The sequence below is a fragment of the Wenzhouxiangella sp. YN9 genome (assembly GCF_056324165.1).
In genome coordinates this window covers 170,676-226,626 of sequence record NZ_JBJNIP010000089.1, presented here as the reverse complement: position 1 = coordinate 226,626, position 55,951 = coordinate 170,676, and the positions used below count along the sequence as shown (strand labels likewise).

Sequence of the window (55,951 nt, the reverse complement as noted above, 5' to 3'; positions counted from 1 at the left end):
CCTGGCCGGATTGCTCGCCGCGCCGATCTGCCTGTTGTCGCCTCGTCTCGATCGGCGGCGAATCGGAGTTGTTGCCGGTCTGGCCGCGGCCGTGTTCTATGCCGGCCTCGCCGGCTTTACGCTGCCGACCCAGCGCGCTCTGATCATGCTTTCGGTGCTGGCTCTGGCCCTGATGACCCGGCGTGCGATTGCGCCCGGCCACGCGCTGCTGGTGGCCTTGCTGGCGGTTCTTGTGTTCGACCCCCTGGCGCCGCTGGCGGTCGGTTTCTGGCTGTCATTCGCTGCGGTGGCCGTACTGATCTGGACGTTTGCCTGGCGGCCTTCCGCGCCGGGCAGTGGTGCCACCGCGCTGTTGCGTGCACAGTTGATTCTGCTCGTTGGCCTGCTGCCGCTCAATATCGGCCTGTTCGGTCAGCTGATTCCCGGTGCCGTGATGGCAAATCTGGTGGCGATTCCGCTGGTCGGCTTTCTGGTGCTGCCGGCGTTGCTGCTGGATCTGGGCACCATGCTGGTCGGCCTGCCGGCCACACCTGCCGGTGGTTTGAGCGCCCTCGGGCTCGAGTGGCTGCTGCAGCTGCTGGAGTGGGTGCACGGCCTGCGCGGCAGCTACTTGAATTTTCCCAGCCCATCGCCCTGGGTGGTGGCGGTGGCCGCCGTGGGTGCCGTCTGGCTGGTGGCGCCGCCCGGCTGGCCGGCGCGTGGCCTTGGCTTTGTCTTGCTGCTCCCGCTGTTGTGGGCGCCGGGAACGGATCTCGAGTCGGGCGAGCTGGAAGCCTGGTTTCTGGATGTGGGCAACGGACTGGCCGTGTTGATTCGAACGCCTGGAGAGACGGTGCTCTACGATACCGGGCCGGGCGATGGCCAGGGCCGGGATGTGCTTTCGGGCATTCTGCCGGATCTGCTCGCGCACGGCAGGGCCGTCGATCGGGTCATCGTGTCTCACGGTCACCGCGATCACGCCGGCGGGCTGGCTTCTGCAGTGGGGCCAGGCACTCGGGTTCATGCTCAAGGGGTCGACGCCGGACAGCCCTGTGTGGCGGGCATCGAATGGCATGCCGATGGCTATCGCTTTCGCGTCCTTCATCCGACTGCGGCCTTGCCTGATCTGGGACGCAACTCCTCCTGCGTGTTGCATATCGACGGTGCCGGCGGCAGCCTGTTGTTGACCGGCGGCATCGACGCCGATGTCGAGGCCCGACTGCTGGAGCGCTTCGCTGGCCCGCCGGCCGATCTGTTGCAGCTGCCGGCCGGTGGTCACCACAGCGGCAGCAGTGCGGCATTTCTGGCAGCGGTTGCGCCGCGCCATGCCGTGGCTTCGGTCGCGCGGTTCGATCGCTTCGGGCGGGTGCATGCGCCGACCCGCCGGCGGCTCCGAAAATCAGGGATCGCGCTCAGCGAGACCGGTCGCTGCGGCGCCATGCGACTGCGCCTGCGCCCGGGGCACAGGCCGCAGCTGCGGTCCATGGCGACCCTTGCGCCGCGCTTCTGGAGGCCGCGGGCGGGTTGCCCCTGAGCTGCCGCCGACCGCCGAGGCGCGACGTTGACGGACAAACCCGTTATCATGCGCGCTGGATTGGTCAACGCTCGGAGTCGACTCCGAAACATGCTCGAAATCGTTATTGCAGGCGGCTGGCTGATGGTGCCGATCCTGGCCTGTTCCATCATCGCTGCCGCCATCATCATTGAACGTTTCGTCAACCTGCAGCGCAAACGCGTGCTGCCCGTCGGCGTGCTCGATCGCGTGCGCCAGTGGGCTGCCCAGCGCGAGCTGGATCGCCAGCACATCGAGCAGCTCAGGCGCAGTTCGGCGCTCGGCCGTGTGCTCGCGGCCGCCTTGATCAACCGCCGGCGTGAGCGCGAAATCATCAAGGAGTCGGTCGAGGATACCGGTCGCCACGTCGTGCACGAGCTCGAGCGCTTTCTCAACACCCTGGGCACGATCGCCGGCATCACCCCGCTGCTGGGGCTGCTGGGGACGGTGATTGGCATGATCGATGTCTTTTCAGCCATCATGATCCACGGCGTTGGCGATCCTAATGAACTGGCCGGCGGTATTTCCCAGGCCTTGATCACGACGGCGGCGGGTCTGACGGTCGCGATTCCCAGCTATTTCTTCTACCGCTATTTTCGCGGCCTGGTGCGCGCTTACGTCGTCGACATGGAGCAGCAGGCGCTGGAATTGCTGCATACCATCGAGCGCAAGCGGGCCGGCGCACAGTAGATCATGAAGCTGCAGCAGGAAGAACGTGAAGAGCCGGAGGTCAACCTCACGTCGCTGATCGACGTGGTGTTTCTCCTGCTGATTTTCTTCATGGTGTCAACCACTTTCGAGCGCCAGGCTCTGTTGCGTCTGGATCTGCCCGAGGCGAGCACCGCCGAAGCCGAATCAATACCCGAAGTCGTTGAGTTCATGATCACCGATGACGGTCGATTGTTCGTCGGCGAGCAAGAGCTGGTCGACCAGCGCCGGACCACGGTACGAGCCGCGATTGTCCGGCGTTTCGCCGAGAATCCCGAGGCCGTGCTGGTGGTGCGTGCCGACGCCGAGGCGCCGCATCGTCTGGTGGTGCGCGTGCTCGATTCGGCTGCGGCCGAAGGCATTGAGCGCGTCAGTATTGCCGCCATCGAAGAGGAGGCACAATGACTGGTGGGCAGGTCTATCGTCGCTTGCTGGCCATGGTGCTCAAGCACCGCGCTATTTTTGCCATGGCGCTGGTGGCTGTCGCCCTCGACGCGGCCGGGCAGGGGCTGTTCTTTTATCTGCTGCGCCCGCTGATCGACGACACCATCGCCAATCCCGACCCCGAGTTCAACTACCTTCTGCCGGCGCTGGTATTCCTGTCGCTGATCTTGCGCGTGGTCGGCAACTTCGGCGGCGAGTTCGGCATGCAGTGGGTCGGGCGCAAGCTGATTGCCGATCTGCGCAGCGCCCTGTTCGATCGTTATCTGGAGCTGCCGGCGGCGTACTTCGATCGTGAATCGTCGGGGCAGATGATTTCGCGGGTGACCTACAACACCGAGCAAGTGGCCAACGCGGCCACCAAGGCCCTGATCGGAATTTCCCGCGATGTCATGACGGTGATTGCCCTGTTCGGCGTGATGCTGATCCAGTCGTGGCGATTGACGACGTCGCTGCTGGTACTGCTTCCCATCATCGGCGTGATTGCCTACGTCATCAGCCGCCACTTTCGACGCATCTCCACCGACATCCAGGATTCGATGGGAGACGTGACCCATGTGACCGAGGAGGCGGTCAACGGCCACCCGGTGATCAAGGTCTTCGGTGGGCAGCAGCATGAGCGCGGCAAGTTTCACGACATCAACGAAAGCAACCGCCGACTGCACCTGCGGCTGGTCGGAACGCAGCTGCTGTCGTCTTCCCTGGTGCAGTTGGCTGCCGGGGTCGCGCTGGTGGTTCTGCTGGTCGTCGCCGCCAGTGAGCTGATGGGCGACACCGTGACCGCCGGCATCTTCATGTCGGTGCTGGCGGCGCTGGCGGCGATGATTCCGCCGCTCAAGCGTCTGACCAAGATGCATGTCGTCATCGAACGCGGCGTGGCCGGGGCGGAGAGCATCTTCCACGTGGTCGACACGCCCGGCGAGGTCGATGACGGCGACCATGCGCCGGAAAAAGTCCACGGCGATATCCGCTTCGAAAGTGTTGGGTTTTCCTATCCCGACGCCAGCAATTCCGCGCTGATTGATCTCGATCTCCAGATACCGGCTGGCGGGGTCACGGCCCTGGTCGGGCGCTCGGGTTCGGGTAAGAGCACCATTGCCAAGCTGCTGCCGCGCTTCTATCAGCCGGCCTCGGGGCGCATTCTGGTGGATGGCGTCGATATTCGCGAATTCAGGCTGGCGGCGCTGCGGCAGCAGATTGCACTGGTCAGCCAGGACGTGGTGCTGTTCAACGACACCATCGCCCGCAACATTGCCTACGGCGGCCTGGCCGGCGCATCGCCTGAACAGATCGAGGAGGCGGCGCGCGCGGCGCACGCCATGGAGTTCATCGAGCGGCTGCCCAAGGGGCTGGACACCCCCATTGGCGAAGGGGGGTCGCTGCTGTCAGGCGGCCAGCGCCAGCGCATTGCCATAGCCCGCGCCGTGCTCAAGGATGCGCCGATCCTGATCCTTGATGAGGCCACTTCGGCGCTGGATGCCGAATCGGAGCAGGCGGTCCAGGACGCCCTGGAGGTGCTGATGGAAAACCGCACGACGCTGGTGATCGCCCATCGCCTGGCCACGGTCCAGATGGCCGATCAGGTGGTGGTACTCGATCAGGGCAGAGTCGTGGAGTCGGGCTCGCACGCTGAACTCCTCGAGCGCGACAAGGGCCTTTACCGCTACCTGCATCGGCTTCAGCTGGCCGGGGCATGAACCCGCGGTGAAGGCTCGTCTGGAACGCGCTCTCAATCGCAGGTGGTACTCCGCGCAGCCTGCACCCTGGTGGCTGCGCGCATGGGTGCCGCTTTATCGTGTGTTGTCTGCCTCGCGCCGTCGGCGACCGAAGGAAAACCCTGCCTGTCCGGTGATTGTCGTGGGCAATATCACCGTCGGCGGCAGCGGCAAGACGCCGGTTGTTGCGGCGCTGGCACGTGCGCTGTCGCTGGCCGGTTACGCGCCGGCCATCATCAGTCGCGGCTATGGCGCACGGTCCGGCGATACCCCCCGGGCGGTGACGCCGTCGAGTGATCCCGCAAAGGTGGGTGATGAGCCGGTTTTGCTCACCCGACGAGCCGGTTGTGCGGTGTGGGTCTGCCGCGACCGGCGGGCGGCGCTGGCGGCGGCGGTAGCCGGTGGCGCCAACGTGGTGCTGGCCGACGATGGCCTGCAGCACCCGCGCCTTCCCAGAAGCTGGGAGATCTGTGTCATTGACGGCCAGCGTGGGTTCGGCAACGGGGAGTTGCTGCCGGCCGGCCCGTTGCGCCAGGAGGTTGATCGGCTGGCCAGCGTCGATGAGGTGCTGGTCAAGTGCTCCGGCAGCGACCGCAAGACGATGGCGCTGCCGGGGCGAGCGTTCGGGGTGCAGCCCGGCGCACCATATCGCCTGGGGACGCTGACGGCGACCGGCTCAGGGCCCGCGGCAGGGGAGCTCGATGCAGTGTGTGCAATTGGCAATCCGGAAAGCTTTTTTGAGCTGCTCGAAGCTTTGGGTTATCGCATTCGCCGGCACGCCTTCCCCGACCATCATGACTACAACGCCGAGGATCTCGCCGCTCTGGCGGGCCCATTGATCGTTACCGAAAAGGATGCGGTCAAGCTCGAGCGCTTGACCGGCCTGCCCGAGACCTGGGTGCTGCCGATCGAGGCCCGGCTGCCGGAGGTGACGATTACCGCTGCTGTCGGGCATGTGCGAGAATTCGGTCCGCCATGAACACTTTTCATATCCTGATTCCAGCGCGGTTGGGGGCGACGCGTCTGCCGCGAAAGCCGCTGGCCGAGCTGGCCGGCCGGGCCCTGATCCTGCGCGTGTGCGACCGCGCCCGCGCGGCGGGAGCAGCCAGCGTGCATGTCGCCACCGACAGTGAAGCGGTCGCCGACTGCGTGCGCGCCGACGGCGGCGAGGTGCTGATGACCCGCAGCGATCATCGTTCGGGCACCGATCGCCTGGCCGAAGCCGCCGCGATGCTCGGCCTGGAAGAAGACGCCATCGTGGTCAATCTGCAGGGGGATGAGCCCGAGATGCCGGCAGCCTGCCTGCGGCAGGTGGCCAAGCTGCTGGCGTCCAGCAGGGGCGCAAGCATGGCCACGCTCTGGCGGCCGCTGGAAAACGAGGCGGAATGGCGTCGGCCCGATGTGGTCAAAATGGTTTGCGATGCGCGTGGACGGGCGCTGTATTTTTCCCGTAGCCCCATTCCTAATGTGCGTGACGGCGGTTGGCCGATGCAAATGGCACGGGCGCACCTCGGGCTCTACGCCTACCGCGCCGGTGCGCTGAGCCAGTGGCGCGCACTGCCGGCATCGGATCTGGAGACGCTGGAATCGCTCGAGCAGCTGCGCGCGCTGTCCGCCGGCTGGATGATCGCCAGCGAGCAAGCGGTCGCGCCGGTGCCGGGCGGCATCGATACGCCGGCAGATCTGGCGGCGGCTGCGCGGCGCCTGGCACCCTGAGCGCAGCGCCATATTCGATATTGGTTGAAGGAGGTCAAGCAAGTTCATGAAAAGCATGCTTTTTGTTTGCCTGGGCAATATCTGCCGAAGCCCGACCGCTCAGGCGGTTTTTGACTGGAAGCTGCAGCAGGCCGGGCTGGTCATCGACACCGACTCGGCGGGCACCAGCGGCTACCACGCCGGCAATCCGCCGGACACGCGATCGCAGCGAATCGCGCGGGAGTGGGGGCTGGATATCAGCCAGCAGTGTGCGCGGCGGGTGGTCGAAGATGATTTTCGTCGCTTTGACGCCATCTTTGTCATGGATCGCTCGAACCTTCAGGCCATGCGGTCAATGGCGCCGGCCGACCACCGCTGTCGCCTGGATCTGGTCATGTCGCTGGCGCCGGACTATGGCGTCGACGAGGTGCCCGATCCCTACTATGGCGGCGAAGACGGGTTCAAGCGGGTGATCGACATGCTGGAAGTGGCGGCCGATCGTCTGGTCGAGGAACTTGGCCGGCGCCGATGAAAGAGGGCTTTGACGGGCCAGCTTTTGCCCGCAGCCTGAGCACGGGTCCGGGCGTCTACCTGATGCGTGATGCCGAAGGCAAGGTGCTGTATGTCGGCAAGGCGCGCAATCTGAGGCGCCGGGTGGCCAGCTATTTCAGCCGGCGCGACCTGGGCGCCCGGCTGAACCTCATGGTGCGCAAGATCGCGCGCATGGAAGTCAGCCTGACGCGCACCGAAGCCGAGGCCCTGCTGCTGGAAAATGAATGGATCAAGGCCCATCGACCGCGCTTCAACATCAATCTTCGTGACGACAAGAGCTATCCCTGGATCCGCCTGGAGGTGGGCCACGATTATCCGCGTATCGGCTTCTACCGCGGCCCGCGCAAGCCGCCGCACCGTTATTTCGGCCCGTTCTCCAGCGCGGGAGCCGTACGTGAGGCGCTCAACCAGATCTATCGCCTCTTCGGCTTGCGGCAGTGCCGGGACACGGTGTTCGAAAACCGTACGCGCCCGTGTCTCCAGTACCAGATCAATCGCTGCAGCGCCCCCTGCGTGGGCTATATCAGCAAGAGCGACTATGCCCGCGATGTCGCCGCGGCCGTGCAGTTTCTCGAGGGCCGCAACGAAGAGGTGATCGAGCACCTGGCCGGGCGCATGGAAGAGGCATCCGCGGCCCTGGAGTTCGAGAAGGCGGCAGCCTATCGCGATCGCATTCAGGCGGTACAGCAGGTGCGCAGCAGTCAGTTCGTGACCGGCGGCACGGGCGAGATGGATATCATCGGCATGCATGTTGAAGCCGGCAAGGCCTGCATCCATGTCGTGGAGTTTCGGCACGGGCGAAACGTGGGCGGCCGCAGCCATTTTCCCGGCAATGTGCATGCGGATATGGACGCGGCGGATATTCTGGCCGCGTTTCTGGGACAGTATTTTGCCGAACGCAGGCCGCCGGCTGAAATTCTGCTGTCGCAGGCGCCAGCCGATGCCGGTCTATGGGAAGAGGCTCTGGGCTCGCGCCGGGGCGCTGGCGTGAGCCTGGCCTGGCGTTTACGCGGACAGCGCGCCGAATGGGTTCGCCTGGCGGTTGCCAACGCCGCCGATGCACTCAGGCGGCGACTGTCCGAACGCGACCAGATCGGGCGCGGGCTGGCGGCGCTGGCCGATATGCTGGAAATGCCCAATCCTCCCGAGCGCCTGGAATGTTTTGATATTTCGCATATTTCGGGTACGGAAACCGTCGGCTCCTGCGTCGTCTTCGGGCCGCGCGGCCCGGAAAAAAAGCATTACCGACGTTTCAATATCAGCGGTATAGAGCCCGGTGACGACTACGCAGCCATGGAACAGGTGCTGCGGCGACGCTATTCGCAGGCGCTGGAAAAGAAAGACGTGCTGCCGGATCTGGTGATCATCGATGGCGGCAAGGGCCAGCTCGGGCGAGCGCGCGAGGTTTTCGAGGAGCTCGGCCTGGATGCCATTCCGCTTCTGGGTGTTGCCAAGGGGGCGGCGCGTCGGGCCGGGCATGAACGCTTCATCATGGGTGAGCGCGAAGCCGTTCCCGGGCCGCACCACCCGGCGTCCCATCTGGTGCAGCAGGTGCGTGATGAAGCGCATCGCTTTGCCATTGCCGGCCACCGCCAGCGCCGCCAGAAACGGGCCCAGGCCTCACCACTGGAGCAGGTGCCGGGTATCGGCCCCAAGCGTCGTCAGGCATTGCTCAAGACTTTTGGCGGGCTGCAGGGCATCCGCAAGGCCGGCGTTGACGAACTCGCCCGTGTGGACGGCATCAGCCGCAAACTGGCTGAAGCCGTCGCCCGACACTTCGGCGGGCAGCAATGAGGCTTACCCTGGCCCGCCCGTTGCGGGATAATGGCGTTTTCCCGGCCTTTGGAGCAAAGCGTTGCAGTTGACCATACCGACACTATTGACGCTGTTTCGTATTGCGTTCATTCCGGTGCTCGTACTGGTTTTCTATCTGCCGTTCGAGGCATCGAACCAGGTCGCGGTGGCTTTGTTCGTTCTCGCTGCGGTGACCGATGGACTTGACGGCTGGGTGGCCCGGCGCTGGGGCATGACCAGCAGTTTCGGCGCCTTTCTTGATCCCGTGGCCGACAAACTGATGGTGGCTGTCGCGCTGCTGCTGATCGTGCAGCGACATCCCGAAATCGATATCACGCTGTCGGCGGCCATCATCATCGGACGCGAGATCACGATCTCGGCGCTACGCGAATGGATGGCGGCCCTCGGCGAAGCGGGGCGGGTCAAGGTGGTCTGGGTCGGCAAGGTCAAGACCATCCTGCAGATGGTGGCCATCGGTTTTCTGCTTTATGGCGAGTCACTGTGGGCCATTCCGGTGCTCGACATCGGGCGCTGGCTGCTGGTTCTGGCTGCCCTGCTCACCATCTGGTCGATGGTGTTGTATCTGCGTGCTGCCTGGCCTGCGATTCGTCGCCAATCCTGAATCTGTCCCGCCGGGGCAATGGTATTCCAACGGAGTTTTCAAGCATGTCTGGCAAGGACAAGGCACATACGCTGGCCGATCAGGCTGATCGTCATATCCTGTATGAAAATAGTGTTCAGGATCCCGAGTCGGAGCTGGAGTTCGTCTCTGAAACCTTTCATGATCTGACCGATCGCCCGCTGCGTTTCATCCGCGAGGACTTCTGCGGGACCGCAAACACCGCCTGCTACTGGGTGGCAAGCCATCCTGACCGATGGGCGGTGGGCGTGGACCTGGATGCCGAAGTTCTTGCCTGGGGGCGACAGCATCATCTGCAAACGCTCACGCCGGAGCAGCGGGCCCGCATCGAGCTGGTGGAAAGCGATGTCATGCAGGCACAAACGCAGCCGGTCGATGCCGTTCTGGCCATGAACTTCAGTTATTACCTGTTCACGACCCGGGCGACGCTGCGCGCGTACTTCGAGCGGGTTCGAGAATTTCTGGTCGACGATGGCGTGCTGTTTCTGGATGCCTTCGGCGGCTACGATGCCCATCGTGAGCTCGAAGAGCGCACCGAGTATGACGATTGGACCTACGTCTGGGACCAGGCCAGCTTCGATCCGATACAGCACGCCATGACCTGTCAGATTCACTTCGAGTTTCCGGATGGCTCGGAGATGCGCCGCGCCTTCGAATACCACTGGCGATTGTGGACGCTGCCGGAGATCAGGGAGCTGCTGGAAGAGGCCGGCTATTCTTCAGTGGCGGTCTACTGGGAAGGAACCGACGAGGACACCGGCGAAGGCGACGGCATCTACGAGCCGGCCGAAACCGGCGATGCCGACGCCGGCTGGATCTGCTATCTGATCGCGCGCCGGTAGCGTTGCGCGCGTCCGCCTGGACTCAAAGAATCGAGTAGACCAGGTTGAGCCACTCCTCGAGGCCGTCGTATTGCTCGGCCTGAGCTGCGACGAAGCGCTCGATCGCGAGCTCGTCGAGCACTGTTGGTCGCGCTTCGTCTTCATGCAGAGACAGCAGGGCATCGCTGATTTCCTGCTGGATGTCTTCTGCGACCTCCGGGCTGGCGGCAACGGTCAGCCCCGGAAACTCCTGTGAAGTCAGAATGCTGGTCATGTCATCGTAGCGTGAGACCACCCGCCCGGGGGCGATCGCCGCTGCGGCCGCACCGGAGACGGCAAGCTCGGCTGCATCCTGCCAGGAACTGGCGCCGGACTGGATGATGGGCTGCTGCATGGGGTTCTTGAACCAGTTGATGAGCACCAGGTAGCCAAGGCTGGGCGCCGGCATGGTTGCAATCTGTCGGCCGATGAAGTCCTGCACGCTGGCCTCTGCGTTGTCAGTGGCGCTGAGCAGTGAATAAGTGATCGGCGCTTCGGCCCGAACCAGTGGAGTGAAGTCGTACTCGCGCATGCGGTGGGCTACGAGGTGCGGCTCTTCCAGGACGATATGGGGGCTTTCTCCCCGTCGGGTGCTCAGCCAGTAACGATGAAAGTCGGGCGCAAGCGTCAGTTCAAAACGATACGGCAAGCTGTCGTTGAGGTAGTTGACCAGTGGCCGATAGATCTGCTCGGCGGTTTCCGGCGGGAAGACGGGATGTGCCTGCACGACGAAGATTTCGGCGCTGCCGGCGTTCGCGTCCGCAGCCGGCTCTGGGGCTGCCGCCTCGGCCGTTGCCGAATCTTGCGGCGGCTGCGCATCCTCTCCCTGCTGCGGGGGCGGTGCTTCCTCCAGCACCTCGACAGCATCCGCCTCGGCTGCCGCGGGAGGAGGGGCCGTGTCTCCGGCCTGCTCGGAAACCGCTTCCACTGCTTGTTCGGCAGACGATGCCGGCTCAGGCGATTGGTTTTCCGGCGCTTCGGGAAGCTCCGGCTCCCGGGCCGGATCGGTTTGCTCAACCGGCTCTTGCTGCTGAACAGTTTGCTCCGGGGGCGGCTCCTGATCCTGGCTGTCTTCTTGCGCCCAAGACCCTGCCGCCAGCATCAGAGCCATCATCAGGCTGGCCAATTGGCTTGATGTTTTCATTGAGCTGGCCCCTCTAAATTCATGATTTGTTGATTTCTTTTGCCCCGGATGTTAGCACAGCGTTTCTGCCGCCGTCACTTTCGCCGGGCACGTGTTTTCCCCGACTCGGATCCAGACCTGCCCGCCGTCGGCAATCCTGTTGTCCAGCACGGCGAGTCCGGCGCCGGCATCGCTGTCGCCGAAGCCATAGAGCCAGTGACCGACACGCCGCCCCTGCTCATCGGCAAGCCGGGCATGGGCCGGCACCTCCAGGCCGGAGTCGAGAATCAACCCGGTTGTGCGGTACTTGACCTTGCCGCGAAAATGCAGGCGGGCGATAACCTCCTGGCCGGGGTAGCAGCCCTTGTCATGCACCAGCCCGCCCAGCGCTTCCAGCCCCAGCCATTGCGGCAGGTGCTGCCGGGCCGAAGCCGGCTCCAGCCAGGGCAGGGCGAGGCACAGATCCAGACGCTGCCAGCGCCGCTGCGCCGCAGCATCTGCCGTCGCCTCGATTCCGGCAGTCAGGCCGCGCCCGGGGTCCGGGCCAAGCACGGCAGTGGCGGCATCGGGGTGGAAAGAGCCGGCCACAGGTCCGGGTTCGGAGATGGTCACCTTGCGGCCAATGGTGAACATCGCGAGCGTCTTGCCGACGTCTTCGGCCTGGCTTGCGGGCAGGATGAGCTCGATGCGGTCTTCAGCGCTGCGCGCTATCATGAAGGCGATCACACGGCCCTTGGGATCGCAGCAGGCCAGCGGCGCCCAGCGTTCGCCGGAGAGCGTATTCACGTCGACGGTGAACTGGGCCTGGGCAAAATCATGGGCATCGGCGCCCTCGATCGAAAAGGACGCCAGATGAGCAAGACTGAATCTATTCGGCATGCCGGGTAAAATGGAGCGTCATGAACGGTTATAATTGTACATCTTCGGACACGACCCCGGATCCGGATGCCGCCGAGCCGGTCGCTGAAAAGCCATCCGGCAGCAGCATGCCGGATTCACTGCCGGAAAGCTCGCCAGACGAGCGGCCTCGGGAGTACGGCGGTCGACGGCAGGGTCTCGATCCGACCCGCTACGGTGACTGGGAGAAGGACGGTCGCTGCATTGATTTCTGAATTCCACTGATACCGGGAGCATCAAAGCCATGGCGACGGACAACCGCCCCTTATCTCCGCATCTGCAGGTGTATCGCCCGCAGCTGACCTCGGTCACTTCCATCCTGCATCGCTTCAGCGGTCTGCTGCTGAGCCTGGGCATGGTCATGGTGGTGGCCTGGCTGGTCGGGTTGGCGGCCGGCGAGCAGGCCTACGCCACCGTCAATGCCTGGCTGGCCAGCCCGCTGGGGCTGATTTTCCTGTTCGTCTGGACGGTCACGCTGTTCTACCACCTGTTCAATGGCATCCGGCACCTGCTGTGGGATGCCGGCTGGCTGCTGGAGCTCAAGGGCGCCTACGCCTCGGGCTGGACGGTCTTGGCCCTGACTGTCATCGTGACTGCCATCGTCTGGGGAGGTCTGCTGTGACACAACTTCGACATCCGCTGCAACAGGCTCATAACCACGGTTCGGCCGGCGACGGCGTCGGTCACTGGTGGATCCAGCGCCTGACTGCCATCTTTCTGGTGGCGCTCACGGGCTGGCTGGTGTGGGCGCTGACGACGCTTGTCGGCGCCGACCATGCCGCTGCGGCGGCTTTCATTGCCCATCCGGTCAATGCCGTGCTCGCAATCCTTTTCGTGGTCGTCGCCTTTCACCACGGCCAGCTCGGCCTGCAGGTGGTCATCGAGGACTACGTCCACAGTCGCGCCGTCGAGCTGGCGCTGATCGTGCTGATCCGGGCGGCGGCGCTGTTCGGCGGCCTGCTGGCCGCAATTGCCATTCTCAAACTGGCCCTGGGAGTCTGAACTTGAGTAGCTACGACATCACCCGGCACGAATATGACGTGCTGGTCATCGGCGCGGGCGGTGCCGGCCTGCGCGCCACCATGGGCCTGGCCGCCACCGGCCTGAAGACCGCCTGCATCACCAAGGTGTTTCCCACCCGTTCGCACACCGTGGCCGCCCAGGGCGGCATGAGTGCCGCGCTCGGCAACATGGGCGAAGACGACTGGCGCTGGCACATGTACGACACCGTCAAGGGGTCGGACTGGCTCGGCGATCAGGACGCCATCGAATACATGTGCAAGAACGCCATGCAGGCGGTGGTGGAGCTGGAACACTTCGGCGTGCCGTTCTCGCGTACCGAAGAGGGCAAGATCTACCAGCGTCCCTTCGGCGGCATGACCACGCACTTCGGCGAGGGCACGGCCCAGCGCACGGCCGCTGCGGCCGACCGGACCGGGCATGCCATCCTGCACACGCTCTACCAGCAGTCGCTCAAGCACAACGCCGAATTCTTCATCGAGTACTTCGCCCTCGATCTGCTGATGGACGACGACGGCGCCTGCCGCGGCGTGCTGGCCTGGGATCTCACCAACGGCACCCTGCACGAGTTTCGCGCCCACGGCGTGATTCTGGCCACCGGTGGCTACGGGCGAACCTATTTTTCCTGCACTTCGGCGCATACCTGCACCGGCGACGGTGGCGGCATGGCCCTGCGCGCAGGCCTGGCGTTGCAGGACATGGAGTTCGTCCAGTTCCACCCCACCGGCATCTACGGCGCCGGCTGCCTGATCACCGAAGGCGTGCGCGGCGAGGGTGGTTACCTGACCAACTCCGAAGGCGAGCGTTTCATGGAGCGCTATGCGCCCAACGCCAAGGATCTGGCATCGCGCGACGTGGTTTCGCGCTCGATGACCATCGAGATTCGCGAAGGCCGCGGGGTAGGGCCTGACAAGGACCACATTCATCTCAACCTGCAGCACCTGGGGCCCGAGGTCATCAACGAGCGCCTGCCGGGCATTGCCGAGTCGGCGCGCATCTTCGCCGGCGTGGACGTGACCAGGGACCCCATCCCGGTGCTGCCCACGGCGCACTACAACATGGGCGGCGTTCCGACCAACCATCACGGCGAGGTCGTGACCCTGGCCGACGGCGATCCCGAGCGTGTCGTGCCGGGCCTGTACGCCGTTGGCGAAGCCGGCTGCGTGTCGGTCCACGGCGCCAACCGCCTGGGTTCCAACTCGCTGCTTGATCTGATCGTCTTCGGTCGGGCCGTGGCCCTGCGCTGTGGCGAAACCATCGAGCCCGGGCAAACCCACAAGCCGTTGCCCGAGGGCACCGTCGACCGAATCGTCGACGATTTCGATCGTATCCGCCACGCCGACGGCGAGTTGCCCACCGCCACGATCCGCGACCGGATGCAGCGCGTCATGCAGGAAGACGCAGCCGTGTTCCGCAGCGCCGATACCCTGGCGGTCGGTCGCGAGCGAATCACCGAGGTGGCCGACAGCTTCAGCAACGTCAAGGTCTCGGACCGCTCGCTGGTGTGGAACTCCGACCTGGTCGAAACGCTCGAGCTTCGCAACCTGCTCGGCAACGCCGTGACCACGATGGCTGCGGCCGAAAATCGTACCGAAAGTCGCGGCGCCCACGCGCGCGAGGACTATAGCGAGCGCGACGACGACAACTGGATGAAGCACAGCCTCATCTGGATGGATGACAATCACAAGACGAGAATCGACTACCGGCCGGTGCGCATGCAAACGCTGACCGATGAAGCCGAAGTCATTCCTCCCCGGAAACGGACTTACTGACGACCATGGCTGAATTCAGACTTCCGAAGAATTCGCGCATCGGCAAGGGCCGGCACCATCCGGCGCCCGAGGGCGCGAGCAAGGTCAAGACCTTTCACGTCTACCGCTGGAGCCCGGACGACGGCGACAATCCGCGCGTCGACTCCTTCGACATCGATCTTGAAGACTGCGGCCCGATGGTGCTCGACGCGGTCATCAAGATCAAGAACGAGATCGATCCGACCCTGACTTTCCGGCGTTCGTGCCGCGAGGGCATCTGCGGATCGTGCGCGTTCAATATCGACGGCACCAACACGCTGGCGTGTACGAAGGGCATTGACGAGATCAAGGGAGACGTCCGGATCTACCCGCTGCCGCACATGCCGGTGGTCAAGGATCTGGTGCCCGATCTGACGCACTTCTATGCGCAGTACGCCTCGATTCGTCCCTGGTTGCGTACGCAAAGCCCGGCACCGCCGGACAAGGAGCGTCTGCAGTCGCCGGAAGACCGCAAGCATATCGACGGGCTCTACGAGTGCATTCTGTGCGCCTGCTGCTCGACCGCCTGCCCCAGCTACTGGTGGAGCGGCGAGCGCTATCTTGGCCCCGCCGTTCTGCTGCAGGCCTATCGCTGGCTGGTCGACTCGCGCGACGAGGCCACGGGCGAGCGCCTGGACGACCTCGAGGATCCGTTCCGTCTGTATCGCTGCCACACCATCATGAACTGCACCAACACCTGCCCCAAGGGGCTGAATCCGGCCAAGGCGATTGCCGAGATCAAGAAGATGATGCTGGCCAGGCGAAGCCTCTGAAAACCCAAATTGCGAGTATCGGCCAACTACGTACCGGATAGCTGCCAAGTAGCAAGCACCAGATTGCAAGTAGCAAACAAATTCGAACGACCGAAACTCGAATGATCGAAACAGATGAGGTGCGCCGCCGGGCCATACTGCATCCACCCACCGAGGAGCCCAGCGGATATGAGCAGTGATCAGCCGCCTTCGAGACTGCGCTGGCGCTGCCGGCGCGGCATGCAGGAGCTTGACGTGATGCTCGGCAGCTGGCTGGAAGAGTGCTGGAGCCAGGCCGATGCCCGCCGGCGCGAGGCTTTCGAACGCCTGCTTGAGGTCGAGGACGACCGACTTTGGGACTGGCTGCTGGGGCGCGCCCGACCCGAGCCGGAGCTGCAAGCCATCGTCGAGGCCATTCGTGCCCGCCACTTCTCGCCCTCGGCGTAATGACTGGCTGGTGAAACCGGCGCGCGGCGCGGCGCTGGCTGTAGCCGGGCTGAGCCTGCTGGCCTGCCTGGCGGCATTCATCAACGCTCTGCCCACGCCGCTGCAATTCCTTCTCGCTCTGCTCGCACTGCTTGGAGGTGGCCTGTCGGTTCGGCGCCTGCTGCGGCCGAAAATCGTCGCCCTGGAGGTGGCCGGGCGCAGGGTGTGCGTCCGTCAGGCGAGCGACGATCATGTCGTGCGGGGCGAGCTCGCCGGCCTGCCGTTCGTCTCGCCGGCCTATGTCGGCTTTCGCTGGCGACCCGACGCCGCCGGGCTGCCGCGCTCGATCGGGTTGTTCAGGGCGCAGTTGAGCGCGACTGATTTCCGCAGGCTGTGCCGCGAGCTGCGCCAGGCGATCGAGGCGTGATGCGAGTTGTTCGCACCACCGGCAAGTGGCTGCTGCGCCTGGCATTGCTGGGGGTGATGGTGCTTGTCGGCCTGACCCTGCCGCTGCGCTGGGTCGACCCGGCCACCTCGGCCTACATGACCCTGGATGCCTGGCGCAACGATCGCGCCGTTCGCCAGACGTGGGTGGCATCCGAGCACATTTCCGATCACCTCAAGCTCGCCGTGATTGCGGCCGAAGACCAGAAGTTTCCTCACCATCATGGTTTCGATCTCAAGCAGATCAAGGAAGCCGTCGATCACCACCTCGACGGTGGCCGCCTGCGCGGGGCGAGCACCATCAGCCAGCAGCTGGCGCGCAATCTGTATCTGTGGTCGGGTGGTGGCTGGGTTCGAAAGGGGCTGGAGGCCGCCATCACGGTGCCGCTGGAGCTGTTCGTGCCCAAGCACCGACTGCTCGAGATCTACCTCAATATCGTCGAGTTCGATACTGGCGTCTATGGTGCCGAGGCCGCCGCGCGACACTACTTCGGCAAATCGGCTGCCGGGCTTTCCCGCGCCGAGGCCGCCCGGCTTGCGGCGGTTTTGCCGGCGCCAAAACGTTTCGATGCCGACCGGCCCGACGATTTTCTGCTGGCGCGCCAGCGCTGGATTCTGCACCAGATGGACAACCTGGGATCAGGCTGGGTGCCCGAGCCTGAGCGCTGATCTTCACAGGCGCCAATCCTTCTGTGCGCGCGGCTTTGCTACCCTGTGGTCTGACGTTACCGGAAAAGGAGCTCGCTCCATGAAGTCCACCGCTGCAGTTGCCTGGAAAGCCGGCGAGCCGCTGGAGCTGACCGAAATCGAGGTCGAAGGCCCCAGGGCCGGCGAGGTGCTCGTCGAAATCGTCGCCACCAGCGTCTGTCACACCGACGCCTACACGCTCTCGGGCGCCGACCCGGAAGGGCTGTTTCCTTCTGTGCTTGGCCACGAGGGCGGCGGTATCGTGCGCGAGGTGGGCCCCGAGGTCACCAGCGTGGCGCCGGGCGACCACGTCATCCCGCTCTACACGGCCGAGTGCGGCCAGTGCAAGTTCTGCCGCTCGGGCAAGACCAATCTGTGCCAGGCGGTGCGCGCCACGCAAGGGCAGGGCGTGATGCCCGACGGCAGCTCGCGCTTTTCACTCGGCAGCGACAAGCTGCATCACTACATGGGCACTTCGACGTTCAGTCAATTCACGGTCGTGCCCGAAGTCTCGCTGGCAAAGGTCTCGAAGGAGGCGCCGCTGGACAAGATCTGCCTGCTCGGCTGTGGCGTGACCACCGGCATTGGTGCCGTGCTCAACACTGCGAAAGTCGAGCCCGGTTCGACGGTGGCCGTCTTCGGCCTTGGCGCGATCGGCCTGGCAGTCATCCAGGGCGCGGTCATGGCCGGCGCCGAGCGCATCATCGCCATCGACATCAACGCCGACAAGTTCGATCTGGCAGGTCAGTTCGGAGCCACCGATTTCGTCAACCCCAAAGACCACGATGACACCATCCAGGAGGTCATCGTCGACCTGACCGACGGCGGCGTCGATTACTCGTTCGAGTGCATCGGCAACGTCAACGTCATGCGCCAGGCGCTGGAGTGCTGCCACAAGGGCTGGGGCGAGTCGGTCATTATCGGCGTGGCCGGTGCCGGCGAGGAAATCTCGACCCGGCCGTTCCAGCTCGTTACCGGCCGGGTGTGGCGCGGCTCGGCTTTCGGCGGCGTCAAGGGCCGCAGCGAGTTGCCCGGCTATGTCCAGCGCTACATGGATGGCGAGATCAAGATCGACGAGTTCATCACCCACGAAATGCCTTTTGCCAGAATCAACGAGGCCTTCGAGTTGCTCGATGCCGGCAAGAGCATTCGTACCGTTCTGCATTACTGAGTTGAGTGAAGACATGAATTATCAGCTGGAAGAATTGGCCGCCAACCGCAGTTTCGGCGGCTGGCACAAGCGTTTCAAACATCGCTCCGAGGTGCTTGATTGCGACATGATCTTTGGCGCCTATCTGCCACCGGCGGCCGAAACCACGCCGGTGCCTGCGCTGTGGTGGCTGTCCGGGCTGACCTGCACCGATCAGAACTTCATGGAAAAGGCCGGCGCCCAGCGCATGGCCGCCGAGCTGGGCGTGGCGATCATCGCCCCGGATACCAGTCCGCGCGGAGTTGATCTGCCGGGCGAGGACGACAGCTACGATTTCGGCTCGGGGGCCGGTTTTTACCTCAATGCCACTCGCGCGCCCTGGGATCGTCATTACCGCATGTTCGACTACGTGACCGAAGAGCTGCACCAGCTGGTTTCGGGCAGCCTGCCGGTCAGCGATCGCCAGGCGATTTCCGGGCACTCCATGGGCGGCCACGGCGCGCTGATCTGTGCGTTGCGCAAACCCGATCAGTACCGCTCGGTCTCGGCCTTTGCGCCGATCGCCAATCCGATGGAGTGCGACTGGGGCCAGAAGGCCTTCAGCGGTTATCTGGGCGACGACCGTGAAGCGTGGAAAGAGTGGGACGCCAGCGAGCTGATTCGCACGCGCGGCAGCGATCATTCACTGCTGGTCGACCAGGGCGAGGCCGACAATTTCCTGCACGACGGCCAGCTTCGGCCCGAGGCACTGGAGGCGGCCTGCAAGGCGGCGGGGGTCGAACTCGATCTGCGCCGGCAGCCGGACTATGACCACTCCTATTTCTTCATCGCCAGCTTCATCGACGACCACCTGCGCCATCACGCGCGGTATCTGAAGCCGTAGCGCGGCCGTCGCGGCGACGGCTGGTGGTGGTTCATGAGAATCAAGACCCTGTAACCACGGAATACACGGGAAATACGGAACGGAACGTGGGGAGACTCGAGCAGCGGAGCTGACCCTGACGGGCAAGCAGTCATCCGTGTATTCCGTGTTTTCAGTGGCTCCCGGATTTGGCAGCAAGACAGCGGAGCCGTGCGCTGTTGCCGCTCGGCTCCGCTTTCCAGGCAGCTGAGCTTCAGGCCCCGGATCAGCCGCGGCGATGCTGCTCGATCAGGTCGTCGACCACACCCGGGTCGGCCAGGGTCGAGGTGTCGCCGAGCTGATCGTATTCGTCGGCCGCGATCTTTCTCAGTATCCGCCGCATGATCTTTCCCGAGCGCGTCTTGGGCAGGTGGGGCGCCCACTGCAGGTGATCGATCGTCGCGATCGGCCCGATCTCGTTGCGCACCCACTGGACGAGCTCGTCGGCCAGCTCGTCGCTGCCCTTGCGTCCGGCCATCAGGGTGACGTAGGCGTACACGCCCTGGCCCTTGATGTCGTGCGGAAAGCCGACCACGGCTGCCTCGGCGACGGCTTCGTGCGCCACCAGCGCTGACTCCACTTCGGCCGTGCCCAGGCGATGGCCCGAGACGTTGATGACATCGTCGACGCGACCGGTGATCCAGTAATAGCCGTCTTCGTCGCGGCGCGCCGCATCACCGGTGAAATAGCGGCCGGGGAAAGTCGCGAAATAGGTTTCGCCGAAGCGCTTGTGGTCGCCGTAAACGGTGCGCATCTGGCCGGGCCAGCTGTCGTTGAGCACCAGGATGCCCTCGGCTGCACCTTCGAGCTCGTTGCCCTCGTTGTCGACGATGGCCGCCTCGACGCCGGGCAGGGGCAGGGTGGCCGAGCCGGGCTTGAGATCGGTGGCGCCCGGCAGCGGGCTGATCAGGATGCCGCCGTTTTCGGTCTGCCACCAGGTGTCGACGATCGGGCAGCGGCCCTCGCCGACTACTTCGTGATACCACTCCCAGGCTTCCGGGTTGATCGGCTCGCCGACGGTGCCGAGAATGCGCAGGCTCTTGCGGCTTGCCTTCTTCACCGGTGCTTCGCCGCCGCGCATCAGCGCGCGAATGGCCGTCGGGGCGGTATAGAAGATGTTGACCTGATGCTTGTCGACCACCTGCCAGAAACGGCTGGTGTCGGGATAGTTGGGCACGCCCTCGAACATCAGCGTGGTTGCGCCGTTGGCCAGCGGGCCGTAGACGATGTAGCTGTGGCCGGTCACCCAGCCGATATCGGCGGTGCACCAGTAGATATCGCCGTCGTGATAGTCGAAGACTCTCTCGTGGGTCCAGGCGCACCAGGCCAGGTAGCCGCCGGAGGTATGAAGCACGCCCTTGGGCGCGCCGGTCGAGCCCGAGGTGTAGAGAATGAACAGGGGATCCTCGGCCCCCATTTCCTCGGGTTCGCATTCAGCGTCGACGTGCTCGAGCTCGTCGTGCAGCCAGCGATCGCGGCCCTCGTGCCAGTCGATGTCCTCGCCGGTATTTCTCACCACCAGCACCGTGTCGATGCGCTCGGCGGCGTCCTTGTTCTCGAGTGCGCGGTCGACGTTCTTCTTCAGCGCGGTGGTACGCCCGCCACGGCGCCCGGCGTCGGCGGTGATGACGATGCTGGCCTCGCAGTCGACGATGCGACTGGCCACGGCGTCGGGCGAAAAGCCGCCAAAGACCACCGAGTGCACGGCACCGATGCGCGCACAGGCCAGCATGGCCACGGCGGCATCGGGAATCATCGGCATGTAGAGGGTGACGCGATCGCCCTTGCCCACGCCCTGACGCTTGAGCACGTTGGCGAAGCGGCACACGCGCGCGTGGAGCTGGCGATAGGTGATCTTTTCTTCGTTGCCCGGCTCGTCGCCTTCCCACAGAATCGCAACCTGGTCGCCGCGGGTTTCCAGGTGACGGTCGAGACAGTTGGCGGCCACGTTGAGCGTGCCGTCGTCAAACCAGCGGATATGCAGATCGTCAAGGTCGAAGTTGACGTCCCTGATGCGCGAGTAGGGCTTGATCCAGTCGATCGTCTGTCCGATCCGATTCCAGAAACGGTCCGGATCCGCGCCGGCCTCGCGGCGGAGTTCCTGGAAGCGCTTCTGGTCGACGTGGGCGGTTTTTGCGATCTCCTCGGGAACGGGATGGGTTTGCGCTTGGGGATGATTCTCTGACATGGCTTCGTTTCCTCCTCGGTGGCCCGGCAAGGCCAGGTGGACGCTGGCATTCAGTGTCGCCAAAGCCCGCGGGCTTGTAAAGACGGTGTCGGCATGGTCGGTCCCGTGACTTTCCGGGACCGCGGCAACAGGTGGTGGTCAGCGAGGCGAGAGGGCAGGGGCACTTGTGCAATGACTGCGCCTGACATAGGATGCCTGCTAACCGATCCGGAGTGCCGATCGTTGGCGGAAAAAAGCTGCATCGTGGCCCAATTCAGGCGCCACGCTGATCTGAATGACAGTGAAATTCGCCTCCTGCGCGCGCTGGAAGATGATGCGCAGGCGTTTCCGGCCGGCAGCGTATTGAGCGAGGCTGGCCGGGAGGCCAACCACTTTTTCATTCTGCAGGCAGGGTGGGCCTGCGCGACGCGGCTGCTGGCCAACGGTCAACGGCAGGTTCTGGATATATTCCTCCCCGGTGGCATCATGGGCCTGCGCGATATCGGCTTTTCTCATACCCAGGCGGAAATGAGCGCGCTGACCGACGTGTTCGCCTGTCCCTTTCCGGTCGAGCATTTTGACGAAATCTTCGAACAGTCTCCCAGGCTGGCGCGGATCTTTTTCCTCAAGCTGGTTCAGGAAAACGCCTTGTTGACCGAGCGCATCATCAATATCGGTCGTCGACCCGCAGTCGAGGCGCTGGCGCATTTTCTTCTGGAAATGAAGGCGCGCCTGAAAGTGTCGGGTAATGAATTCGAGCTGCCGCTCAACCAGAATGTGATCGCCGATGCTCTGGGCATCAGCACCGTGCATGTCAGCCGGACGCTGGCGCAACTCAAGGACAAGGGGCTGGCGCGTACTTGCCACAACCGCGTCATCATCGACAATCTCGATGCGCTGGTGGCGCTGTCGGGTTTCGATCCGGCCTATCTGGCGTAGGTCAGATCGGAACGGGGGCGGCAACGCTGCCGACCCCCGCTTTCAGCAGCGCGTCAGACTCTCGGTTTGCGGCCGCTGATGAAGAAAATCAATGCCACGATCAGGCCGACGACGAACAGGATCCAGGCAATACTCGAGGCTGTTCCTGCGACGCCGCTCATGCCGAGAGCCCCGGCGATGATCGCGATGATGAGAAATATCAAAGCCCATGTAAGCATGTCGTATTCCTTTCTTATTTGTGAAAAGGAGCTGAGATCGTAGGTCAGCTTGTGCGCTTTGTCTTTAACCTTTGTTATGGACGTCGACGCCGTCAGCGCTGTATCGTGCGCGTTTGGCAAGTCAATCGATCAGCCAGGGTGGCTTGATAACGAGAGGTCGCACGATGGAAAAGTACCAGGCGAAAGCCAAGTGGAACCGCTTTACCGCGAGTGTCAAGCAAGAGTGGGGGGAGCTGACCGATGACGAGGTCAGTCAGGCAGAGGGCAATCTTGACGAACTGATTGCCCGGATTCAGGAGAAGTATGGCGAAAGCCGCGAGGCAATTGCCGAAAAACTCAATAAAATGAAGGAGTGAACCATGAGAAAGCTGATTGACAACAAGCTGTTCAACGTCCTGTGTGCGCTTTTGCTGGCCCTGTCGGTCGGCGTGCTGGCCGGCTGTGAGCAGCAGGGCCCGGCCGAAGAAGCCGGTGAAAACATCGACGAAGCCGCAGAAGAGGTCAAGGACGAAGTCGACGACGCCACCAGTGGTGGCTGATCCCGGGCTTGCGATGCTTGCCAATGAAAGATCCCGGCCATTGCGCCGGGATTTTTCTGTTTTGCCGTAGCTTCAGGGGACCATGATCATTCGTCATGGTGGTGCCTGGCCGCGGCAGGGCGCGTGCCTGTTGCGCGTTCGATACTCCATCAACGCGAAGCCGATCAGCAGCCAGAGGATGCCGACCAGAAAGCCGGCCGCGACGTCGCTGGCGTAGTGCAGGCCGAGAAGCATGCGGCTGAACCCGATCAGAGCAATCAGCATGGCGGCCCAGAAGCCGACTTCAAAGCGAAAGCGCGTGGCCGGAAGATCTCTGGCAATGAGATAGGCGAGGAAGCCGTAGACCGCCATGGCGCTGGTCGAGTGGCCGCTGGGGAAGGAGGGGGTGGCGGCGATGATCTCGGTAACGGCCTCGGGGCGCTCGCGCGCGAGTACGTACTTGCCTGCGTAGGTGGTGATCTGCGAGCCGATCACCACCGTCCACAGTGGCACGATCACATGCGCGTGTCGATAGGCCCAGACCAGCCCCGTGGTGGCAAGCGCCACGGCCACGACCGTGACCGAGTCGCCCAGGCCGGTCAACCACGAAAAGACGCTCAGAACCCCATCGCTGCGTAGCGCGCCCAGGCTCTGATTCACCCATTGATCGAAGCGGATCATCTCCTCGGCTTCGAGCAGCTCCTCGACCAGCCCGCCGATCAGCACCAGTACATACAGCGCCGCCAGGATCATCAGCGTCAGCGGCAGGCCGGTGAATTGCTGTCGCGTGGTGCGCGCGGCAAGGATGCGGGCGGTTCGAGGGAGCCGCTGCGCGAGCGCGGTACCCAACCCGGCCACGCGGTGGTGGTGCCGGGTTCTGTCGAGCGCAGCGGCCAGCCACTCGAGCCCGCGTGCGGCCAGCCGGATCAGCTGCCAGGCCAGCAGTCGCAGCACGATCAGCGCCGCGGTGATCAGCAGCAGCGTCACGGTCGTGGTCGACATCCTGTCTCTCCTGCCATCGGGGTCGGACAAGAATACCAGCCCGGTGGCAACGCACCCGCGACCGGAGCCACGCTCAGATCGATACTCGGTTGAGCCTGAGCGCGTTGCCGATGACCGACACCGAGCTGAAGCTCATGGCTGCCGCCGCGATCATCGGGCTGAGCAGCAGCCCGAAGGCCGGATACAGTACGCCGGCGGCGATGGGCACGCCAACGCTGTTGTAGCCGAAGGCGAAAATCAGATTCTGGCGGATATTGGCCAGGGTTGCCCGCGACAGACGGCGGGCGCGCACGATGCCGGTGAGATCGCCCTTGACCAGGGTGACGCCGGCCGACTCCATGGCCACGTCGGTGCCGGTGCCCATGGCGATGCCCACATCGGCGCGTGCCAGGGCCGGGGCGTCGTTGATGCCGTCGCCGGCCATGGCCACGGTGCGGCCGTTTTCCTGCAGCTCGGCCACCTTGTCGGACTTGTCCTTGGGCGCGACGTCGGCAAAGACCTGATCGATGCCCAGTTCTCTCGCCACCGCCTTCGCCGTGGTTTCACTGTCGCCGGTGACCATCACGATCTCCAGGCCTTCTTCGTGCAGCGCGTCGATGGCGCCGGCCGTGGTGTCCTTGATCGGGTCGGCCACGCTGATCAGGCCGGCGGCTTTGCCATCCACGGCCGCGAACATGGCGGTCTGTCCTTCCCTGCGCATCGACTCGGCGTCGTCGAGCAGCGATTCGACGTCGACACCCAGGCTGTCCATCAGCTTGCGATTGCCCATGGCCACCTGTTTCTCGCCCACCTTGCCGTGGACGCCTTCACCAGTGACCGACTCGAAATCAGCAACATCGCTCAGTTGGATATCGCGCGCTTTCGCGCCTTCGACAATCGCTTCGGCCAGCGGATGTTCGCTGGCGCGCTCGAGCGCGGCGACGGCGGCGAGCAGCTCGTCCTCGTCGATGCCATCGACGGCTTCGACGGAGGCCAGCTGCGGCCGGCCTTCGGTCAGCGTGCCGGTCTTGTCGACGATCAGGGTGTCTACCTTGCGCATCACCTCGATCGCCTCGGCATCGCGGAATAGCACACCCATGCCGGCGCCGCGGCCGGTGGCAACCATGATCGACATTGGTGTGGCCAGGCCCAGCGCGCAGGGGCAGGCAATGATGAGCACGGCCACGGCGTTGACTGTGGCATAGGCCAGACGCGGCTCGGGGCCAATGGCCAGCCAGACGAAGAAGGCGATGACAGCGACCGCAACCACGGAAGGTACGAAGTACTTCGCCACCACATCGGCCAGATTCTGGATCGGCGCACGCGAGCGCTGGGCTTCTGCCACCATTTGCACGATCTGGGCCAGCATGGTGTCGCTGCCAACGCGGGTGGCTTCGATGACCAGCGTTCCCGAATCGTTGACGGTGGCGCCGATAACCCGGTCGCCGGGTTCCTTGGTGACCTTGACCGGCTCGCCGGTGACCATCGACTCATCGACATTCGAGCGTCCGTCGACAACTTCACCGTCAACCGGGGTTTTTTCACCAGGGCGCACCCGCAGCCGATCGCCGATCTGCACGTCCTCGAGCGGTACGTCGTCTTCGTTGCCGTCGGCGTCGATGCGCCGAGCCGTTTTTGGCGCCAGGCCGAGCAGGGCGCGGATCGCCTGGCTGGTGCGCGAGCGCGCCTTCAGCTCCAGCACCTGGCCAAGCAGCACCAGGGTGACGATGGCGGCGGCGGCCTCGTAGTAGACGCCGACCGTGCCGTGCTGATCATCAATCATGCTCTCGGGGAAAATGCCCGGGGCAATCGTTGCCACCACGCTGTAGATAAAAGCGACCGCCACGCCCAGGGCGATGAGCGTGAACATGTTGAGGTTTATGGTGCGAACCGACATCCAGCCACGTTGGAAAAACGGCCAGCCGGCCCACAGCACCACCGGCGTGGTGAAGACCAGCTCCAGCCAAATGCCCGGCGTGTGCGGAATGAACTCACGCAAGCCCGGGATCATCTTGCCCATGGCCAGGAACATCACAATGGCAGTCAGCGGTACGCTCACCCAGAAGCGACGTCGCATGTCGACGAGTTCCGGATTCTCCTCTTCTTCGACGGTGACCGTGCGCGGCTCCAGCGCCATGCCGCATTTGGGGCAGTCGCCGGGTTCGTCGCGTACTACTTCCGGGTGCATCGGGCAAGTGTATTCAGTCTTCGTCGACGGCCCGGCCTGCGCTTTCTCCAGCGCCATGCCGCACTTGGGGCAGGTGTCGGGCGTATCGGACTCAACGCCGGGGCACATTGGGCAGTAGTAAGCTTTGTTGCCGGATGGTTGGTTGCCGTCTCCGTGTTCGTGGTCGGAGTGGCAGCAGTGGTGTTGCTGCGTGTCTTCGCCGGCGTTTTTCTGGGCGTTGTCGTGTTCGCTCATGGTAAGCCTCTGAAATTGAGTCAAAACAGGGCAGGGCGCCTCAGCGCCCGTAGCGGGTCAGCACGTCGATCAACTCGTCAATGCGCTGGTTCGGCCCTTCAGTGCGACCGAGGGTGAGCTCGTCCTGGATGCAGTGTTGAACATGGCTGCGCAGAATGCTGTCTTCCACCGCCCGCAACGCGGAGCGTGCCGCGCGAAGCTGGGTCAGGATATCGACGCAGTAGCGGCCCTCATTGATCATTTTCACAACCCCGTCAATTTGCCCGCGAGCGCGGTTGAGGCGACGGAGTTGATCGCTGTGGTCGGGGTGGTTTTTCATGTGCACACACCATACCCCCTGGGGGTATTGGTTGCAACTCGAGAAAATATCAAGTTCTATTATCTTAACGATATTCAGTTAGTTACATGATGGTTATCATGTAAGTTCTTTGTTGTTTCATGGCGAGGTCAGGGGTATATCGCAGGCTGGGCGGTCGCCTTGAACACGATCCGGACAAAGCAGCGAACCAGAAAATCCGGCGTCTCTTGAGCTGACGGGTGCATGCGGACAGAAAATGACTCAGCCCACGAATGCCCGCTCGAACACGTAATCACCCGGATCCCCAATCGACCGACTGGCCTGGAACCCGTGCGCATCCAGTAGCTCACGAAAGTCCTTGATCATGGCCATGCTGCCGCAGAGCATGACGCGATCCTCGGTCGGTTCCAGCTGCGGCAAATCGAGATCGCGCATCATCTGGCCGGAATCAAGCAGGGAGGTCAGCCGGCCACGATTGCGGAACGGCTCGCGGGTGACGGCGGGGTAGTAGCGCAGCTTGTCGCCGATCAATTCGCCGAGAATCGGATGGTTCGGCAAGTCCCGGGTAATGGCTTCGCGATAGGCAAGATCTTCAACATGGCGGACACCGTGAGCGACGACGACAGTGTCGAAACGCTCATAGGTTTCCGGATCCTTGATGATCGAAAGAAAGGGCGCCAAGCCGGTTCCGGTGCCCAGCAGATAGAGGCGGCTGGCTGGTTTGAGGTCGCTGATCAGCAGCGTGCCGGTCGGCTTTCTTGACAGCAGGACTTCGTCGCCGATCTCGAGGTGCTGCAAACGCGAAGTCAGGGGGCCGTCAGGCACCTTGATCGAGAAAAATTCCAGCTCCTCTTCCCAGGAAGCGCTGGCAAACGAGTAGGCACGCATCAGGGGCTTGCCGTCCACGGGCATCCCGAGCATGATGAATTGACCGCTGTCGAAACGCAGTCCGTTATCCCGTGTGGTGCGGAAGCTGAACAGGCCGTCGTTCCAGTGATGGATGCTCAGAACCCGTTCGCGACGAAATTTATCCATGGATCGAAGAAGTCTCCTCTTGCGACAAGGCGGTAGCTGCTACTGCATCAATGTCGGGCCCCCGAACCCGGCTTCAAGCCCTGGCGGCACCACGCCGACGCGGCGCGACAGCGTGGTGCCGGGGTATGCGATGGAAGCAGCGGGTGGTGAACGCCGGCGGGTTGCCCGCCGGGATGTCATCAGCGTCAGGCAGTGGGGGAGCGCTGGCCGCGATTGCGGCCTCGGCTGCGCGCTGACTTTTGCCCACCGGGGACATTGCGACCGCCGCGGTTGCCACCGCCTCCGCGGCCGCGACCACCTTTGTTGCGGCCACGTCTCGGGGGCATTTTTCCGGCCTCTCTGGACAGCGGCTCGGTGGGCTCATAGCCTTCGACCCCGAAGGTGGGGATGTCGACCTTCACCAGCTTGCGGATGTCTTCGAACAAGCCGTGCTCCGAGCCGGCGACCAGCGAAACGGCCAGGCCGTCGCGGCCGGCCCGACCGGTGCGGCCGATGCGGTGGACGTAGTCCTCGGGCACGTTGGGAATGTCATAGTTGACCACATGTGGCAGCTCGTCGATATCGATTCCACGTGCGGCAATGTCGGTGGCCACCAGCACACGAATATCGTTCTTCTTGAAATCCCTCAGCGCCCGGGTGCGGGCAGCCTGGCTCTTGTTGCCATGAATGGCAGCCGCCGGCAAGCCATCGGTTTCAAGCTGGCGAACCAGGCGATTGGCGCCGTGCTTGGTGCGGGTGAAAACCAGCACCTGTTGCCAGTTGTTGGAACCGATGAGGAAGGACAACACTTCGCGCTTGTGCTTCTGGTCCACGCGGAAGGCCTGCTGGGCGATGGCCTCGACGGTGGAGTTGGGCCGGGCGGTCTCGACGCGCGCAGGTTGTTTGAGATAATTATGCGCCAGCTTACTGATTTCGCTGGAAAATGTGGCGGAAAAAAGGAGTGTCTGACGCTTTTCCGGCACGGCCTTGACAATACGCTCGATCGCCGGACGGAAGCCCATATCAAGCATGCGGTCGGCCTCATCGAGCACCAGGAGCTCGACACTCGCCAGATCAACGGTACCGCGCTGCATATGATCGATCAGGCGGCCGGGCGTGGCCACGAGCACGTCGATACCGCGCTTGAGTTTGTTGATCTGGGGGTTGATATTGACGCCCCCGAAAATTTCCAGAGATCGTAGCTTGATGTGGCGGCTGTAAGAGCGGAGGTTTTCGTGCACCTGGGCGGCCAGCTCGCGCGTGGGCGTGAGAATCAGCGCGCGCGGCTTGCGCTGGTCGCCGCCACCGGCACTCAGCAGATGCAGCAATGGCAGCGTGAAGGCAGCGGTTTTGCCAGTGCCGGTCTGGGCGCTGGCCATGACATCGCGGCCTTCGAGCACCAGCGGAATGGCTTTTTCCTGAACGGGCGTCGGGCTGGTATAGCCCTGTTCGCTGACAGCACGCAGCAGTTCGGCCCTGAGGCCGAGAGATTCGAACTTCATTATCTTGATCCTTGTTGAGGCCAAGGCGTAAGAAATTCCCGAACATTTCGGGAAAGAAACAAATCGGGGAGAGGCCTTGGCCGGGATCATTTCGACCCCATCAATCCGCGAGAGGGCATTCATGCAAGTCGACTGCAAGGGATTGCAGCCTCAAGAATGCAGGCGCACTATAACATAATCTCGCGGGAATCGGGCTTTTTGGAAAAGGCTTGGCAGAGAGGGCGGGCCGGCCGAAAGCCCGGCCGGCCCGATCAAGAGCTAAAGAACTATTTGATGCGCTGAAGCGCATTTTCGTATTCCGTGATCCGGTACTGCTCACGCAGCAGGGCGATCTTGTTGATGATTGCCTCGACGTGTCCCAGGCTGGTTCCGGGATCACTGCTGTCCACGGCATATGCCGTTTCATAGCCGACACGGCCCGCGCTGAAAGGCGGCGTGTAGCTGCAGGGGCTGATGGACTCGACAGTCCAGCCCCAGTCGTTGACGCGTATGTCGAGTGAAGTCTGAAAAGCCTCGTTGCATTCCCACCAGGTCGAGTGGGGGCCGACGACGATGCCCTGGCTATTGGTAAACCAGGCCGAGCCGAAGTAGCCGCCGCCTGTTCCGGGTGCTAGCGCGGCTGTGGCCAGTGAGCTGGCGAGAATCAAAAGCAGGGCGAAGATAAAACGATTGTGAGTTTTCATGTTGGCTTCCACTAGTTTGAGTTTGATCACCGGCGAGAACCGGGAGCCGCCAGATCGACGGCCGGGATTTACATTGCCTCGCGAGTGTCGCTTCGGCCAGCACAAACTGGTGATGAAAGCGGGAAGCTGCGGCCAGTCGGGTGGTCTCGGACGCTTACACTTTTCAACTCAAGTATCTGATCTATCATTGAATATCAGGTTTGTTCCCAAAACGTCCCGGGATTGTTGCTGCCCCCCGTTCCGGTCTGGACTAGGATTGGAGACCGTCATGAATTTTGGAGAATCTGGATGCACCGTGTGACGAAACGCCATCTGCTGGCCATGGCCGCGCTGCTGTCAGCGGGTCTTGCTGCTTCGACTTGGGCTCATAGTCCGCTGGAACACCCGGACTGGTGTACCGAGAATGGACGCTTGGTCGTCGTTGATGAGGTCAATTGGGATGGTGAGACACTGGCCCGAATGGTGCAGCGGGAAAGCGGTCGTAGCAGCTGCACTGCGAGCAGGTCCGGAGGCATCGGGACGCGAACCTGCGGCCAGTTTGATGACGACTGGGGGGCCGTGAACGCAATAGCTATCAACCACTGTGGCAGTTTTGCGGTGGGTTTTGTAGGTGCAACGCATCCCGACCATGGCACAGTCGTCCATATCACCACAGGCCCGGAGGCCTTCAACGACGAACAGCGACATCATGAACGCTATCGCGCGACGATGGGCCTGCGGACCATGTGTGTTCGCTGTGAGCCTGCGAAACGCGAGCCGCTCAGGCCAGCCGAGCCGGTCATGCCGGTTCGCTGATGGGGATGGAGCGGGGCTGTGCCTCAGGCCAGCCCCAGCTTTCTTGCATCCCGTTTGACGTTTTCAATGCCAGCCTCCAGCTGCCCATCGTCCTCTCCGGCACACTCTCCCAGCACGAAATAGGCCGTGCGTAGCACCTCGCGCCAGCGCGGCTGTTTGGGCAGCTGGGCCAGGCTCAGGTAGCGATCCATGGCCCGGGTTCGCAGTCGGCCTTCGTCGATCGTTACCCGCCAGATACCGCTGTCTTCAGCCAACTCGATCCGCGTCTGGCCGGTCGCGCGCTCCCAGACATCCAGGCTGTTGACCATCAGATTGACCAGACTCCGCCGAAACTGACTTCGGATGTCCTGCTGGACAGGCTGGAGCTGACCTGAAAGCAGCTCCAGATCGTCGTCTATGGAGCTCCAGCGCCGGTAGAGCTCACCCGGGATGCCGCCCTGTTTCAGGGCGGCCTGCAGCACGCTACCGAAAGCCTGCATGCGTGAAAAGTGCCGGTTGATCAGCGGGATCAGCTCTTCTGCGGCATGTGGCTGTTGCTCTGGCGCCCGAATATTGATGACCTGCAGCTCTTCTTCGAGATTGAGCGGCTCGAGATCCAGGCGCAGCTCTGACCCGCGGTTGGTCGTAACGGCTACATCGCGCCTGTTTTTCTGAAGCTGTTGCCAGGTGCCCGGACCGAATATCTGGTCGAGGTTGGGTGCGTCACCTGCCAGAGAGTCAAGCTCAAGTAATTGGCGAGCGGCCTGGTTGGCGAATACGATACGATCCCGGGCATCCAGGCTGAGCAGTGCGTCGCTCCCCATGTCGAGGAGCTGTTGGAGCTGTTCGTGTGAAGTACGCAGCGCGCTGGCGGAGGCCTTATGGCTCTCGATTATGCGCTGCAGCTGCTTGCGCCGCTTGCGTTCGCGACGGTTGCGTCGCCGGTGCCACGCAATTGCCACGAGCAGTATCGATCCCGTCCCGCTGACTCCGGCGGTTGCGATCAGGGCAGTACGCTGGCGGTGGTTCTCAAGTGCCAGCTCTTGGAGCCGGTTATCAGCGGCCAGCTGTTCGATTTCTCGTTGTTTCTCCGAGACCTCGAACAGTACCCGATGGCGGTTGAGCTCACGATCCTGCTCACGCTTGATCCGAGCCAGGCTTTCCCTATTGTAGCGGCGCAGCCAGTCAAGTGCGGCCTGGTGCTCATCCGCCTGGGCATTAAGGTTGGCCAGCTGTTTGATTATCTGCAGGCGCTGGTCGCCTGGCCAGGTGGAACCGCTTTCAAGAGCGCCGGCTAGCAGGCGCCGAGCGGTGTCGAGCTGCCCCGATGTCGCCAGTTGGTCGGCTTGCAGGGCAGTCCAGCGCGGCGGTAGCTCAATATCGGAAAGACTGGCCGTGGCTCGAGCGATTTCAAGCCAGCGCTTCACCAGCTGGGGCTGTTCGAGCCGGTTGGCAATGCTTGCCAGTTGGGTGGCTGCACGCACCTCGTCAGGCGAGTGCCCCATGGTGTGAAAAGCGGTATATGCTTCGCCCGCCGCCGCCATGGCTTCTTTCGCTCGCCCCTGTTTAGCGAGCAGTCGAGCCAGGCTTTCATTGCTGTGTGCAATGTGATGGTCTGCCTGCGCCCGTCGGTGGTGCTCGAGCGCCTCCTGGTAATAATGTTCGGCTCGTTCGAGGTCACCCAGGTCAGTCAGAAGATCGGCGATGTTGTTGAGCGTGCTGCCAAGCTGCGTTTCTCCAAGCTCGCGTTTCATCTCGAGGCTTGTCGTATAGGCGTCAAGCGCTTCCTGTAGCGCGCCGATGCGTCGATAGGCGTTGCCAAGGTCGTTATGACTACGTGCAACCAATGCACGGTCGCCGTGCCGGGACGCCAGCGCCAGGGCGCCCCTAAAGAAGGTCAGTGCGCTTGCGCTGTCTCGCCGAGCATGGGCGAGGATGCCCTGGTCGCGGGCGAGCCGGTACTGGTTGATCAATTGGCCGGAAAAGCCCGGGATCTGCTGGATCTCGCCGTGCCGCGCTTCTGCCTCGTCATAGCGGCCGGCCTCGCGAGCCAGGATGGCGAGCTGAAAAAGGGCGACGAGCGCGGCAGCGTGATCATCCTTCGCTCGTGCAGCGGCCAACGCACTCAGGCACACGCTCAACGCTGTACCCGTACGGGCTTGGCGGGCGGCAATGCAGTCCTCCGCGGCTGATGCCTGCACGCCCCGAGCTGTCGCGGTGATGGAGAGCGCCGCTATCAGGATAGTGAAAACTCGGATGAACAAGCTCGATGACACGACGAAACAGCAATACTGGCAGGGGCTTGAATGTGGAGTATACGCAGGCCTTTGTAGATAATAGCGCGGGTTCCGACGGACGGGCCTGGATTGTCGACGAGCTCCGCTGTATTGGCTGCCGAGTGTGGCAGAGTCGACAGCGGGCCACGCTGGATGTCGAAGTCAGTTCACCGTCACGCGCCAGGCGCATTCCTGTAAAGCGGTGAGGCCGCGGTCGACGAAACGGGGGTGATCGGTCAAACAGTCGCGCCGCTCGAGCAGCTCGAAACTGAGGTTGTCGTGGTTGCTCAATTCGTCTGACGAAACCGAGAACGGCGGGCCGCTCATTTGCGACTGCTGGTATTCGAATGTGACCAGCAGCCCGGTCGCTTGTGCCGACAGTTGGCTTCGCAGGTGATCCAGGTAGCGGGTACGCATATCGATCGGCAAGGCGACAAGGGCGGCGCGATCATAGAAACAATCGAAAGGCGTGCTGGATTCGAAGTCGAAAAAGTCTCCTTCGAAGATTTCCACATTCTCTGCGCGCCAGTGCTGCAGACGGCCCGCGCGGGCACGTTTCGCCGGCTTGCTCCACTCATGATAGAAGGCTTCGATTGCGCGGCCGCTGAGTTCCACGCCGACCACGCCGTGCCCTCGCTGCGCCAGCCAGCGCAAATCCAGGCTCTTGCCGCATAAGGGCACCAGCACGCGCCTGACGTGCTCGGTCGATAACTGGTCCCAGAAACTTTTCAGTGCCCAGTGCACTTCGGGCTGATGAAACCCGATTTCACGTTGACGCCAGCGCGCGTGCCAGAACAGCTTGTCCATGGATACCCAGTCTAGCCCAGGTTGGGCCTCAATGAGGGCCGGATTGATATTCAAACCTGGTCTTGTTCAGGGGGATGGGCAACGTGTGCGATAGCGCACTGAGCCGAGCTGTTCTCGAAGCCTAGGATGTTGGGTAAACGCGGGACACCTGCTTGCTCAACCGCATGAGCCCAAACCGGCATGATCTGATCAGGAGTGGAGTTTTATGGTAGAAACCCGAGCGGCGATCCCGGCCCGTGAGCATTCCCGATCCGCATTGTGGCCGGGAAGCCTTGCAATGTCACAGGGAACTTCCGAGTTCGAGGTGACCGCCCGACTTGATTCCAGTGGCCGGCTGACGCCCGATTGCGCCAAAGTCGTGCGCGAGTGCCTGGATAGACACGGGTTTGCAATAATTCAGGCCGCTTTATCAGCGGATGAGGCCGAAGTGGGTTTCGAGCTTGTAAAACAAACCGTCGACAATCCTGATCGGCACATGAGTCAGTTCGCTAGCGAAACGGACAATCGCTACAGCAGACGAGATTTCTGCTCCCTGCCGTCGACGCCGGCGTCGATTCACTTCACGGCATCACTGTGCAAGCGCCTGGAACGGGTTATTTCTGAATACTGCGGCAGCTCACGCCCGCTGCTCGAGATCACGACGCTGACAAGCCATAAAGGCTCCTCTCACCAGTACATCCATCGCGACCCGGACTGTGTGCTGAGCATGATGGTGGCGGTTGACGACATTGCCCCTGAGCAGGGCGGTACGCTGTTCGTTCCGGGCACGCACAAGTTTGGCGGTGCGAATATCCGTATGGGCGGCCGCGCCTTCGAGCTGATGGAACTCTTTCGCACGGCCTGCAATGCCCGCATTATGCTGCGCAATTTTCGCATGCTGCGCCAGATGCGCCGCGACCGAAGCCGTCCCTTGCGACCCGGCGAGTTTCGGGACCGGGTCTTTTCACGCAAGCAAGATGATCATCAGCCGAACTTCCTTAGATTCCTGAGTGGGCGGACCTACCAGTTCAACATCGGGATGCTCAACCCGGTCAGGCTCTGGAAGATTTTCAGGAATCGACACTTGCTTGACTCTACGTTCCGAGTGGTGCGAACGTCTCCGAAAAAGGGAACCGTCATTCTGTTCCGCAGTGATCTGATGCACGCCGGTGGCGACAATCGCTCTGAGCGACCGCGGCACCTGATGAGCCTGAGCATTGCGCGCGATGTAATGAATCCTGAGCAGTGGAGCTTGAGTTACTCACCCGACCCAACGCTTCTAAACAATCCGTATACCTTCGGCGAATTGCTGCAGGTAGAGATGAACGACTGATTCTCAGCGCACCGATGCCGCGTCAACTAGCTTCAGTCCTGCGGGTGAAAGGCCGTCTGATGGGTTGATGCATTTAACTTCGACGAGCCAGCTGTGAACATCCGTGGGGTCAACCACATTCAGGTCGATACTGATGCTGTCGCCATTACCGAGCTGTTGCTCCGGTGTTCGGAAGAGCCTCGAACGCCAGTGTGTGACTGGCCCGAGAGGTGAAGTGTCGAATGCAATTTCGTCATCAAACACTACCCGGAAGTAGAGCGCCAGGCCATCCATTCTTCCCGACCTGTCTGTCACACGGGAAACGCTGGCGACATGCCTAAGCTCAGATGCCGACTGCATGCGATTGAGATCAAAGCTCAGGATTGGCTCGGGCCTGCAAAGGAGGGTATCTACGGCTGAGGGCTCGAGCAAATAGCAGTGATAGTCGGGCGGCCGGTAACGATCCGCTTCGGGGCACTCGCGCAAGACGCTGAAGTCGATGCCGTGCACCGTTTGTTCCCAGAGATAGGGAATGGTGCGCTCCGACTTGAGCTGAACGGGCTCCAGAAACAACTCGAAACGCGCCGGCAGGATCCGCCCCCCGGGTTTCAGACAGCGGCGCTTGAGATCCAGCAGGTTGTCGATCATGTTCTCTGTCAGCAGCTCATCTCCGATCTGTTCGTGGATGATCAGATCCACCGGTTCCGGTGGCGTGAACTCCCGGCTGTTAGAGCGGATAAATTCGATGCGGTCAGCGCCGTTGTGCCGGGCAATTCGCTGCGCTACCTCGATGAATTCGGAGTGATCCAGAGCGTAGATGCGTTCGGCCCCCTGCTGGGCGGCAAACAGCGCAAGAATGCCCGTTCCCGTGCCCAGGTCAATCAGTGTTTGCCCGGGCTGAACATGACGACTGATGGCCTCATGGTATCGATCGACCCGGATTCGATCGGCCAGCATCCGCTCGTGACTCAGCAGGCTCGTGAACTCGTCGCGGTTATTCAGATCGTAGAGCAGGCTGCGGCCCGCGCGCGTTGAGCGCAGCATGGACTTTGCCCGTTGAAGCAGGGTGCGAATGCTGCGGCTGAGGATTGTATTCATCGCGACGTCCGTAGGTTTGCCGTGGTCGGAAGACCAATTTGCGCCAGTCCGGCGCCGATTCCCGATTGTTCAGCACGAGCATGAACAGCCGGTGCGAGCCGCTCTGTTCGTTTTCGCACAAACCTCAAGCGCAGGCATCGGTATGCCGTTAAAAAACGTGATAGACATCTCAAAATGTTCGCTTTCGCACAGATCGATTCCTCCAACGCGTCTACATTCGCAATCGCAGCCTCCGGGCTGTCCGAGGCAGCCTTTCGCGGGCTGGCCACAACATGCGCATCCGCCGGAGAACACTGGTCATGACGAATTTCAGTACGCGAGTTCTCCTTCTGTTTTCGTTGCTGGCATCGACGCTTTTGGTCGTGGCCTGCGCGAGCGGGCCTCGTCCCGACCCGGTTCCGCCCGCGTCTACTTCCACTATGGCGGTCGAGGACTATCGCATTGGTGTGGACGATATTGTTCAGGTCAGCGTATGGCGGCGGGAGGATCTGGGCGTCACCGTGCCGGTGCGTTCGGACGGGATGATTACGGTTCCGCTGATCGGTGACATACGTGCCGGTGGGCTGGAGCCCAGCGAGGTGGCCGAACGCGCAAAGGTTCTGCTCTCCGATTATATTCGCGACCCGCATGTCACGGTAATCGTCACTGAGCTTCGCAGTCATGAGTACCTGTCGCGGATCCGGGTTACCGGAGCCGTCAGAACTCCCGTTTCGCTTCCTCACCGTCAGGGCATGACGGTTCTTGACGCGGTGCTGGCGGCCGGTGGCCCCAACGAATTTGCGGCCGCCAATCGCAGTGCGCTCCACCGGCACATGGATGACGGTTCAATCAAGAGTTACAAACTGCCGCTGGGCCGCATTCTCGAGCAAGGCGACCTCAGTGCCAACCATGTCCTCATGCCGGGTGACGTGATTACGGTTCCACAGCGTCACTTCTAGGATTTTGCCTATGAATCAGCTGCCAAACGCGCCACAGACTCTCCCGCTTGCTGAATACATACCCGCAAGCCTGCGAGAAACCCGACGACGTTTCCTGTTTCTTGTCTTCGCTTTTTCATTTATCGCGCTGACGGCGTTGGTGGTGGCCAGTGCCTGGCCAAAACAGTACCGCTCATCAACCACCATTCTGGTTGCCGAAGACAACATCATTCGACAGCTCATGGACGGACGAGCGGTCCCGACGAGCATCTACGATCGTGCTGGAATCGCCCGGGAAGTGATCTTCAGCCGCAAGGTGATGGACGAGATCCTGCTCGCTGGAGGATGGCTCGCGGAACATCCTTCGCAAGCCCGGCAGGAAAGAATCTCTCAGGAGATAAAGCAGCACACGACGGTGGGTGCCCCGCGGGAAAATCTTATCCGGATTGAATATCAAGACAGCGATGCAGCGCGAGCCCGCATCGTTGTCGAGCGATTCGCTGCCCTGTTCATGGCTGAAAGCACAGAAGCCAAGCAGCGCGAAAGCCGGGAGGCTTACGAGTTCATCGGTCGCCAGGTAAGGGCTTATCACGCGATGCTGGTAGATTCCGAAAAGCGGCTCAAGGCCTTCCGTGACGCCAGCCTGGATGCCCGGCCAGGTACCGGGAGCGATGTCGACATGCGCATTGCCGAGATACGATCGGGTATAGAGCAAATGCAAATCGAGCGTAGTGAGCTGATGTCGAGAGAGGCCTCGCTTGAGGACCAGCTCAAAGGCCTGGACAGCAAAGCCGGCCTGCAGACTTACCAGGGAATGCTGCGGCAGCGTATCGCCCTTGCCCGGGACGAGCTGGACTCGCTCCTGCTCGAGCTACAGCCGCGCCATCCCGATGTCGTACAGGCCCGCTACCGGCTCGATGATCTCAAGGCCGAGCTGGAGTCCTCGGAAAATCGGAGCGAGACACAGATTGATGGATCGGGCTTCCAGCAAAGCATGGTGCAGCAAGAGGTCAATACCAATCTGTCTGAAGTTCGCACCGCTGTGGCGGGGCTTGACTCCAGGATTGCTGCCACGCAGCGCCTGCTTGATGCCGAGACCGAGCGCGGCCGGCGGGTAGCGCAATCCGACCTGCAGCACGCCGAGTTGATACGCGATCATGACGTCAACAAGACCATCTACGAGGATCTGCTTAATCGCCTGGAAAACGCCCGGCTGTCGATGCGGCTAGATGAGATGGGGCGTGGGCTGACCTTCAGCATTCACGAGCCGGCAGTGGAGGCAGCCAGGCCCTCGGGACCGAGATTTCTCCACATGGCGGCTGGCGGTCTGATGGCGGCCATTGCGATGCCGCTCGGGCTCCTGCTGCTGCTCGTTCGTGTCGATCCCCGCCTGCGCTCCCCCGAAGCGATCGAGCGCACAACGCAGCTGCCGCTGCTCGGCACCGTACCGCGCTATTTAACGCCTCGGGAGCGCCAGCGGCTCAAGACGCGGGTGGTGGTTGCCGTCCTGCTTGTGACAATCACACTGACGGCCTACGGCGTTGCTGCCTGGCTGAGAATCATGGTGAACGCATGAAAACGGAAAATCGGATTGACATCTCGGCCATCGATAACGGCGAGCCGATTCCTGCGCGGCACACAATCTCGCAGATGTCGGAAGAAAAGCTTCTGCCGGCGCGCGTGCTCGAACAGCGGCGGCTTATTCACGCGTCCATGAAGGACCCTGAACAGGTCGACCGAGTGCGCGACCTGCGAACCAACGTTCTGGCCAGAAGCCATGATCACAACCGCGTGATCATGGTGACCGGAGTCAGCGATGATAGCGGCGCCAGGAGCCTGGCGCGAAATCTGGCGGTATCCATTGCTATGGATGAAGAGCGGACGGCTCTGCTCATTGAGTGTGATCATCGACACCCGGCCCTGGCTGATGACTTTCACCTGCCCAAGCGTTCTCCGGGCCTGCTCGACTTGTTCGGCACCGACATGCACAACGTGAACTCGATTATCTACCCGAGCGGTGTGGAACGGCTACGTTTAATTCCGGCCGGCCGAAGCGGTCAGCGCGGAATGGAATTCTATGCCTCGGTTCGAATGCGGGCGCTAGTGAAAGAGCTCCGCTATCGATACGATGATCGCTACATTGTCATCGATGCGCCTCCGGTCCTTGGTGCTCCGGATGCGCGCATCCTCGCTGAATATGCAGACCTGGTCATCCTGGCCGTGGGCGAGGGCCGTCATCGGCCCGAAGTGATCCGCCGCGCCGCAGCCAGGTTGCCGCCGGAGCGGTTTGCCGGTGTCGCCTTCAGTTATCTGTCATGAGCACGCCCGCGGCAGCCATTCGAACCTGCTGCCCGAGGCCATCAGTCCGGCGGCACCATACCAGCTGCATTGCTGTCGGGTTGATAGCGGCGTTGGCTGCCAGCGGCGCGTTGTGCCAGCAGACGCCTGGCGCTGAAGATGCACCTCCTTATCGCCTCGATCTCGAGCTGGGAGCTGAGTACAGCGATAACCGGAGGCGTTCCGATCCTCCGGGACCGGACGACACCGCGCTGATTCCGCGGCTTGTTCTGGACATCGGCCGCAGCTCTCCCAACTGGCAGGCCAGAGGTGCAGGATTCGTCGAATATCGCGACTCGATCGGAGGCGACTTCGAAGACGAGTTCCGGGCAAACCTGGCAACCACCATCGATTGGTATCTGGTGCCCGATTCGCTCACATGGGCCTTGCAGGATGTTGCCAGTGTCGAACCGATCAATCTGTTCGCCGTTGATACACCCGGCAACCTCCAGCAAACCAATGTGCTGACAACCGGCCCCACCTGGCGGCTTCGTTCCGGCCAGGCCTGGGAAACGCTGTTCGACGCCCGGTTCATCAATAGCTATGCCGAAGAGATCGATGCGTTCAACAGCGACCGTTTCAGCACCTCGGCCCGCCTGCTTCGCCGCCTCGCTCCCAACCGTAACGGTTCCGTTGGTGTGGAATACACAAACGTTGCCTATCGAGATGCGCCCAATGATCAGAATGACTACGAACGTATCGATGCAGTCGCTCGTCTGCACTCAGTCCAGGCCCACACCGAAATCGATATAGCAACAGGCTACACCTGGCTCGACCCCGACGTTCTTGAGTCCAGCTCCTCGCCGCTGCTGCGGTTCACGCTCGCCTGGCAAGTCCGGGACCGAAGTAATCTGAGGCTCAGCGGCCGCCACGAGCTGTCCGATAGCGTGCGGCAGTTAGCAACCGCTATCGATGGCATCGATTTGCCGCTGACCACGACAACGCGGCTTCCAGTGGGCGCTGAACTATTCGAGCTGACCGAAATCGAGTTGGGCTGGCAGCAGGTGACGCAGCGGGGAGAGTGGTCGTTGATACCGTCCTGGCGCGACTACGATTTCGAGTTCTCTCCGGAGCTTGGCTATCGTGAATTCGGAGCCAGGCTGTCCGGAAACTGGCGGCTGACGCCGCGGCTGTTTTTCCAGTCAACGTTCGAGTTTGAGCGGCGCCGATTCGATCTTGGTCGTCGTCGTGATACGGACTATAGCGCTGCCGTATTTATCGGTCGACAATTCTCGCCAAGGTGGTCGGCACGCGCAGGAGTCATCAGAGATCAGCGCGAGAGCTCTGCTGAAGGTGACGACAGCCGGGAAAACATTCTGGCCGTCTATCTCACGTTTCATGCCGGCGGGTAGGTAAGCATGGGTATCTTCTTCCAACCAGCAGCCGTCCGCCAACTAACAGCCCGGCCGTCGCAATCGCCAGCCAATGCCTCTGGCGGACCGATGAGGATCTTGCTGATTACAGACACGGATCTGGCGCAGCGTGGCGGCAGCGAACGGTTTCTCTCCCACTTGCTCGAGCGCCTGGATTCATCGGCGTTTCATATTGATCTCATCCAGCTTGATTGGGTGCCCGGCCTGGATTCCGACAGCTCGTCTCGTCTCTATGCAAAAGGTCACCTGAAGGTTGAGCATCGGCCTGTCGGCGCGATCTATTCCCCACGAGCCTGGAAAGTCTGGTGGGAGCTGTTGGGGCGAGTCAGGCAAGGGCAATACGACATCATCCAGTCGCAGCACGAAAAGGCCGACTTGCTCAACGCCTTTCTGCCGCGGGGGCCGAACCGGCTTCTCAAAATCAGTAATCGCAGGGACACGGGGTTTCAGAAAGGGGCGGCGCTTCGTTTGTTATTTTTACTGATCAACCACCGCTTCGATCGTTTCATCGCGCCTTCGCGGGCCATTCTGGATCAGCTTGAGCGAAGCGAAGGCGTCGATCCCGGCAAAACCCGCTGCTTGCCCAATGGCGTCGATTGCGAGCGCTATCGTCCCCTGGATAAAGTGGCCCGGCAAGCGGGAAGGCTTGATCACGGGCTGTCACCAACCGCCTATCTGATTGGTTGTGTCGCCCGCCTCGTCCCGGTCAAGCGACACGTCGATCTGATTAAAGGGTTTGCTGCAGTCGCAGACCGCTTTCCGGATGCCGAATTGGTTCTGGTTGGCGGTGGCCCGCTGAACGAAGAGCTTGAACGCGATGTTCACCGATTGGGTGTCGCCGAGCGGGTCCGGTTTTTCGGCGAAGGACAGCAAATGGAGCAACTCCTTCCGCTGTTTGACGCTTTTGCGCTGGCTTCATGGACCGAAGGGCTCTCGAACGCCATTCTTGAAGCCATGGCTTGCGGGCTGCCGATCGTTGCAACGCGCGTCGGCGGTAATCCGGAGCTGATCCAGGACGGTGTCTCCGGCCATCTCGTGGCCCCCCGCTGCCCCGAGGAATTGGCCGATGCCTTGTCGCGGCTGCTGGGGCAGCGAGAACAAGGTCGGGAGATGGGCCGTGCAGCGCGCTTGCGCGCTGAGGTGGCTTTTTCCTTGCCGTGCATGATTGATTCATTCACTGACTACTATCGCGCGGTCGACAGCGCGCTGAAAACATGAGCATTCCGATCATTCATCTGCGCTCCAGCACGGGCCTGTATGGCGCTGAACAGGTTGTGCTCGAACTTTGCCGCCATCAGCTGGCACTGCAGCCAGATACACGGCTGCTGGTCTTCCAGCCGGCCGGCGCCGACGAGGTTGACCTGATACGGGAAGCTCGTCGCCGGGGTTTGCCCACACAGCCCCTGTCGTGCCGTGGCGCGCTGGATCTCTATGCGATCATCGAGCTAAGGAGACGGTTGCGGGAATGCTGCGTGAATGCGCTGGTCGTTTTGCACTGCCACGACTACAAATCAGTCGTTTACGGCGGGCTGGCCTCGGCCGGCCTTCCGGTGGCCCGGGTGGCCACGTTGCACGGCTGGCTGGAGGGGGGAGGGCGCCTGCGGCTTTATCACAAGCTCGAGGCCAGGATGCTGCGCCATTTCAGTCGCGTCTGCGCCGTCTCACCCCTGATCGTCAACCAGTTGATCGAGCAAGGCCTGGATTCAGCGCTGATTCGACGCGTGAACAATGGCATCGATACCAGCCGTTATCGGCCGCAGTCCGGCGTCGGCAACCCGCACCGCAACAAGTATCTTTCCATTGGCACGGCTGCACGACTTTCGCCGGAAAAGAACCTCGGCCTGCTGATTCGGGCAGTGGCAGAATGCCGCGAGCGCAACCTGATACTGCATCTTCAGATCGTGGGCGAGGGGCCGCAGCAGGCGGAACTGGAAGCGCTGATTGAGCAGCTGCAGCTCGGCGAGCAAGTTGAATTCTCCGGCTGCATCGGCAACCTCGAAGGCTGGTACCCCACGCTCGATGCTTTCGTTCTTCCGTCGCTGCGCGAGGGTATGCCGATTTCCATACTTGAGGCGCTGGCCTGCGGCTGCCCCGTGATCGCAAGCAACGTTGGCGCCATACACGAGCTTCTTGACGGCATCAGCGGCTGTAAAGTGGTTCCGCCCAATGATCTGCAGTCGCTGGTCGAGGCGCTTATGGTGCTCCCCTGGACGCCGGGCCCGCTCCTTGAGGCAAGTGATCGCATTCACTGCCACTACTCCGGAAACCACATGGCCTCGCGCTATGCCGGAATCTATCGCGAGGCGGTTTCAGCATGACCGCCTTTGCCCAGGGTTCCGTAGCCGCGCCGCTACAGCAGCAGCGAGTCGGTCGAGACAACTGGATCCTGATCCTGTATGTCGCTCTGATCCCGCTTCAGAACATTTACCTGCAGTATATTCCCAGCGCCGGTAAGGGAATCAATTTCATCAACGTCATGTTTGCCGCCTCGCTGCTGATGGCGTTTCATTGCCGGGGTGGCCTGGTTCGCGGCAGTGGCGTCAACGGCTGGGTCATGGCCTACATGCTGTTCGGGACATTCGCGCTGTTCAAGGGCGTGTCTTTCGTTGCTGAACCGGAAGGGCACCTGGAGTACCTCAAGGATCAATTCATCGCCGTCAGCTTTCTTTTTCTGGCGCAAATGAGCGTGCTTGACTGGATTGGATGGCGGCGGCTGTTTTTTGCCTCACTGGTTCCGCTTCCCTACATGATTTATGTAGTTCGGGACCAAAGCGCTTCGATCAATGCCTGGCACTACACGGACTTCCTGCGCATCAACGGCACATTCATGGAACTGGGCGCGAATGAAATGGGCGCATTTTTTGTCACCGCATCCCTGGTGGCAATGGGAGTGGTGGTCGGCATGCAGCGACCCGCCCGCTGGCGTCTGTTCTGCCTGGCCGGCGCCATTCTGGCTGCCATCGGTGTGGTGCTGAGTTATTCACGAACGGCCTACGTTGCTGTTCTGCCCGCGACACTCCTGCTGGTACTGCTTCCGCGCTACCGAATGAGGCTGATCATCCCGGTAATACTGACCGCTTTACTGTTGCCCATATTTCTTCCCCAGGCCGTCATTGAGCGCTTTGACACGATTTCGCTCGAAGAGGGCGAGCGCGACGAAAGTACCGACGATCGTTTTGCCTTCTGGAATCTCGCCGGCGAACAGATCGCCAAGCGGCCGCTACTTGGAACGGGCTTTCACACCTTCCACCACGCCGAGATCAATCCCCTGGAGATGGATACGCACAATTTTTTTCTGCGCGAGGTCGTAGAGAAAGGCGTGGTCGGCGCACTGATCCTGCTGATCATGTTGCTGAAGATTCTGCGCATGTGCTGGCGCTCGTTTCGAATTGCCGTGCCGGGAACGCTCTACTACGGGTTCGCCGTCGGCTTGCTGGCTGCATTCGTTGCGCTGATGATCGGCAATGTCTTCGGAGATCGCTTCACTTATTACCCGATGATCGCGCACTACTGGCTTTATGTCGGGCTGGCTTTGCGCGGCTTGCAGCTGAGATTTGCCGAGATGGCCGAGGCGGGAGATTATGAGCGCAACGCCTGACTATATCGCGCCTCTCGGCCGCGTCATCGTTTTGATGTATCACGGGCTGTATTCCGATCGCGATGGCCCCGGGCGCTTTGACCCACGCTATAGCGTGCGGGCCGACGACTTTCGCGCGCAGCTGGAGCAGATTCGTGAAAGCCGGGTGGTGGGCTGGCGGCCGGCGGCGGGTGAGCCCGGGGTTGCGCTATCTCATCCGGGCAAGCGCAACACGGTGCTCATCACCTTCGATGATGGTGACGTGAGTTGGGTAGAGACCGCGCTGCCGCTGCTGCAGTCGGCGGGGCTCGGCGCCGTTTTCTTCGTGACGAGTGACTACGTTGGCCAGAAGGGCATGATCAGCGCCTGCGGGCTCCGAAAACTTTCCAGTGCGGGTATGGGCATCGGCTCCCATGGTGTCAGCCATCGCTTCTTGAATACGCTGTCGCCGGCTGCGCTGGAGTGCGAGCTGTCTCAAAGCCGGGATTTCCTGGAGCAGGCGATTGGTCGCCAGGTGTCCTTGCTTTCCCTTCCTGGCGGCCGCGGAGGCCAGCGCGAGCTCGAGGCAGCTCGACAATGCGGATATCGTGCCGTGTTCGGATCGCAGCCAGGCAACAACAGCGCCACGCGACCCGGGGGCTTGATCGAGCGCATCGCCATCACGCGTGATGTGACGCTCGAGGAGTTTCGGCAGCTGCTCGACTGGCGCGGCCCAGCAGCCTGGCGTATCCGGGCGCGGCACGCGGCACTCCGCTGGCCCAAGCGCCTGCTGGGTGACCGCGGGTACGACTGGCTTCGAAACGCTTGGGTGCGTTGAAAATGATGCTGGCGCTGATCTGCCTCCTTGTGCTCGTGACCTGGACTTTTGTTGCCTATCCGGCGCTCGCCCTGCTGCTCGCCCGGTCCAGAACGGACGCGAGTTCGATTCGATCCCCGGGGTCAGGGCCTGCGGTGACGGTCGTCATTGCCGCGCGAAATGAAGCGTCCCGGATCGGTCCCCGAATCCGTAACCTGCTGGCCAGCGATTTTCCCGCCGAAAAACTTTCGATCCTGGTCGTCGACGACGGGAGTAGCGACGGTACCTGCGAGGCTGTGCGATTGATCGGACACGACCGGGTTCGCCTGCTGTCCTTGCCGATGCCTGCTGGCAAGGCGGCCGCCATCAACCTGGCGATGCAGTCCGTCAACACTCCGTTGACCGTCTTCGCCGATGCCCGGCAGCGATTCGATTCGTTGGCGATTCAACGACTGTCGGCCCCGTTCTCCGATCCGCTGGTGAGCCTGGCAGCCGGCCGCCTGGCGCTGGCCGAAGGCGAGGCGGCCGGGCTGTACTGGCGTCTGGAAACGGCGCTGCGCAAGGCGGAAGCACTGCTGGGCTGGTCACACGGAGCCAGCGGAGCGATCTACGCGATTCGCACGTCCAAATTTATTCCCTTGCCCGCCGGGCTGCTGCTCGATGATGTCTGGACACCACTTCAGATCGCCCGCCAGGGCCTTGATCTGGTTTTTGTCGAGCATGCCCTGGCAATCGAGCCAGAGGCCAACGGCAGTGCGGTCGAATTTCGGCGCAAGCTACGCACATTGAGCGGTAACTGGCAGCTGATCGCCTGTGCACCATGGCTGCTTTCCCCCTGGCTCAATCCGGTGTTCTTCGCTTGGTTTTCGCACAAGTTTCTTCGCCTGATCGCACCCTGGGCTCTGGCAGCAATATTCCTGGTTTCTCTGCTGAGCGTTGTGCGCGATGGCCACGTGCTCGTCCAGCTTTTGTTCTGGGTTCAGCTGATAGCCTATGCCGCAGGCGTCTTCGCGATGTCGGCTCCCGACCTGGCTCGCCGCATTCCGCTCGCCACGGTGGCGGGCAGCTTCCTATTGCTCAATGTGGCTGCCCTGGTGGCGTTGCCGGCATGGTTCAGCCAGCGGCATGCCGGGCAGTTCTGGAAAGACTGATGGCGCGGCTGCTGTTCGTGACCGCGCGCGTGCCGTTCCCGCCTCGGGAGGGGCATCAGCTGCGCAGCTGGCACCTGCTGCGCGCCGCCGCGGCGCAGCATCAGGTGACGCTGCTTTCTCTTCGCCGCGCCGACGATCCGGTTTCGCTGCCGCCGGAGGTAACCGGACTGCTGGCGGACTGGGAGCTGGTCGATCTGCCCGCACTGCGGGGCCCGCGGCACCTTCTGACAACGGGCATGCGCTGGCTGCTGACGCGTCGCCCGCTGCTTGATCTTCGCTATCGCCCGCCCGCGCTTGAGCGTGCCTTTCAACGCCGGGCGGCAGGCGCTGATCTGATTCACCTGGACATGCTCGCGCTCGCCGGCCTGCTTTGGAAAGCACCTGCAAAGACGCCGATCATTCTTAACGAACACAATGTCGAATCCAGGCTTCTGCGGTCGCGGCTGAAACTGGAACAGCGCCGGTCGAGCCGGCTATTGCACAGGCTGCAGCTGCTGGGGCTGGAAGCGTTTGAACGGCGGGCCTGCCTGAGAGCCACTGCGGTTCTGGCTTGCTCGGGCCTGGATGCTTCACAAGTCGAGCGACTGGCGCCGGAAGCAAAAATAGCCGTCATACCCAACGGCGTCGATACGCGCGAATTTTCCATCCGTCAGAGCAATAATCCAGGCCGGGAATCACTTGTTTTTGTCGGCCAGATGAGCTGGTTTCCCAATCGTGACGGCATGGAGTATTTCGCCCGCGACATTCTGCCGCGTCTGACCCAGCGCGGCGAGCTTCAGGTCGATGTTGTGGGACGGCACGACGGCCAGCTCGTGGCTGGAGCAGACCCCCGGCTTCGGTTTCATGGTTTCGTCGACGACCTCAAGGAACTGGTCCGGGAAGCGGCGGTTTTCATCGTGCCGTTGCGCGCCGGCAGCGGCACCCGCCTCAAAGTACTCGAGGCGATGGCCCTGGGAAAGGCAATCGTGAGCACAAGCAAGGGCGTGGAAGGCATCGGCCTGACTGAAGGTGAGAACGTGCTGCTGGCTGATACGGCACAAGCATTTGCCGCTGCAGTGGAACGACTGCTTGATGACCCCGATCTGCGCCGCCGTCTCGGACGATCGGCACGCCGCGTAGCTGTTCAGCGGTTCGACTGGAACACGATAGGCCTGCGCCTGCAGGAGGTTTATGACGAGGTGTTATTCACCCGACGCTCGCCCAGCGCGTGCGATGAGGCGGTAATAGATCCCGCCAAATAGCTCATAAAGGGCGCGCTCCGATTTGTCGAGCGACGTTGACTGCGGCCAAAGACCGGCTGGGCTGGTGACCGGCACATAACGGCTGTTCAGCGCCCAGGGGCAGACCTCGAAGCCCTCCTGTTCAAAGGCCCAGCGCGCGCGCGGCAGGTGCAGCGCGCTGGTGGCCAGGATGATCCGGCGTGATTTGTGGCGCAGCAGGTAGGCGACTTCCAGCGCGCTGGTGCGCGTGGTGGTCGATACCTTCTCCATGATCGGTTGCGGTGAGCCGGGATTCATCTGCATCAGCAAGGCTGCGATGATTTCAGCTTCGGGAATACGGAAGGGCCCGCCTCCGGAAACAATCAGCGGCAGCTGCCTGGGTGGGTTCGACGCCTGCAGCGCGACGATACGATCCAGCGTTTCTGCCGTCAGAGCCCCGAAGTCCTGTGGGCCATGGGGCGGGCGCCGCAAGCCGCCGGAAAGAAACACCACGGCACCGGCCCCTGGGCAGGCGGTTGGCATTTCAGACGCCGCTGTGGGCTGTGGCGACTCTATGGCCCGGACCAACAGGTTTGCCCCCAGCGGCGTGGTCAAACCCAGGCCGAGCACAAGCCCGACAAGCGCACTGATCAGCAGCCAGCGGCGCGCCGAGTGCAAAGCGAGGGCGGCCACGGCGGCGCAAACCAGCGCGAGGTTAAGCGGCGAGTAGAGCGCGTTCACGATCTGCTGCGGGCCGCCACGACCCGGCGGATGCCGGAACGCAGACTGTTATCCAGGCTGGCCCATACGAGTGCCGGCAGGGTGATCGCGACTGACCCTGCCGCCAGCCGTGGCAGAGCATCCTCTGCGCCGAAATAATCTACCGAACCGAGCAGGAGATACATTGCTGGCGCGAATGCCGCGGCAGCCCCCAGCCGCCGCCAGTTCGGCAGATAGCGAAGCTCGGCCGGGCATTGCCACAGCTGAACCGCCGCCAGGAAAACATGGCTGAGAATCGTGGCGGCCACGGCGCCGGCCACGCCCCACAGAAGGATCAAGGGGATATTGAGCGCGATGTTGAGCACGGTCGCTGACAGAGTGATGAGAAAAAAGCGTAGAGCGCGTCGCTCCAGCAGCAGCCCATACTGCGCAATGGAGAACAGTGAATACCACGCCAGGGTCATGGCGATGGCCACGAATACGGGCGCGGAGGCTGCCTTGTCCTGTCCGGCGAGAATGATGAAGAAGTCCTGACCAACGCACAACAGCAGCGCCGTGGCCAGAGCCACGGCAAGCACCCATACCTCGAGCATGTCGCGCTTGAGTGCCACGATCGACTCGGCGCCTTTGGTGCCATAAAGACGAATCGCCGTCGGTGTGAACGCCTCGTTGAGCGTCTGGCCCATGACCGCAGTTACCGCCATGGCCAGCCCGAAGCCGATGGTATAGATGCCGACCTCGGTAAAGCCGCCTACCAGGCTGCGCAGCAGAATGCGATCGGTAAACGCAAAGAGCACGGAGGTCAGCTCGGTAAGCATCATCGGCAGTCCGAAGGCCAGACCGGCCATGACCGACGCGCGCTGCGGAGTCCGAGCGTGGCCCCGGTACCAGCGCGTGAACCACCAGCTCAGCCAGGCCGCAACCAGGACGATCACCAACAAGCGCGCGCTGAATACGCCCAGGGCGCTGCGCTCGATGAAAGCGATCGTGACAAGGATCAGAGCAACGTCGCTCCAGCGCCAAAGGGCCTTGACCCAGACCCGAATATCGGAGCGCTCCAGCGCATAAATGATCGCCTCGACGTAGCTGCACCAGATCAGCAGCGGCAGCATCACGATCAACACCTGTAGCACCGGTTGCTCGTCAGTGGGAAAACGGTCGATCAACAGGAAGATGACCGCCGCACAGACCAGCCAAAGAACCAGCGACATCGACAGCGGCACAAGCATGTGGTTGCTCGTGAATCGGCGCAGCGCCGAGACCCCGCCGGTGTGCGGGTAAAAGCGAAGAATAGCGTGTTGAGTGCCCAGCTTGAGCACGCCGGCCACAAGCAGAAGCCAGGCCTCGTAGTAACCGAGAATACCGAACTGATGATTGTCGAGCAGCCGGGTCATGAATGGGAATGACACGAACCCTGCCGCGATTGTCACGACATTGCCGCCGAGGTAGCGGACGTAGTGCACCAGCAGGCCGGAGCGTTTGTTTTCGGTCAGCGCCATAACGCCCCCGAAGCACGCGTTCCGGCCGGAGGCATCCGGCTTGTGTCGGCTGGCGCACAGATGCAGCGCATATTGCCGGGCAAGCTGGCCGAACTCAATGGCTTCTGGCGCCCTCTGGCTTTGATATGAGCGAACCTGCCCCAAAACGTGCCGCGTTGCGCGCCGACTACCACCGCTATCTGGCCACCATGAGTGGTTTGCACCGCCCCTGGCGGGCGCGCCTGGCGGCGGCTACCGAGTTCGGCTTCATTGCTATTGCCGTTTATCGCTTTGGCCGCCTGGCCCGACGCATGCGGCCGCGCTTGTTGGCGTTGCCCCTGAAACTGGTCTACCGCTTTGCCAACTTTTTTGTCCAGGTTTTGCTCGGCATCAGCATTTCGACCAATTCGCGCATTGGCTCCGGCTTCTACATCGGCCATTTCGGCGGCATCATCGTCCACGGCAACCTCGGCAAAAACTGTTCGATCGGTCAGGGTGTGACCATCGGATCGCGCGGCGCCGGCCGCTCCAACGGCTATCCGGAAATCGGCGATCGGGTTTATCTGGGTGCCGGGGCGATGGTGGTCGGTCGAGTTCATGTCGGTGACGATGTTGTGGTCGGTGCCAATACCGTGGTGGTCTCCGACGTTCCCGCCGGCTGTCGGGTTGTCAGCGCCCAGGCGCGTATTCTGCCGCCGCGCGCTGATACGGACGAGAAATCCCCGCGGCCGTCAGCATGCCGGTTAGAGTCCGTTGACTCGGTACGATAACGAACACAGAAGCTCACCCCGGCAAGCGGAGAGCGAGTGCCGGAGCGGGGCGTCGACTTCAACGCCTGCAGGAGCCGCAGTCGGCCGCCGGTTGATCGGAACCGACGCGATCGCGAAACCCGCCTGTCGCAGTATTGGCCGGTGCGGGCTCAAGAGCGCCGACGGATCCGCCCCGGCCGGCGGACGATCGCGGGCGGCCAAGGAAATCGGCATCGACGCGCGTGTTCGCATGAGCCCGCCCGATAAGTGGGCTGTCGGCTGTCGGCGTCGGGTCGAATGCGCCGATAGTCGTGCTGGTGATGCCGGGATCTGCAAGGCAGCGTTGTCCGGGCGTGCAGGCGCTGTGGTAGGCGCGGCTGACGAGGTTGGAGGACCACTCTACGTCAACATCTTCCTGGTCACTGTAGAACAGGCAGCTTTGCCGCGGCTGGCCGTGGGCCGGCTGGCCGACGAACAGATTATTGCTCATCAGGATACGTCCTCCCGCAGAGCCGGCGCTGCTGACCAGGCAGTTGCCTTCGCCGGTGATGGTGTTGTTGATCAGCGCCGAATCGATATCAGCACCCAGCCCGAGAAAGACCGCATCGCCGGCGGCGCGGCAGTGATCCGACGGCGCAAAGTTACCCTGGCCCACAAACCGCGCGCAGCTGCCGATGATCACGGAGTTGCTGATGAACGCACTGCCGGAAACCTTGACCTGGTTGCCGGCATTGCCCTCGAACAACGAGGCATTGATGCGCACTTGCGTGTCCTCGTCGAGATAGAGCAGGTCGAGCCCGTCAGAGGTGTTGTAATGGACTCGCGCGCGCTCGAACACCCATTCGCCGCCACTTTGAGCCGTACCCAGCCCGTCGCCGTAGCCGCCATTTGCCTGGGCCCAGCAGCCGGTGATCTTCCCCTGAGGCCAGGTCTGGATACAGCCGTTGTAGGCGATCTCCACGTCCTCGAATTCGAGCCGCCCGCTGTTGGCGCTGTGCTCTCCGACGTCGCCGTCCCATCCGGCCCAGCCGTTGGCAATGATGCGCACGCGCTCAAGCCGCCAATCGGAAAGCCCGCCGGCGAGTACGCCCTGGTTGGCCAGGCCGTGGACGTGCAGGTCGCTCAGGATGATATCCCGAGCGCCTTGTGCGAACAGGCCGGTCGAAGCCCAGTCGCCGAAAGGTGGCTGGTCACGCTGGCAGGCAGCGACCGTGCCTTCACAGCCGCCACCGTGGCAGTGAAATTCGATACAGCCGGACCGGTCAGTGATTTCCAGGCAGGCCAGGCGAGCGTGGCGGGTATCTTCGAGATTGATGATCATTGCCGCGCGTTCGCTGCCCCACAACTCGGGTGCCTCGGGGCAGCCGGCATCGTGCCCGGCACCAAGCACGCGCGTGGGCTGCTCGGCCGTGCCTGCAGGCAGCGGCGGCATATGGCAGTCCCAACTGTAGGCCGGATTGCAGCGTTCACTGCCCGGCGCACCGATGCCCATGCGGTAATCTCCGGCGCCGATCACCAGAGTGTCGCCGCCGGCCAGGCGCGGCTCGCCACCCGGCGGCAGAGCGAAGAAAGGATGGGCCCAGGCACAGTTGCTGTCGTTCTCCCGGGCGCGATCGAACCGGCCGTTGCATTGCCTGGCGCTGCCGCCGTCGGGGCGCACGAAGTAGGTGGCCGACCAGGCGCTGTCAGGGACAAGGGCAACGGCTGCGGCCGACAGGATCACTGCCAGCACGGCAGAGCCAGAGTGGGTGGTGATGACTTTCCAGTCTTTCAGCCAGGCGGCGGAAACGGGCATGAGCAGACCTGTTGGCGAGACCGGAAACCAGTCTTGCACAGTCAAGCCCTGGCGCTTGGTGCGGCCAGGCACACAGTCGGGGAAAAGACCGTGTACACGCCGCTGATCGGGCGCCCTCTCCGAACTTCAGCGGCAGACGCTGCCGCCGTCCGGGTTGTCAGCTCATGGCGCGACTTCATCGGCCTGCGCCATGAGTGGAACGAGCTGGCGGCACGCGTTGACGACCAGGTTTTCTACCGCCATGAGTTCATTGCCGGCTGGCTGAGGCACTTTGCCGGCTCGTCTTCGCTGCAGATCATGATCGTGCCCGCCGGCGACGGGCACCTGATCGGCGTGCTGCCGCTGGTTGCCCGGCGCCTGTCGGTTTGGGGCGTTCGACTGCGCGCGCTCCACAGCGCTTCCAACCATCATTCCGGTCGCTTCAGCCTGCTTGCCGAGCAGCCAAGCGAAGTGGCCGTGCGGCTGCGCCAGGCGCTGATCGACACCGGGCAGGCCGCAGGCAACCAGCGAGCGACCCATGCCCTGTGTTGAACCGAACTGCAGTCCGCTTGCCATTGAGCGCCTGACGACGACGGCCGGGCTTGCCAGCCTCAAGGACGACTGGCAGCGGCTTATGAGCACCGGTGATCTCGATCCGTTCAACACCTGGGAGTGGCAGGCGGCCTGGTGGCACAGGCTGGCGCAGGGCAGGGCACTGTGGCTGCTGGTGGCAAGGGATGGGGGCGGCGAGATACGAGGCATCGTGCCGTTGAGTCTGGAGAAGACCCGCATTGGCCTGATGCCCGTGCGCCGTCTTGCCTTTTTGGCCGACGAGCTGGTTGGCAGTGATTATCTCGACGTTATCGCTGCGCTCGAGTGGCGCCCGGCGGTCACGGCGGCTGGTGGTCGCTGGCTCAGGGCCCGTGGGGATGCCTGGGATGTGATCGAGTGGCGCGATATGGACACCGAATCCGATACTGCCAGACAACTTGCTGCCGCTCTTGGTCCGGATTTCATCGGCGAGTCGCTGCAGCAGTGGGTCTGCCCTGGCACCGCGCTGGCGCCTGCTGAAACCTTTGATGACTTTCTGGCACGAACGCAGCGCGAGAGCAACTACCGGCGTCGGCGGCGCTGGCTGGAGCGTCAGCCCGGTTTTTGCATTGATAACTGCGCTACCGGTTCCGGGCTGGTCGACGCTCGCCGCGAGTTCTTCCGCCTGCACGATCTGCGTTGGGCCCGCTCAGGCGGTTCGGCCGGCATTCCCGATGAGCCTGCGCGCGCTTTTCATACCGAGGTGACCGATCGCCTGGCACAGCGCGGCCAGGTGCGTTTCTACACGCTTCGAGTTGACGGCCAGGCGATCGCCAGCGTCTACGCGCTGATTGCCAACGACACCTTTTACTACTATCAGTCGGGTATGGATCCGGCCTGGCGGCGCCGCAGCGCCGGCCTGGTGTTGATCGGTGAAACCTTTGCCGATGCGATCCGCCTGGGCCTGCGTCGCTACGACTTTCTGCGTGGGCCGGAGGCCTACAAGTCAGACTGGGTCGATGGTGAGCGCCGGCTCTCGCGCTGGCGCTTCTATCGTCGTCGCGGCGGTGGCCGGCGCGCCTGCCGTCTGGATGCCGGAATAAAGACCGGCAAACAGCGGGTCAAGCAGCTTCTCGGCATCAAGCGTTAGCGAAAACGGTCGCCAAAGATTCGATCTGATGGTTCCGGCGGGCCAACCCGCTCGATGGCCCCGATGTCGGGGCCGCCGCTGACGCCACGTGTCACGCCGAAGTAATCGTGGGCCGGCGCCAAGTCCGAATTCGCAGCATTGATCAGAGGGCTGGCTTTCAGCGGGTTACCGTCAAATTGCGTGATTGAGGCATTGCGAACACCGGGCGAGCCGCGGCACAGGCTGTTGCCAGGGCAGGCACCATGGCGCGCGTTATGGATAAAGTTGTTATCCCACACCAGCTGTTCCGAGGCGCCTGAATAGTACAGGCAGCTCTGCTGGTCGGGATTGTGCCAGTAGGGTGTGGCGATCACGAGGTTGTTGATGAAGCGGATGCGCGAGCTGGAGGTGCCACCGCCGCCGCTGATTACACAGTTGCCCTGACCGATGATAGTGTTATTGATCAAGTCTGTACCTGCGCCAGGTTCAAGGCCCACAAAAACGGCATCTCCCAGGGCGCGGCAGTGATCGCCGGATAGCATGTTGCCATCATCACGGAAAAAGCCGCAGTTGCCCACGATGACCGAGTTCTCGATCAGGGAGCTGTTGGCAACCTTGATCTGGTTGCCGGCATTGCTGTCTACCAGGGTCTGTTTGACGGTCACTCGGCCGTTGCCAGCAAGATAGAGCAGATCGATGCCGTCCGAGGTATTAAAACGAACCCGGCTGCGTTCGAAGATCCAGTGCCCACCGGTCTCTGCCGTGCCCAGGCCATCGCCGTAACCGCCCCCTTCCTGCGCCCAGCAGCCAAACTTCTGTCCGCCGGGCCAGCGTTCGGCGCAGCCATTCCATGAGATTTCAGAATCAACGAACCGGATCGTGCCCGAGTTGGAGCTGCCGCTGCCGATGTCCCCGTCCCAGCCGGCCCAGCCGTTGGCGATGATTTTCACGCGCTGCATGGTCCAGTTGTGCAGCCCGCCAGCCATGACTCCGCGGTTGGCCATGCCGTGAATATTCAGATCACGCAGCACGACGTTCCTTGAATCGCTCGCCGTAAGGCCGGTTCCGGCCCAGTCGCCGAACGGCGGGGACTCTCTATTGCAGGCGTCCACTTCACCACTGCATCGGCCGTTGTGGCAGTGAAACTCGATGCAGCTCTCGTGATCGGTTACTTCCAGGCAGGCGACTTCGACGTTCGAGCTGCCTTCAAGGCTGAGTATGTGTTTGGCGCGCTCGGTTCCCCACAATTCCGGTGGATTGGAGCAGCCGTTGTTGTGCCCGGCCCCCAGAATACGGGTTTTTTGCGAAGCGGACGGACCGCTGGGAATGGCTGGCATGACACAATTCCAGGGCCATCCAGCGCTGCAGCTGCTCGAGCCGGGTGCGCCCAGACCGATGCGATAACTGCCGCTTCCGATAATCAGCGTATCGCCGCCATCGATGCGCGATCCGCCTGCCGGCGGTAGCGCTATGAAAGGATGTTTCCAGGCGCAGTTGCGATTGCTCCCGCTGCCGGGATAAGCGCTGTTGCCAAGCCCGTTGCACTGACTGGCTGATCCGCCATCGGTGCGCACGTAGTAAGTTTTCGCCCAGCTTGTTGACGCAAAAAGCAGCATCATCAACAGGACGAACGTCCAGCAAATCCCCCTGAAAGATCTGTGGTTCGGTGTCATCGTTAGTTTCTCGTTCGGGAACGGGCGGGTAATCCTCACCGCGCGGGTATTCACAAAGCGCTGGTAAGCGCCTGATCATGCGGTGCTAAAAGTATTTCATCGGGGGTGTTGACAAACCATGGTTTCATCGTTGAGTTTGTGTTCGATGTGAGTGGAGCGAGTCGCGCTCTGGCCATGTTTGCGTGATGTGTGGCACAGTTTCCGGGGCCGTACAATGCAAATGCAGTTTGCGGGTTTCTCGCCTGGCGCTGCTGCGCGGCTCAGGGGCCAGCCTGCCCCCGGTGGAGGCAGGCCGTAGCTTGATCTGTCGCTCTGTTGTTACTGGTCGACTAGAAATGAATAGTCACGGTCTGTGAACAGCTTTGGCTGCCGTGTTGGCAGACGCGATACACGATCTGTCCGGATGTGTTGTTATCCAGTCGATCAGCGTAGA

General features: G+C 62.6%; 56 protein-coding genes (2 of these 56 only partly in view). 38 read left to right on the top strand and 18 right to left on the bottom strand.

The features are described from left to right. From ACEWQ0_RS07230 to ACEWQ0_RS07185, 10 genes are all read left to right on the top strand, one after another. Window positions 1-1,513 carry the 3' portion of a DNA internalization-related competence protein ComEC/Rec2 gene (locus ACEWQ0_RS07230; RefSeq protein WP_476484936.1) on the top strand. The gene continues 713 nt to the left of window position 1, outside the view, so 1,513 of the gene's 2,226 nt are visible here — the last part of the coding sequence; its start codon lies off the left edge, out of view; it ends in the stop codon at window positions 1,511-1,513. Between the two features lie 90 nt (window positions 1,514-1,603). After that, window positions 1,604-2,221, top strand: coding sequence for a MotA/TolQ/ExbB proton channel family protein (locus tag ACEWQ0_RS07225; protein ID WP_476483253.1), 618 nt, complete (start codon window positions 1,604-1,606; stop codon window positions 2,219-2,221). 3 nt (window positions 2,222-2,224) lie between these two features. Continuing rightward, the gene (locus tag ACEWQ0_RS07220) at window positions 2,225-2,644 is read left to right on the top strand and encodes an ExbD/TolR family protein (protein WP_476483252.1); all 420 of its coding nucleotides are present in this window, start codon (window positions 2,225-2,227) and stop codon (window positions 2,642-2,644) included. After that, window positions 2,641-4,377 carry a lipid A export permease/ATP-binding protein MsbA gene (gene msbA, locus ACEWQ0_RS07215; RefSeq protein WP_476483251.1) on the top strand — a complete coding sequence of 579 codons (1,737 nt, stop codon included), beginning with the start codon at window positions 2,641-2,643 and terminating at the stop codon, window positions 4,375-4,377. Before ACEWQ0_RS07220 ends, msbA begins: the two co-directional genes overlap by 4 nt. 7 nt (window positions 4,378-4,384) lie before the next feature. Further along, window positions 4,385-5,374, top strand: a complete 990-nt coding sequence (lpxK, locus tag ACEWQ0_RS07210; RefSeq protein WP_476484935.1) for a tetraacyldisaccharide 4'-kinase — start codon at window positions 4,385-4,387, stop codon at window positions 5,372-5,374. Further along, window positions 5,371-6,111: a 3-deoxy-manno-octulosonate cytidylyltransferase gene (gene kdsB / locus ACEWQ0_RS07205; RefSeq protein ID WP_476484934.1), complete on the top strand. Its 741-nt coding sequence runs from the start codon at window positions 5,371-5,373 to the stop codon at window positions 6,109-6,111. Before lpxK ends, kdsB begins: the two co-directional genes overlap by 4 nt. 46 nt (window positions 6,112-6,157) lie before the next feature. Further along, window positions 6,158-6,622, top strand: a complete 465-nt coding sequence (locus ACEWQ0_RS07200; RefSeq protein WP_476483248.1) for a low molecular weight protein-tyrosine-phosphatase — start codon at window positions 6,158-6,160, stop codon at window positions 6,620-6,622. Next, the gene (gene uvrC, locus ACEWQ0_RS07195; RefSeq protein WP_476484933.1) at window positions 6,619-8,436 is read left to right on the top strand and encodes an excinuclease ABC subunit UvrC; all 1,818 of its coding nucleotides are present in this window, start codon (window positions 6,619-6,621) and stop codon (window positions 8,434-8,436) included. Before ACEWQ0_RS07200 ends, uvrC begins: the two co-directional genes overlap by 4 nt. 67 nt (window positions 8,437-8,503) lie before the next feature. Further along, window positions 8,504-9,058, top strand: coding sequence for a CDP-diacylglycerol--glycerol-3-phosphate 3-phosphatidyltransferase (gene pgsA, locus ACEWQ0_RS07190; protein WP_476484932.1), 555 nt, complete (start codon window positions 8,504-8,506; stop codon window positions 9,056-9,058). Window positions 9,059-9,102: 44 nt separating this feature from the next. Beyond that, entirely contained in the window at window positions 9,103-9,918 is an 816-nt protein-coding gene (locus tag ACEWQ0_RS07185) for a class I SAM-dependent methyltransferase (RefSeq protein ID WP_476483245.1), read from the top strand. A gap of 22 nt (window positions 9,919-9,940) precedes the next feature. Here the strand turns inward: ACEWQ0_RS07185 and ACEWQ0_RS07180 are convergent, their stop codons facing one another. Then, complete coding sequence (locus ACEWQ0_RS07180) at window positions 9,941-11,080, bottom strand: phosphate/phosphite/phosphonate ABC transporter substrate-binding protein (protein WP_476483244.1); 1,140 nt, start codon at window positions 11,078-11,080, stop codon at window positions 9,941-9,943. 51 nt (window positions 11,081-11,131) lie between these two features. After that, a complete protein-coding gene (ygfZ, locus tag ACEWQ0_RS07175) occupies window positions 11,132-11,938 on the bottom strand; it encodes a CAF17-like 4Fe-4S cluster assembly/insertion protein YgfZ (protein ID WP_476483243.1) in 807 nt (268 codons plus the stop codon). A gap of 20 nt (window positions 11,939-11,958) precedes the next feature. Between ygfZ and ACEWQ0_RS07170 the strand changes: the two genes are divergently transcribed. From ACEWQ0_RS07170 to fghA, 10 genes are all read left to right on the top strand, one after another. Next, on the top strand, window positions 11,959-12,171 hold the full coding sequence (locus tag ACEWQ0_RS07170; RefSeq protein ID WP_476483242.1) for a DUF1674 domain-containing protein: 213 nt from the start codon (window positions 11,959-11,961) through the stop codon (window positions 12,169-12,171). 29 nt (window positions 12,172-12,200) lie between these two features. Further along, window positions 12,201-12,578, top strand: a complete 378-nt coding sequence (sdhC, locus tag ACEWQ0_RS07165; RefSeq protein ID WP_476483241.1) for a succinate dehydrogenase, cytochrome b556 subunit — start codon at window positions 12,201-12,203, stop codon at window positions 12,576-12,578. Further along, on the top strand, window positions 12,575-12,958 hold the full coding sequence (sdhD, locus tag ACEWQ0_RS07160; protein ID WP_476483240.1) for a succinate dehydrogenase, hydrophobic membrane anchor protein: 384 nt from the start codon (window positions 12,575-12,577) through the stop codon (window positions 12,956-12,958). Before sdhC ends, sdhD begins: the two co-directional genes overlap by 4 nt. A gap of 2 nt (window positions 12,959-12,960) precedes the next feature. Next, a complete protein-coding gene (gene sdhA, locus ACEWQ0_RS07155; protein WP_476483239.1) occupies window positions 12,961-14,748 on the top strand; it encodes a succinate dehydrogenase flavoprotein subunit in 1,788 nt (595 codons plus the stop codon). Window positions 14,749-14,753: 5 nt separating this feature from the next. Further along, a complete protein-coding gene (locus ACEWQ0_RS07150; RefSeq protein ID WP_476483238.1) occupies window positions 14,754-15,539 on the top strand; it encodes a succinate dehydrogenase iron-sulfur subunit in 786 nt (261 codons plus the stop codon). Between the two features lie 168 nt (window positions 15,540-15,707). Next, window positions 15,708-15,965, top strand: a complete 258-nt coding sequence (locus ACEWQ0_RS07145; RefSeq protein WP_476483237.1) for an FAD assembly factor SdhE — start codon at window positions 15,708-15,710, stop codon at window positions 15,963-15,965. Window positions 15,966-15,975: 10 nt separating this feature from the next. Continuing rightward, window positions 15,976-16,371, top strand: coding sequence for a hypothetical protein (locus ACEWQ0_RS07140; RefSeq protein WP_476483236.1), 396 nt, complete (start codon window positions 15,976-15,978; stop codon window positions 16,369-16,371). Beyond that, window positions 16,371-17,057: a monofunctional biosynthetic peptidoglycan transglycosylase gene (mtgA, locus tag ACEWQ0_RS07135; RefSeq protein WP_476483496.1), complete on the top strand. Its 687-nt coding sequence runs from the start codon at window positions 16,371-16,373 to the stop codon at window positions 17,055-17,057. The genes ACEWQ0_RS07140 and mtgA overlap by 1 nt, the downstream gene beginning before the upstream one ends. Before the next feature lie 79 nt (window positions 17,058-17,136). Then, entirely contained in the window at window positions 17,137-18,246 is a 1,110-nt protein-coding gene (locus ACEWQ0_RS07130) for an S-(hydroxymethyl)glutathione dehydrogenase/class III alcohol dehydrogenase (RefSeq protein WP_476483235.1), read from the top strand. Window positions 18,247-18,259: 13 nt separating this feature from the next. After that, window positions 18,260-19,108, top strand: a complete 849-nt coding sequence (gene fghA, locus ACEWQ0_RS07125) for an S-formylglutathione hydrolase (protein WP_476483234.1) — start codon at window positions 18,260-18,262, stop codon at window positions 19,106-19,108. 244 nt (window positions 19,109-19,352) lie between these two features. Here fghA and acs read toward each other — a convergent pair whose 3' ends face one another. Beyond that, window positions 19,353-21,314, bottom strand: coding sequence for an acetate--CoA ligase (gene acs, locus ACEWQ0_RS07120; RefSeq protein WP_476483233.1), 1,962 nt, complete (start codon window positions 21,312-21,314; stop codon window positions 19,353-19,355). Window positions 21,315-21,557: 243 nt separating this feature from the next. Here acs and ACEWQ0_RS07115 point away from each other — a divergent pair, with 243 nt between their 5' ends. Next, window positions 21,558-22,232 (top strand): Crp/Fnr family transcriptional regulator, encoded by a 675-nt coding sequence (locus tag ACEWQ0_RS07115; protein WP_476483232.1) that lies wholly within the window; start codon window positions 21,558-21,560, stop codon window positions 22,230-22,232. A gap of 53 nt (window positions 22,233-22,285) precedes the next feature. Here ACEWQ0_RS07115 and ACEWQ0_RS07110 read toward each other — a convergent pair whose 3' ends face one another. Next, window positions 22,286-22,450, bottom strand: coding sequence for a DUF1328 family protein (locus tag ACEWQ0_RS07110; protein WP_476483495.1), 165 nt, complete (start codon window positions 22,448-22,450; stop codon window positions 22,286-22,288). 164 nt (window positions 22,451-22,614) lie between these two features. Here ACEWQ0_RS07110 and ACEWQ0_RS07105 point away from each other — a divergent pair, with 164 nt between their 5' ends. Both ACEWQ0_RS07105 and ACEWQ0_RS07100 read left to right on the top strand, forming a co-directional pair. Continuing rightward, on the top strand, window positions 22,615-22,806 hold the full coding sequence (locus ACEWQ0_RS07105; RefSeq protein ID WP_476483231.1) for a CsbD family protein: 192 nt from the start codon (window positions 22,615-22,617) through the stop codon (window positions 22,804-22,806). 3 nt (window positions 22,807-22,809) lie between these two features. Beyond that, entirely contained in the window at window positions 22,810-22,989 is a 180-nt protein-coding gene (locus ACEWQ0_RS07100; protein WP_476483230.1) for a hypothetical protein, read from the top strand. Between the two features lie 93 nt (window positions 22,990-23,082). Here ACEWQ0_RS07100 and ACEWQ0_RS07095 read toward each other — a convergent pair whose 3' ends face one another. The 6 genes from ACEWQ0_RS07095 to ACEWQ0_RS07070 all read right to left on the bottom strand — a co-directional run bounded on the left by ACEWQ0_RS07095 (window position 23,083) and on the right by ACEWQ0_RS07070 (window position 29,868). Beyond that, entirely contained in the window at window positions 23,083-23,970 is an 888-nt protein-coding gene (locus ACEWQ0_RS07095) for a phosphatase PAP2 family protein (RefSeq protein ID WP_476484931.1), read from the bottom strand. A gap of 73 nt (window positions 23,971-24,043) precedes the next feature. Then, window positions 24,044-26,371 carry a copper-transporting P-type ATPase gene (locus tag ACEWQ0_RS07090; protein ID WP_476484930.1) on the bottom strand — a complete coding sequence of 776 codons (2,328 nt, stop codon included), beginning with the start codon at window positions 26,369-26,371 and terminating at the stop codon, window positions 24,044-24,046. A gap of 40 nt (window positions 26,372-26,411) precedes the next feature. Continuing rightward, window positions 26,412-26,690: a metal-sensitive transcriptional regulator gene (locus tag ACEWQ0_RS07085; RefSeq protein WP_476484929.1), complete on the bottom strand. Its 279-nt coding sequence runs from the start codon at window positions 26,688-26,690 to the stop codon at window positions 26,412-26,414. A 240-nt stretch (window positions 26,691-26,930) separates the two neighbouring features. Beyond that, window positions 26,931-27,704 (bottom strand): ferredoxin--NADP reductase, encoded by a 774-nt coding sequence (locus ACEWQ0_RS07080; RefSeq protein ID WP_476484928.1) that lies wholly within the window; start codon window positions 27,702-27,704, stop codon window positions 26,931-26,933. Window positions 27,705-27,889: 185 nt separating this feature from the next. Continuing rightward, window positions 27,890-29,185 carry a DEAD/DEAH box helicase gene (locus ACEWQ0_RS07075; protein ID WP_476484927.1) on the bottom strand — a complete coding sequence of 432 codons (1,296 nt, stop codon included), beginning with the start codon at window positions 29,183-29,185 and terminating at the stop codon, window positions 27,890-27,892. A 266-nt stretch (window positions 29,186-29,451) separates the two neighbouring features. After that, window positions 29,452-29,868 (bottom strand): hypothetical protein, encoded by a 417-nt coding sequence (locus ACEWQ0_RS07070; RefSeq protein WP_476484926.1) that lies wholly within the window; start codon window positions 29,866-29,868, stop codon window positions 29,452-29,454. A gap of 288 nt (window positions 29,869-30,156) precedes the next feature. Between ACEWQ0_RS07070 and ACEWQ0_RS07065 the strand changes: the two genes are divergently transcribed. Continuing rightward, a complete protein-coding gene (locus ACEWQ0_RS07065) occupies window positions 30,157-30,663 on the top strand; it encodes a hypothetical protein (protein ID WP_476484925.1) in 507 nt (168 codons plus the stop codon). A gap of 23 nt (window positions 30,664-30,686) precedes the next feature. Here ACEWQ0_RS07065 and ACEWQ0_RS07060 read toward each other — a convergent pair whose 3' ends face one another. Continuing rightward, window positions 30,687-32,843, bottom strand: a complete 2,157-nt coding sequence (locus ACEWQ0_RS07060; RefSeq protein WP_476484924.1) for a tetratricopeptide repeat protein — start codon at window positions 32,841-32,843, stop codon at window positions 30,687-30,689. Between the two features lie 237 nt (window positions 32,844-33,080). Then, the gene (locus ACEWQ0_RS07055; protein WP_476484923.1) at window positions 33,081-33,725 is read right to left on the bottom strand and encodes a thiopurine S-methyltransferase; all 645 of its coding nucleotides are present in this window, start codon (window positions 33,723-33,725) and stop codon (window positions 33,081-33,083) included. 205 nt (window positions 33,726-33,930) lie between these two features. Between ACEWQ0_RS07055 and ACEWQ0_RS07050 the strand changes: the two genes are divergently transcribed. Continuing rightward, window positions 33,931-35,037, top strand: coding sequence for a phytanoyl-CoA dioxygenase family protein (locus ACEWQ0_RS07050; protein ID WP_476484922.1), 1,107 nt, complete (start codon window positions 33,931-33,933; stop codon window positions 35,035-35,037). A 3-nt stretch (window positions 35,038-35,040) separates the two neighbouring features. Here the strand turns inward: ACEWQ0_RS07050 and ACEWQ0_RS07045 are convergent, their stop codons facing one another. Further along, window positions 35,041-35,973, bottom strand: coding sequence for a methyltransferase domain-containing protein (locus ACEWQ0_RS07045; protein WP_476483494.1), 933 nt, complete (start codon window positions 35,971-35,973; stop codon window positions 35,041-35,043). A 440-nt stretch (window positions 35,974-36,413) separates the two neighbouring features. Between ACEWQ0_RS07045 and ACEWQ0_RS07040 the strand changes: the two genes are divergently transcribed. From ACEWQ0_RS07040 to ACEWQ0_RS06995, 10 genes are all read left to right on the top strand, one after another. Next, window positions 36,414-37,052, top strand: coding sequence for an XrtA/PEP-CTERM system exopolysaccharide export protein (locus ACEWQ0_RS07040; RefSeq protein WP_476483219.1), 639 nt, complete (start codon window positions 36,414-36,416; stop codon window positions 37,050-37,052). Between the two features lie 10 nt (window positions 37,053-37,062). Next, window positions 37,063-38,607, top strand: coding sequence for an XrtA system polysaccharide chain length determinant (locus ACEWQ0_RS07035; protein ID WP_476484921.1), 1,545 nt, complete (start codon window positions 37,063-37,065; stop codon window positions 38,605-38,607). Next, window positions 38,604-39,350 (top strand): P-loop NTPase family protein, encoded by a 747-nt coding sequence (locus ACEWQ0_RS07030; RefSeq protein ID WP_476484920.1) that lies wholly within the window; start codon window positions 38,604-38,606, stop codon window positions 39,348-39,350. Before ACEWQ0_RS07035 ends, ACEWQ0_RS07030 begins: the two co-directional genes overlap by 4 nt. Before the next feature lie 92 nt (window positions 39,351-39,442). Then, window positions 39,443-40,720, top strand: a complete 1,278-nt coding sequence (locus ACEWQ0_RS07025) for a hypothetical protein (RefSeq protein WP_476484919.1) — start codon at window positions 39,443-39,445, stop codon at window positions 40,718-40,720. 6 nt (window positions 40,721-40,726) lie between these two features. Continuing rightward, the gene (locus ACEWQ0_RS07020) at window positions 40,727-41,959 is read left to right on the top strand and encodes a glycosyltransferase (protein WP_476483215.1); all 1,233 of its coding nucleotides are present in this window, start codon (window positions 40,727-40,729) and stop codon (window positions 41,957-41,959) included. Continuing rightward, on the top strand, window positions 41,956-43,059 hold the full coding sequence (locus ACEWQ0_RS07015) for a glycosyltransferase (RefSeq protein WP_476483214.1): 1,104 nt from the start codon (window positions 41,956-41,958) through the stop codon (window positions 43,057-43,059). The genes ACEWQ0_RS07020 and ACEWQ0_RS07015 overlap by 4 nt, the downstream gene beginning before the upstream one ends. A gap of 236 nt (window positions 43,060-43,295) precedes the next feature. After that, window positions 43,296-44,339: an O-antigen ligase family protein gene (locus ACEWQ0_RS07010; RefSeq protein WP_476484918.1), complete on the top strand. Its 1,044-nt coding sequence runs from the start codon at window positions 43,296-43,298 to the stop codon at window positions 44,337-44,339. Continuing rightward, on the top strand, window positions 44,323-45,135 hold the full coding sequence (locus ACEWQ0_RS07005; protein WP_476483212.1) for a polysaccharide deacetylase family protein: 813 nt from the start codon (window positions 44,323-44,325) through the stop codon (window positions 45,133-45,135). Before ACEWQ0_RS07010 ends, ACEWQ0_RS07005 begins: the two co-directional genes overlap by 17 nt. A 2-nt stretch (window positions 45,136-45,137) precedes the next feature. Then, a complete protein-coding gene (locus tag ACEWQ0_RS07000) occupies window positions 45,138-46,265 on the top strand; it encodes a glycosyltransferase (RefSeq protein WP_476483211.1) in 1,128 nt (375 codons plus the stop codon). Beyond that, window positions 46,265-47,506: a glycosyltransferase family 4 protein gene (locus tag ACEWQ0_RS06995; protein WP_476483210.1), complete on the top strand. Its 1,242-nt coding sequence runs from the start codon at window positions 46,265-46,267 to the stop codon at window positions 47,504-47,506. The genes ACEWQ0_RS07000 and ACEWQ0_RS06995 overlap by 1 nt, the downstream gene beginning before the upstream one ends. On the opposite strand, the gene ACEWQ0_RS06990 is transcribed toward ACEWQ0_RS06995, so the two are convergent. Next, window positions 47,447-48,205 carry a YdcF family protein gene (locus tag ACEWQ0_RS06990; RefSeq protein WP_476483209.1) on the bottom strand — a complete coding sequence of 253 codons (759 nt, stop codon included), beginning with the start codon at window positions 48,203-48,205 and terminating at the stop codon, window positions 47,447-47,449. The two genes, ACEWQ0_RS06995 and ACEWQ0_RS06990, sit on opposite strands and share 60 nt — an antisense overlap. After that, the gene (locus ACEWQ0_RS06985; protein WP_476483208.1) at window positions 48,202-49,683 is read right to left on the bottom strand and encodes a lipopolysaccharide biosynthesis protein; all 1,482 of its coding nucleotides are present in this window, start codon (window positions 49,681-49,683) and stop codon (window positions 48,202-48,204) included. Before ACEWQ0_RS06985 ends, ACEWQ0_RS06990 begins: the two co-directional genes overlap by 4 nt. 125 nt (window positions 49,684-49,808) lie before the next feature. Between ACEWQ0_RS06985 and ACEWQ0_RS06980 the strand changes: the two genes are divergently transcribed. Continuing rightward, on the top strand, window positions 49,809-50,432 hold the full coding sequence (locus tag ACEWQ0_RS06980; RefSeq protein ID WP_476483207.1) for a DapH/DapD/GlmU-related protein: 624 nt from the start codon (window positions 49,809-49,811) through the stop codon (window positions 50,430-50,432). A gap of 58 nt (window positions 50,433-50,490) precedes the next feature. On the opposite strand, the gene ACEWQ0_RS06975 is transcribed toward ACEWQ0_RS06980, so the two are convergent. Beyond that, a complete protein-coding gene (locus ACEWQ0_RS06975; protein ID WP_476483206.1) occupies window positions 50,491-52,206 on the bottom strand; it encodes a right-handed parallel beta-helix repeat-containing protein in 1,716 nt (571 codons plus the stop codon). A gap of 90 nt (window positions 52,207-52,296) precedes the next feature. Between ACEWQ0_RS06975 and ACEWQ0_RS06970 the strand changes: the two genes are divergently transcribed. Next, window positions 52,297-52,737 carry a hypothetical protein gene (locus ACEWQ0_RS06970; protein ID WP_476484917.1) on the top strand — a complete coding sequence of 147 codons (441 nt, stop codon included), beginning with the start codon at window positions 52,297-52,299 and terminating at the stop codon, window positions 52,735-52,737. Beyond that, window positions 52,724-53,866, top strand: a complete 1,143-nt coding sequence (locus ACEWQ0_RS06965; protein ID WP_476484916.1) for a GNAT family N-acetyltransferase — start codon at window positions 52,724-52,726, stop codon at window positions 53,864-53,866. Before ACEWQ0_RS06970 ends, ACEWQ0_RS06965 begins: the two co-directional genes overlap by 14 nt. On the opposite strand, the gene ACEWQ0_RS06960 is transcribed toward ACEWQ0_RS06965, so the two are convergent. Both ACEWQ0_RS06960 and ACEWQ0_RS06955 read right to left on the bottom strand, forming a co-directional pair. Further along, complete coding sequence (locus ACEWQ0_RS06960; RefSeq protein ID WP_476483203.1) at window positions 53,863-55,572, bottom strand: choice-of-anchor Q domain-containing protein; 1,710 nt, start codon at window positions 55,570-55,572, stop codon at window positions 53,863-53,865. The two genes, ACEWQ0_RS06965 and ACEWQ0_RS06960, sit on opposite strands and share 4 nt — an antisense overlap. 275 nt (window positions 55,573-55,847) lie before the next feature. After that, window positions 55,848-55,951: the final stretch of a PKD domain-containing protein gene (locus tag ACEWQ0_RS06955; protein WP_476484915.1), read on the bottom strand. The gene runs 2,011 nt beyond the window's last position; 104 of the gene's 2,115 nt are visible here — the last part of the coding sequence; the start codon falls outside the window, past its right edge; it ends in the stop codon at window positions 55,848-55,850.

Coding starts and splice junctions, on each gene's coding strand:
- kdsB (WP_476484934.1), top strand. CDS start 5,371: ATGAACACTTTTCATATCCTGATTCCAGCGCGGTTGGGGGCGACGCGT.
- ACEWQ0_RS07105 (WP_476483231.1), top strand. CDS start 22,615: ATGGAAAAGTACCAGGCGAAAGCCAAGTGGAACCGCTTTACCGCGAGT.
- acs (WP_476483233.1), bottom strand. CDS start 21,314: ATGTCAGAGAATCATCCCCAAGCGCAAACCCATCCCGTTCCCGAGGAG.
- ACEWQ0_RS07150 (WP_476483238.1), top strand. CDS start 14,754: ATGGCTGAATTCAGACTTCCGAAGAATTCGCGCATCGGCAAGGGCCGG.
- ACEWQ0_RS07055 (WP_476484923.1), bottom strand. CDS start 33,725: ATGGACAAGCTGTTCTGGCACGCGCGCTGGCGTCAACGTGAAATCGGG.
- ACEWQ0_RS07045 (WP_476483494.1), bottom strand. CDS start 35,973: ATGCTGGCCGATCGAATCCGGGTCGATCGATACCATGAGGCCATCAGT.
- ACEWQ0_RS07050 (WP_476484922.1), top strand. CDS start 33,931: ATGGTAGAAACCCGAGCGGCGATCCCGGCCCGTGAGCATTCCCGATCC.
- ACEWQ0_RS07180 (WP_476483244.1), bottom strand. CDS start 11,080: ATGAAAACATCAAGCCAATTGGCCAGCCTGATGATGGCTCTGATGCTG.
- msbA (WP_476483251.1), top strand. CDS start 2,641: ATGACTGGTGGGCAGGTCTATCGTCGCTTGCTGGCCATGGTGCTCAAG.
- ACEWQ0_RS07185 (WP_476483245.1), top strand. CDS start 9,103: ATGTCTGGCAAGGACAAGGCACATACGCTGGCCGATCAGGCTGATCGT.
- ACEWQ0_RS06965 (WP_476484916.1), top strand. CDS start 52,724: ATGCCCTGTGTTGAACCGAACTGCAGTCCGCTTGCCATTGAGCGCCTG.
- ACEWQ0_RS07090 (WP_476484930.1), bottom strand. CDS start 26,371: ATGAGCGAACACGACAACGCCCAGAAAAACGCCGGCGAAGACACGCAG.
- ACEWQ0_RS07020 (WP_476483215.1), top strand. CDS start 40,727: ATGGGTATCTTCTTCCAACCAGCAGCCGTCCGCCAACTAACAGCCCGG.
- ACEWQ0_RS07075 (WP_476484927.1), bottom strand. CDS start 29,185: ATGAAGTTCGAATCTCTCGGCCTCAGGGCCGAACTGCTGCGTGCTGTC.
- mtgA (WP_476483496.1), top strand. CDS start 16,371: ATGCGAGTTGTTCGCACCACCGGCAAGTGGCTGCTGCGCCTGGCATTG.
- ACEWQ0_RS07070 (WP_476484926.1), bottom strand. CDS start 29,868: ATGAAAACTCACAATCGTTTTATCTTCGCCCTGCTTTTGATTCTCGCC.
- ACEWQ0_RS07080 (WP_476484928.1), bottom strand. CDS start 27,704: ATGGATAAATTTCGTCGCGAACGGGTTCTGAGCATCCATCACTGGAAC.
- ACEWQ0_RS06980 (WP_476483207.1), top strand. CDS start 49,809: ATGAGCGAACCTGCCCCAAAACGTGCCGCGTTGCGCGCCGACTACCAC.
- ACEWQ0_RS06995 (WP_476483210.1), top strand. CDS start 46,265: ATGGCGCGGCTGCTGTTCGTGACCGCGCGCGTGCCGTTCCCGCCTCGG.
- ACEWQ0_RS06975 (WP_476483206.1), bottom strand. CDS start 52,206: ATGCCCGTTTCCGCCGCCTGGCTGAAAGACTGGAAAGTCATCACCACC.
- ACEWQ0_RS07130 (WP_476483235.1), top strand. CDS start 17,137: ATGAAGTCCACCGCTGCAGTTGCCTGGAAAGCCGGCGAGCCGCTGGAG.
- sdhC (WP_476483241.1), top strand. CDS start 12,201: ATGGCGACGGACAACCGCCCCTTATCTCCGCATCTGCAGGTGTATCGC.
- ACEWQ0_RS07220 (WP_476483252.1), top strand. CDS start 2,225: ATGAAGCTGCAGCAGGAAGAACGTGAAGAGCCGGAGGTCAACCTCACG.
- ACEWQ0_RS06985 (WP_476483208.1), bottom strand. CDS start 49,683: ATGGCGCTGACCGAAAACAAACGCTCCGGCCTGCTGGTGCACTACGTC.
- ACEWQ0_RS07170 (WP_476483242.1), top strand. CDS start 11,959: ATGAACGGTTATAATTGTACATCTTCGGACACGACCCCGGATCCGGAT.
- ACEWQ0_RS07145 (WP_476483237.1), top strand. CDS start 15,708: ATGAGCAGTGATCAGCCGCCTTCGAGACTGCGCTGGCGCTGCCGGCGC.
- fghA (WP_476483234.1), top strand. CDS start 18,260: ATGAATTATCAGCTGGAAGAATTGGCCGCCAACCGCAGTTTCGGCGGC.
- ACEWQ0_RS07065 (WP_476484925.1), top strand. CDS start 30,157: ATGCACCGTGTGACGAAACGCCATCTGCTGGCCATGGCCGCGCTGCTG.
- ACEWQ0_RS07225 (WP_476483253.1), top strand. CDS start 1,604: ATGCTCGAAATCGTTATTGCAGGCGGCTGGCTGATGGTGCCGATCCTG.
- ACEWQ0_RS07010 (WP_476484918.1), top strand. CDS start 43,296: ATGGCCTACATGCTGTTCGGGACATTCGCGCTGTTCAAGGGCGTGTCT.
- ACEWQ0_RS07035 (WP_476484921.1), top strand. CDS start 37,063: ATGAATCAGCTGCCAAACGCGCCACAGACTCTCCCGCTTGCTGAATAC.
- ACEWQ0_RS07200 (WP_476483248.1), top strand. CDS start 6,158: ATGAAAAGCATGCTTTTTGTTTGCCTGGGCAATATCTGCCGAAGCCCG.
- ACEWQ0_RS07015 (WP_476483214.1), top strand. CDS start 41,956: ATGAGCATTCCGATCATTCATCTGCGCTCCAGCACGGGCCTGTATGGC.
- ACEWQ0_RS07085 (WP_476484929.1), bottom strand. CDS start 26,690: ATGAAAAACCACCCCGACCACAGCGATCAACTCCGTCGCCTCAACCGC.
- ygfZ (WP_476483243.1), bottom strand. CDS start 11,938: ATGCCGAATAGATTCAGTCTTGCTCATCTGGCGTCCTTTTCGATCGAG.
- ACEWQ0_RS07000 (WP_476483211.1), top strand. CDS start 45,138: ATGATGCTGGCGCTGATCTGCCTCCTTGTGCTCGTGACCTGGACTTTT.
- ACEWQ0_RS07005 (WP_476483212.1), top strand. CDS start 44,323: ATGAGCGCAACGCCTGACTATATCGCGCCTCTCGGCCGCGTCATCGTT.
- ACEWQ0_RS07040 (WP_476483219.1), top strand. CDS start 36,414: ATGACGAATTTCAGTACGCGAGTTCTCCTTCTGTTTTCGTTGCTGGCA.
- ACEWQ0_RS07110 (WP_476483495.1), bottom strand. CDS start 22,450: ATGCTTACATGGGCTTTGATATTTCTCATCATCGCGATCATCGCCGGG.
- ACEWQ0_RS07100 (WP_476483230.1), top strand. CDS start 22,810: ATGAGAAAGCTGATTGACAACAAGCTGTTCAACGTCCTGTGTGCGCTT.
- ACEWQ0_RS07030 (WP_476484920.1), top strand. CDS start 38,604: ATGAAAACGGAAAATCGGATTGACATCTCGGCCATCGATAACGGCGAG.
- uvrC (WP_476484933.1), top strand. CDS start 6,619: ATGAAAGAGGGCTTTGACGGGCCAGCTTTTGCCCGCAGCCTGAGCACG.
- ACEWQ0_RS07095 (WP_476484931.1), bottom strand. CDS start 23,970: ATGTCGACCACGACCGTGACGCTGCTGCTGATCACCGCGGCGCTGATC.